A 56,210-nucleotide genomic window follows, 5' to 3' on the forward strand; every position below is an offset into this window, starting at 1 on the left:
GGTTGCGGTTTGGCGCCAAACCGCAACAGTCCGGGGCTTTTCGTTGCGGTTTGCCACCAATCGGCGGGGTGCGAGCCCCGGTCGTGCGCCGAGGTGCGGGGCTCAGGCCTCCGGCAGCAGCAGGACGACGGTCTCGGCCACGCAGGCGGGCTTCGCCTCGTCCTCGATCTCGATGGTGTGGCGCACGACGAGCTGCTGGCCGGCCGGGATGTCGGTGACCTCGGCCATGTGCTCGTGGATGCGCACCCGCTTGCCGACCAGGAGGGGCGTGGGGAAGCGGACCTTGTTGATGCCGTAGTTGAGCTTCGCGCCCGGCGTCTGCAGCGTGAAGACCTGGCTGCCCAGCCAGGGGATGAGCGCGAGCGTCAGGTAGCCGTGGGCGATCGTGCCGCCGAAGGGCCCGGTCTTCGCGCGCTCCATGTCGACGTGGATCCACTGGTGGTCGCCGGTGGCGTCGGCGAACTGGTTCACCCGGCGCTGGTCGATGGTGACCCACTCGCTGGTGCCGAGGTCGGTACCGGCCGCCGAGGCGACCTCCTCGAACGTCGTGAACACGCGCATCGGGCGCTCCTTCATCTCCGGTGGTGCTTGCGAGCCCGACCCTAGGGCACGACGACCGCGCGCGGGTCGGGTGCGCGCACCTCGATCGCCGAGGTCGGTGGCGATCAGGCCCCGGACTCCTCTCCAGGTGCTGTTCACAGGGCGGAAACAACGCTCGGGGCCGAGTAGGGTGGCGCCGGCACAGTGTCGTGCTCGCGAATCCTGGTCGCTCCCGCCCCGCGATCACGCCACGGAGGACACCGCTGTGACATCAGCTGCGACAGCACGACCGGTCGTCGTCGTGACCGACGAGATCAGCCCCGCCACCGTGGAGGAGCTCGGCTCCGACTTCGACGTGCGCCACTGCCACGGCTCCGACCGCGCGGCGCTGCTCGCCGCCGTCGCCGACGCGGAGGCGCTGCTCGTGCGCTCGGCCACCTCCGTGGACGCCGAGGTGCTCGCCGCCGCGCCGCACCTGCGCGTGGTGGCCCGGGCCGGTCTGGGGCTCGAGAACGTCGACGTGCGCGCAGCGACGCGCTCGGGCGTGATGGTCGTCAACGCGCCCACGTCGACCTCGATCTCGGCCGCCGAGTTGACCGTGGGCCTGCTGCTCGCCGCCGCCCGTCACATCGCGCCGGCCCATGTCGCGCTGCGGGCGGGGGAGTCCTCGCGCAGCCGTTTCACCGGCACCGAGCTGTTCGAGAAGACCGTGGGCATCGTGGGCCTGGGGCGCATCGGCGTGCTCGTCGCCCAGCGGCTCGCGGCCTTCGGCATGGAGGTCGTGGCCTACGACCCCTACGTGCAGGCGGGCCGCGCGGCGCAGGCCGGCGTGCGCCTCGTCGACCTCGACACGCTGATGGTCGAGTCCGACGTCGTGAGCGTGCACCTGCCGACCACGCCCGAGACTGTGGGCCTCATCGGCGCCGAGCAGCTGGCGCGCGCCAAGACCTCGCTGGTGCTGATCAGCACCTCGCGGGGCGGTGTCGTCGACTCCGAGGCGCTCTACGACGCGCTCAAGACGCGGCGCATCGCGGCGGCGGGCCTCGACGTCTTCGCCCACGAGCCCCTCGCGCGGCACCCCCTGCTCGAGCTCGACAACGTGGTCGCCACGCCGCACCTCGGGGCGGCCACGCGGGAGGCCCAGGAGAAGGCCGGGCTCGCGGCGGCACGCTCGGTGCGCCAGGCGCTGGCCGGCGACCTGGTGCCCGACGCGGTCAACGTCCAGGGCGGGATGATCGCCGAGGACGTGCGCCCCGGCATCCCGCTCGCCGAGAAGCTCGGCCGCATCTTCACCGGCCTGGCCGGAGAGGTCGCGCAGAGCCTGACGGTCGAGGTGCGCGGCGAGATCGCCGACCACGACGTCACCGTGCTCGAGTTGGCGGCCCTCAAGGGCGTGTTCGGCGGCATCGTCGAGAGCCAGGTCTCCTACGTGAACGCGCCGCTGCTCGCCGCCGAGCGCGGCCTCGTCGTCCGGCTCGTGGCGGAGGAGGAGAGCCCCGACCACCGCAATGTCATCACCCTGCGCGGCGTCCTGGCCGACGGTGCGCAGGTGTCGGTCAGCGGCACGCTCGTCGGCATCCACCAGCGCGAGCGCCTGGTCGAGGTCAACGGGTTCGACATCGACATCGAGCCCACGCAGCACCTGGCGTTCCTCACCTACGCCGACCGCCCCGGCATGGTCGGCACCGTCGGTCAGATCCTCGGCGCGGCGCAGGTCAACATCGCCGGCATGCAGGTCTCGCGCACCGAGCGGGGCGGCGAGGCACTGGTGGCGCTGTCGGTCGACACCGCGATCGCCGTCGACGTGCTCGACGAGCTCGAGCGCGCCGTCGAGGCCAGCTCGATCCGCGCGATCGACCTCTGAGGTCCCCGCAGCCCCCGGCCGATCCGTTCAGGCCACCATCACCGGGTCGGCCCCCGACGGCTGGGTCGGTGGGCCGGTGCGCTGGTCGGTGACGACCGCCCAGGCGTCGGCGATGCGCTGCACCGCGGTGACGAGCTGCTCCTCCGGCAGCGCGTAGGGCAGGCGGACGAAGCGGTCGAGGCCGCCCTCGGGGGCGAAGGAGGGGCCGGGGGCCAGCAGGACGCCGTGGCGCTCGGCCTCGGTGGACAGAGCCGTGGCCGCCGGCCGGGGCAGGCGGCACCACAGCGCCATGCCTCCGCCCGGACGTCGCACCTCCCAGTCGGGCAAGTGGCGTTCGACGGCGGCGAGCATCGCGTCGCGCTGTCGGCGCAGCCGCTCGCGGTGCGCGTCGACGAGCGGCTCGATCCCGCCCTCGAGCAGCCGCGTGAGCACGAGTTGCTCGAGCACGGGCGCGCCGAGGTCGAGGCCCACGCGGGCGCGGGTCAGGCCGTCGACCAGGTGATCGGGTGCGCGCAACCACCCGAGCCGCAACCCGCCCCAGACGCTCTTGCTCGCGCTGCCCACGCACACCGCCTCGGGCGCGTGGACGGCGAACGGCGTCGCGGCGGACGCCTCGTCCAGGTGGAGCAGGTGGTGGGCCTCGTCGACGACGGCGATCGCCCCGTGGCTGCTGAGCAGGCGCCCGTAGCGCTCGCGCTCGGCCTCGCTCATCCGCAGGCCGGTGGGGTTGTGGAAGTCGGGCATCACGTGCACGAGCCGCGGGCGATGTCGGCGCACCATCGCCTCCACGGCGTCGAGGTCCCAGCCGGTGGGCTCCAGCGGCAGCGTCAGGAGCCGGCCGCCGCCGGTGCGCAGAGCCTGCACGGCGTTGGGGTAGGTGGGCGACTCCACCAGCACCTTGTCGCGCGGACCGGCCAGCGCCGCGCCCGCCACGGCCGTGGCCGCGAGGGCGCCCGCGGTGACCACGACCTGCTCGGGCCGGGTCGCGAGGCCGCGCGCGGCGTAGGTGGCAGCGATCGCCGCCTGCAGCCCGGGCATGCCGGCGGGGAAGTAGCCGTGTCCGCCGAGGTGCGCGGTGAGGTCGTCGACGGCCTCGGCGTAGAGCGCCGCGATGCCCGGGGGAGCGGTGGCGGCCGCGCAGACGAGGTCGATGACGCCGCTGCCCACGTCGCTGGGCCACAGCGCCCGGTCGAGGGCGCGCACCCGTCCGCCGGGCAGGCGCGTGTAGGTGCCCGAGCCCTGCCGGGCCTCGGCGTACGCGCTCTCGCGCAGCAGCGCGTAGGCGCGGGTGACGGTGGTGCGCGAGACCCCGAGTGCCGCGGTGAGGTCGCGTTCGCTCGGCAGCCGCGCGCCGTAGGCGAGCCGTCCGTCGCCGATGAGCTCGCGCAGCGCGGTGGCGAGGCCGACATAGGCGGGGGAGCGGTCGAAGTCGCCGACCATGGTGGCGAGGCGTGCGGCCGCGACGGGCGCGGCCGGCGCGGCGGCAGTGGTCTGCTCCATGCAGGCCATTGGATCACAATTGGCTATTGGAGAGAAGGCCACTCGAGGACGACGCTGGTGCCATGTCCGCACGCCCGTCGTCCACGCCCCACCCTGCTCGGCATCCGGCTCGGCACCCCGCGCGGGTGGCCCCCGCGCGCCTGCAGCTCGCCGAGCTCGGACCGCTCGAGCAGCTGCGCGCCGGCCACCTGCCCCGCCGTCTGGGGCAGCTAGCGGTGGGGCTGTGGCTCTACGGCGTGAGCCTGGCCCTGATGGTGCGCGGCGACGTCGGCCTCGCCCCCTGGGACGTGCTGCACTCCGGCCTGATCCGCCACGTGCCGCTCACCCTCGGCCAGGCGGTGGTCGTGATGAGCTTCGTGGTGCTGGTGCTCTGGATCCCGCTGCGCGAGCGGCCCGGCCTGGCCACGGTCGCGAACGCCCTCGTGGTGGGCACCGCGGCCGACGTGACCCTCGCGATGCTCGGCGCGGACGCCGGCAGCGTCGGCGGCTCCGAGCTCCCGCTCGCGGCCCGCGTGGCCCTCATGCTCGCCGGTGTGGTGCTGTGCGCCTTCGCCACCGCGCTCTACATCGGGGCCCAGCTCGGCCGCGGCCCCCGCGACGGGTTGATGACCGGTCTGCACCGGCGCACCGGCCTGTCGCTGCGGGTGGTGCGCACGGCGCTGGAGGTGGGCGTCGTCCTCGTGGGGCTGGTGCTCGGCGGGGCCGTCGGGCTGGGCACGGTGGTCTACGCCCTCGCGATCGGACCGCTCGCACAGGCGATGATGCCGCGGTTCCTGGCGCCGCTGGCGGCGCGACCCGGAGCGACCGTCGCCCCGCGAGCGACCCGAGGTGGTTAGGCTCTCGCCATGACCACCGAGGGTGCCACGCCGTCTGCCTCCGAGCCGAGCCCGCTCGCCCCGCCGGAGCCCGTCATCACGCTCACCGCGCCGGAGCCGCCGGCGCCGGTCGTCGAGACCCAGGCGCCCAAGATGGCGCCCCAGGTGGACGCCGCCCAGGTGCCCGAGCTCGACGCGAAGGTCGACGGCTTCCTGGCCGCGCTCACCTCCGCCACCGCCGGCAGCCCCGAGTTCGCCGCCCAGGCCGAGAACGTGCGCACCATGGGCGACGCCGACATCCGCAAGGCGGCCGAGACCTCCAACCGGATGCTCGAGAAGCCCGTCACCGCGCTGAAGTCCGGCGGCATCGCCGAGGGCTCCAACGTCGGCAAGACCCTGCTCGAGCTGCGTCGCACCGTGCAGGACCTCGACCCCGGCCAGGCCACGGGCGCGAAGAAGTGGTGGAGCAAGCTGCCCTTCAACGACAAGATCGAGGACTACTTCCGCAAGTACCAGTCGGCGCAGAGCCAGCTCAACGGCATCATCCACTCCCTGCGCAGCGGCCAGGACGAGCTGACCCGCGACAACGTGGCGCTGAACCTCGAGAAGTCGAACCTGTGGGGTGTGATGGGCCGCCTCAACCAGTACATCTACGTCTCCGAGCGCCTCGACGCGAAGCTCTCGGCCCGCATCGCCGAGCTCGAGCTCAGCGACCCCGAGGCGGCCAAGACGCTCTCCCAGGACGTGCTCTTCTACGTGCGCCAGAAGCACCAGGACCTCCTGACGCAGCTCGCGGTCTCGATCCAGGCCTACCTCGCGATCGACATCATCATCAAGAACAACATCGAGCTCATCAAGGGCGTCGACCGCGCCACGACCACCACCATCTCCGCGCTGCGCACCGCCGTGATCGTCGCCCAGGCGCTCAGCAACCAGAAGCTGGTGCTCGACCAGATCACCGCGCTCAACACGACGACCTCGGCGATGATCCAGCGCACCTCCGAGATGCTCAAGGACAACTCCGCGGCCATCCAGCAGCAGGCGGCGTCCTCGACGATCGGCATGGAGCAGCTCCAGGCGGCCTTCGCCAACATCTACGCCACGATGGACTCGATCGACGAGTTCAAGCTCAAGGCGCTCGACTCGATGTCGACCACGATCGGCGTGCTCGAGTCCGAGGTCAGCAAGTCGAAGGCCTACCTCGACCGCGTGCAGCAGCACGACGCGCGCAACGCCGCCGGCACGCTCGACATCGGCTGATCGGCACCGGCCGGTCGGGCACGCGAGGCGAGGAGGGGCTGTGGGCCTGCGATCGCTGTGGCGCGGGCGGCGCGAGCGCGCGGACGACGAGCGCGTCGTCGTGCCGCCGGCCCCCACCGAGCAGGACGTCCGTGCCGCGCTGAACCGGGTCAACGCGATGCTGTCGCAGGGCAACGCGCCGCCCGTCGTCCGGGCCCGGATGGTGCGGGTGATGAGCACGATCAACCAGACCCTGCCGCGACTCAGCCAGCTGGGGCTGGGCTCGCAGGAGGGGTACTCGGTGGTGGCGATGGCCACCGACTACCTCCCTGAGGCGCTGCAGGCCTACCTGCGCCTGCCGCGCGACTGGGCCGACACCCGCCCGATCGACGGCCCGAAGACGGCGCTGATGGTGCTCGTCGAGCAGCTCGAGCTGCTCGCGGCCACCGCCGACGAGATCCTGGACGCCGCCAACCGCGCCGACGCCCAGGCGCTGGTGGCCCACGGCCGCTTCCTCGAGGCGAAGTTCGGCCGTGCCTCCAGCGGCGGCCCCGACCTGACCCTGGAGGCGCCGTGAGCGATCTGGCCACCGCCCTGCCCGCCCTCGTCGACGTCGCGCGGACCGCCGGGCTCGACCCCGACCTCGCGCGGGCCGAGGGCGAGGCCGTCGCTGCCACCGTCTCGGAGCGCTCGCGGGGAGCGTTCGTCGCCTGGTCGCAGCAGACCGGCCGCTCCACCTCCGCCGAGGAGCACGCGCTGGCCGCGAAGCGTGGCAACCGCTTCCGAGCCGCGCCCACGCCGCTGATGGCGCAGCTGCTCGCCTCCGGCTCACCGCACGTCGCCGACTACGCGGCCGCCCTCGCCGACGTCGCCCTCGCCGGGAGTCGCCTCGGTGAGCCCGGGCCGGAGGCCGTGGGAGCGGCCGCCACCGTCACCTCCGCCCAGCTCTCCACCGCACCGGTCGCGGGGGCCTCCGGGCATCCGCGCGCGGGTGCCTTCGACCTGCCGAGCGCCCCGGGGCGCGAGGCGCCGCCCAGCGCCTCGGACGCCGTGCTCGAGCAGCTGCGGCGCGTCGGCGACGACGTGCGGCGTCGACTCACCTCCTTCGAGACCCGGCCCGACGACGACGCGCCGCTCCCGTGGTCGCCGACGGATCCGGGGGCAGGGGCGGGGCCGTCCGCGCCCGCCGACGGGCCCGGACTCCCGGCCCGCGGCGACGGCGACGGCGCCGCGGCAGCGGCGGCCGCGGGCCCCGAGCAGGTGGAGCCCGTCGCGCCGGAGGAGCCCGTGCGCACGGTGGAGGAGCTGCTCGCCGAGCTCGACGCGCTGGTGGGCCTGCACGACGTCAAGGCGGAGATCCACCGTCAGGCCGCGGTCCTGCGTGTCGAGGGCCTGCGCAAACAGGCGGGTCTGGAGACGCCCACGATCACCCGCCACCTCGTGTTCAACGGCAACCCCGGCACCGGCAAGACCACCGTGGCCCGCCTGGTGGCAGGCATCTACCGGGCGCTCGGGCTGCTCAGCAAGGGCCAGCTCGTCGAGGTCGACCGTTCCGAGCTCGTGGCCGGCTACCTCGGCCAGACCGCCGCCAAGACCGCCGAGGTGGTGGCCTCGGCGTCGGGCGGCGTGCTGTTCATCGACGAGGCGTACTCGCTCTCCGGCGACCAGTACGGCAAGGAGGCCATCGACACCCTCGTCAAGGAGATGGAGGACCGCCGCGACGACCTCGTCGTGATCGTGGCCGGCTACCCCCTGCCGATGGCGATCTTCATCGGCGAGAACCCCGGTCTGGAGAGCCGCTTCCGCACCACCATCGACTTCGTCGACTACACCGACGACGAGCTCGCCGCGATCTTCGCCTCGATGGTCGCCGCAGCCGACTACGACGCGGGCGACGACGTGCTCGACGCGCTGCGCGGCATCCTCGCCGCCACCGAGCGCGGACCGAGCTTCGGCAACGCCCGCTTCGTGCGCAACCTGATGGAGGCCGCGATCGGCCGCCACGCCTGGCGCCTGCGCGAGGTCGAGCAGCCGAGCCTCGAGCAGCTGCGCGCCCTCGCCCCGGAGGACCTCGCCGGTGAGTCCGCCCTCGCACCGCCCGAGTCGAACGAGGACGACGCGACCGCCCCCGCCGCGGTGGTCGACCCGTTCGCCGTCGCCGATGCCGCGGCCGAACCGGATCGCCCGGATCGCTCGGCCCTCGACGAGCAGCAGGGCCCGTCGTCCACGGAGGCGCCGTGAGCACCGTCGCCCCCGTGCCCGCAGGGCGCCCCGCCCCACCCGCTGCCCCCGGCTCCGCCCGGTCGACCGGCTCCACCACGGCGGCCGACCCCACCGGCCTCCCCGCGCCGGGGCGCGACATGGTGGTCGACACTCCGGGCCTCCTCAACCGCTGGCAGCTCATCGGCATGTCGGTGGCGGTGGTCTTCGCCGTGGTCAGCGCGCTGCTGCAGGTGCTCGGCTGGCAGGCCGACGGCCGCGCGGCCGACGACACCGAGCAGCTCATCCGCGTGCAGAACATCCAGTCGTCGCTGCTGCGCGCCGACGCCCTGGCCACCAACGCCTTCCTGGTCGGCGGCCTCGAGGACCCCGCCCAGCGCGCGGAGTACGAGCGCACCGTGGACGACGTCCAGCGGCTCATCGCCGACGCGGCGCAGGCCCAGCCCGCCGACGAGAAGGTGCTCGCCGCGCTCAACGTGGAGGTCGGCGACTACACCACCGCCGTCGCCCAGGCCCGCGACAACAACCGCCAGCTCTTCCCGGTGGGCGCGGAGTACCTCAGCGACGCCAGCACCTCGCTGCGCACCGAGGCCACCCCCCTGCTGGCCGCCCTGGTGAAGGCCAACACCGCACGTGCCGACGACTCCATGGCCGGGCAGCACCCGTGGTGGCTGCTCCTCGTCGGTGCCGTCGCCGTGGCCGGACTGGTGTGGATCAACCAGCAGCTGGCCCGCACCTTCCGACGCCGGATCAACGTGGGCGTCGCGGTGGCGGCCGGCCTGGTGGCCGTCACCACCCTCGTGGCTGCGGCGAGCGCCTTCGTCAACGACAGCTCCAACGACCAGCTGCGGCGCGGGGATCTCGCGGTGGCCACCGCCCAGGCGCAGGCCCGCACGGCGGCCAACGACGCCAAGGCCAGCGAGAGCCTGCGCCTCATCCGCCGCGGTTCGGGCGCCGCCTTCGAGGAGCAGTGGAAGGCCTCGGCGGCCACCGTGCAGCGCACCTTGCAGCGCGGCACGGCCGACTCCTGGCGCGCCTACCGCGAGGCGCACCGGCGCATCGTGCAGGCCGACGACGCCGGCGACTGGGAGGGCGCGGTGAAGCTGGCCACCGGAACCGCCGACACGGGCTCGACGGCCACCTTCGACCGTTTCGACGAGGAGTCCGCGCAGCTCGTCGGCGCCAGCGGCGCCGTCGTCACCGCGGAGCTGCGCTCGGGGCGCGAGGTGGCGTTGGGCCTGTCGCTGCTCACGCTGCTCCTCGGTGCGGTGGCGGCGGCGGCCGTCGCACGCGGCATCGCCCAGCGGCGGGGGGAGTTCGCATGAGTCGCGTCGCCAGCACTGTGCCGCCCCGGGGAGTGCGGGCCGTCGTCCTCGCGGCGCTGCTGGGCCTGGTCGCAGCCGGCTGCGGTTACAGCGACACCCCGCTGCCCGAGCCGTCGGCCGCGGCGAGCTCGAGCGCCGCTCCCGCCGCAACGGTGCGGTGCGACAACGCCACGCAGTCCTACGCCCCCGACGCCACGGGCGGCGCCAGCGTCCGCACGATCAAGCAGCGCAAGCGGCTGATCGCCGGGGTGTCGGCCGACAGCCTCCTCCTGGGCGCCAACGACCCGCTCGACAACCGCATCAAGGGCTTCGACATCGACGTCGCGCAGGCGATCGCCGAGGCTCTCGGCGTGAAGCTGCAGCTGCGCGTGATCTCGGCGGCCGACCGCATCCCGCTGCTGCAGCAGGGGGCGATCGACATCGTGGCCCGCAACTTCACCATGAACTGCGCCCGCTGGCAGCAGGTGGCCTTCTCGGCCGTCTACTACAGCGCCGCCCAGAAGGTGCTGGTGCGCCGCGACGACGAGGCCTCCTTCACCGGCGCGAGCAGCCTGCGCGGCAAGAAGGTGTGCGCGCCGCGCGGATCGACCAGCCTCGACAACATCCCGCGCCTGCTCCCGGGGGCCGAGCCGGTGGCCGCCACCAACCACGCCGGCTGCCTCATCCTGTTCCAGCGCGGTGAGGCCGACGCCATCACCGGCGACGACACCGTGCTGGCCGGACTCGTCGCCCAGGACCGCTACGCCGTGGTGCCCGAGCAGAAGGCGCTCACCCGCGAGCCCTACGGCATCGGCATGAACAAGGACGACGTCGACCTCGTGCGCTTCGTCAACGCGGTGCTCGAGCGGCGTGAGGCCGACGGTCGCTGGCAGCGCTCCTACGACCGCTGGCTGCGGCCGGCGCTCTCGGGCGCCGACGCGCGGCCGCCCGCGCCGGAGTACGGGCGGTGAGCGCCACCACCCTCACCTCGCCGGAGGCACCGGGCCGGCTCGGCGAGGCCCTGGACCCGGCCGCGGTGCAGCAGTACCTCGCCGCCCTCGACACCTGGCTGCGCGTGCGTCGCTCCGAGCTCGAGGAGATCGACGCCGCCGCGCTCGAGAGCGGTCGCGGCGGCGAGGTCGCCGGCGACATGGCCCTGGCGCTCTCGCTGTGGAAGGCCATCTCCGAGCGGTACCAGCTGGTGTGGGCGGCGTGGGACGGCGGCCGCGTGCTCGCCGTCGACCGCGAGCGCATCGCCGCCCTCGTGTGGGGGCGACTGGACGGCGCCAGCGCACTGCCCGGCGGCCTCGCGGTCAGCCTCCCCGAGGCCGGGCGCCTGTGCGACGCGCTCACGGGGCAGCTGCGCACCCGGCTCTCGCTCGTGGCCGACGTCGACGAGCAGGCGGCCACGATCCGCGAGCTGCGCGCCCAGCTGGTGCGGGTGCGCGACCAGGTCGAGCTCGAGCCGGCGACCGTTCGAGATGGCGCGGCAGCACGGCTGGCCGATCTCGTCTCGCGCCTCGACGAGGTCGCCGAGCGGGCTCTCCGGGGCGCTGACGTGGGCGGCCTGCTCGGGCCGCTCGAGAACGACGCCACCACCTTCGAGCGCGACCTGATCGTCGGCAACGCCCGGCGCCGCGACGCGCGCGACCAGGTGCTCTCGGCGCGCGAGCTGCGCGCCGACCTGATCGCCCGCAGCGGCGCCCTCGCGCAGCTGGCCGCCCGGTGCGTCGCCACCGTGGAGCCCGCGCCGCGCTACGCCGTCCCCGACGTCGAGGCCCTCGGCCCCGTGCCCGTGACCCCCGACGAGATCGGCGCCTACCGGCAGCGGCTCGACCGGGTCTCGCAGGCGCTCGAGGTGGCCCAGCGGGCCTACGCGGCCGCGCTCGCGGAGCACACCCGGCTCCTCGACCTCCTCGACGCCTCGATCGTGCAGGCCAGGGCTCTCGGGGTCGCCGGCGGCGACGACCTCGTCGCCAGCGAGCGGGCCGCGCGCGAGGTGCTCGGACGCCGTCCCTGCCCCCTCGAGGTCGCCGAGCAGCTCGTGACCACCTACCGCACCTGGCTGGCGAAGGAGACCGCGCGGTGACCGATCCCTCCGGCGCCGCGTGCGCCCAGCCCGGCTGCAGCGGCACCGTCGTCGACGGCTACTGCGACCTGTGCGGCATGGCACCGGCCGCGTCGGCCGCGTCGGCACCGGCCTCGGCAGCTGCCGCGGCCGGGCCCGCCGCTCCGGCTGCCGCCGCCGGCGACGGCGCCCCGTGCGGCGAGCCGGGCTGCACCGGGCGGATGCTCGACGGCTACTGCGACGTGTGCGGGGCACCCGCGCCGAGTGCTGCCCCGAGTGCTGCCCCGGCAGCGAGCGCCGCCGATGCCGGCCCGACGGGCGCCTCGGTCGCCACCCGGCCCGCCAAGCTCAGCGAGCTCGCCGGCGCGGCGGTCGCCGCGGGCGAGGCGCAGCCGCTGTCCTCAGGAGGTCCGAGCACCGCGGCCACGGCCGGGAGCCGCGTGCAGTCGGCGGCGATCGGGTCGCGTCGCGCCGGGGCCGGCGGGTCGTCGTCCACGCGGCGCACCCGCACCGGCTCGCAGCGCATGCGTGCCGCGCGCCTGGGCGCCGGCCTCACCACCGTGCCGCCCGAGCCGCCGGTCGACGCCGCGAAGGCGATCATGGCCGACGCGCAGGTGCCGGAGGCGAAGCGCTCGTGCGCGCAGTGCGGCAAGCCCGTGGGGCGCAGCATCGACGGCCAGCCCGGCCGCACCGAGGGCTTCTGCCCCCACTGCGGCCAGCGCTTCTCGTTCACGCCGAAGCTGGTGGCCGGCGACCTCGTGGCGGGCCAGTACGAGGTGGCCGGCGCGCTCGCGCACGGCGGCCTCGGGTGGATCTACCTGGCTCGCGACCGCAACGTGTCGAACCGCTGGGTGGTTCTCAAGGGCCTGCTCAACTCCGGTGACCCCGACGCGCTGGCGGCCGCCATCGCCGAGCAGCAGGTCCTCGCCCAGGTCGAGCACCCGCTGATCGTCGAGATCTACAACTTCGTCACCCACGACGGCGCCGGCTACATCGTCATGGAGTACGTCGGCGGCAAGTCGCTCAAGCAGATCCTCAAGCAGCGCATGGCCGCCAACGGCGGCGCCTACGACCCGCTGCCCGTCGACCAGGCGCTGGCCTACGTGCTGGAACTGCTGCCCGCCTTCCAGTACCTGCACGACCTCGGGCTCGTCTACTGCGACTTCAAGCCCGACAACATGATCCAGGTCGGCGACGCCATGAAGCTCATCGACCTCGGCGGCGTGCGGCGCATCGACGACGAGGAGTCGGCCATCTACGGCACGGTCGGCTATCAGGCGCCCGAGGTGGCGCAGGTCGGGCCGTCGGTCGCCTCCGACATCTACACGATCGGTCGCACGCTGCTGGTGCTCACCATGGAGTTCCGCGGCTACCAGGGCACCTACCTGCACTCGCTGCCGCCGGTCGACGCCACGCCCCTGTTCCAGCAGCACGACTCGCTCTACCAGCTCATCAGCAAGTGCTGCGCCCCCGACCCGGCCGACCGCTTCGCCTCGGTCGACGAGATGCGCACCCAGGTGCTGGGCGTGCTGCGCGAGGTCGTGGCCCGCGACCGCGACGGCACCGCCACCACCTCGGCCGCCTCCGTGCTCTTCGAGGCTCCCGCCACAGCCCGCGCCCTCACCGCGTGGGACCAGCTGCCCCGGCTGCGCGAGGACACCACCGATCCGCAGGCGGCCTGGCTCTCGACCATCGGCACCGACGACCCCGCCGAGCGGCTCGTCGCCCTGCGCAGCGCACCGCAGGACAGCGCCGAGGTGTGGCTCGCCCGCTCGCGCGCGGCGTTGGAGGCCGGTGACGCGGTCGTCGCCCGCCAGTACGCCCAGGCGCTGCTCGCCGACGACCCGTGGGAGTGGCGGGCGCTGTGGATGGAGGGTCTCGCCGCCGTCCGCGCCGAGGACTGGCCCACCGCCACGGCGTCCTTCAACGCCGTCTACCAGCAGGTGCCCGGCGAGCTCGCACCGAAGCTCGCCCTCGCCTACGCGTGCGAGCGCGGCAACCTGCCGGAGGTGGCCGAGAGGCTCTACCGCACCTGCGCCGGCACCGACGCCGCCTACGTGGCGCCCGCCGCCTTCGGCATGGCGCGGGTGCGCGCCGCCCGCGGCGACGGCGCGGGAGCGGTGGCCGCGCTCGACCTCGTGCCCACCACGAGCCGCGGCTACACCGAGAGCCGCCGCCTGCGCGCCGACGTGCTCCTCGCGGGTCGTGCCCGCGACGCGGCGGTGCTCGACCAGGCGATGCGCACCATCGAGGCCTCGAGCGTCGAGCCGCGGGTGCGCCTCGACTACACCGTGCGGATCCTCGAGGAGGCCCTGCTCCAGGTGACGAGTCCGGACGTGCCGAGCCCCGCGGTCGGCGCGCGCATCGGGTCGGTGGAGGCCACCGAGCCCGCGCTGCGCGACGCCCTCGAACGGGCGCTGCGCGCACAGGCACGCGACGCCGACGACCTCACCCGCCGGATCGCCCTCGTCAATCGCGCCAACGCCGCTCGCAACTGGACCCTGACGTGAGCGCGGGCGCCCCCGAGTCCGTCGCGCGGGCCTGCCCGGCCTGCGGAGCCTCCGTCGACCCCGCCGCGCGCTTCTGCGAGAGCTGCGGCGCCACGCTGTCGGACGCGCCGGCCCCCGCCGCGACGGCTGCGAGCTTCGAGGACGACGCGCCGATCAGCGCGCCCACGCGGCGCCCGGGCGGCGCGCTCCCGGACCCGCCCGCGCCCGGTCGCCGCCCGTGCGCCGAGTGCGGGGGAGAGGTCGGCCCCGACCTGTACTGCCTGCAGTGCGGCACCAAGGCGCCCAGCGAGCGCGACCACTTCAGCGAGCACCCGTCGTCCTGGGTGGGAGGCGTGTGCGACCGCGGACGACGCAAGCAGCGCAACGAGGACGCCATGGCCCTGCTGTCGGCGCCCGAGCCCGGCTCGCGCGCGGTGCTGGTGGTGATGGACGGCGTCTCGAACTCCATCGACTCCGACGTCGCCTCGCTCGCCGGCGCGCGCGCGGCGCGGGAGGTGCTGCGCCTGCCGCTGCCCGCCGGCATGGGCACGCCGGCCGGCCGCGACGCCGCGGTCAACGCCGTGCTGGCGCGTGCGACCGCCGCGGCCAACGGCGCCATCGTCGCGGTCACCGACCCCGACTCGGTCAACCCGGCATCGGCCACCCTCACCGCGGTCGTCGTCGAGGGTCGGCGCCTGACCTGGGCGAACATCGGCGACTCGCGCTCCTACTGGGTGCCCGACGACGGCGAGCCGGTGCAGCTCACCGTCGACGACTCCCTCGCCCAGGCCCAGATCGCCGGTGGCATGGCGCGCGAGCAGGCCGAGAGCGGACCGCAGGCCCACGCCATCACCAAGTGGCTCGGCCGCGACGCCGAGGACATCGCGCCGAACGTCGGCGCGCTCGACGCAGCCGGGCCGGGGTGGGTCATCGCGTGCTCCGACGGCCTGTGGAACTACGCCTCGGAGCCCGCCGAGCTCGCCGCGCACCTGCGCGCGGGCCTCGCCGCCGCAACCGAGGGGGAGGACGTCGACCCCGTGCTCCTCGCCCAGCACCTCGTCGACGTCGCCAACGCCGCCGGCGGCCACGACAACATCACCGTCGCCCTCGCGCGGGTGGGGTCGTCGTCCACGGGGCATGATGCGACCCTGGACGACGGCCGTGCCGTCTCCGCCCCGCCCACCGATGCCCCGCCCACCGATCCCCGCCACGCAGGAGGCCACGCCGATGGCTGAGTTCAGCGCCGCCGTCTACCAGAACGAGTTCCTGCCCGACGGCGGCACCGACGTGAACGCCATCGTCACGATCACGTGCACGGGTGCCGGCACGGCCGGTCGCTCTGGAGGCGGCGCTGCGGGCGAGATCGTCATCGTCGACACCTCGGGCTCGATGTCGCCGCCGGTCATGGCCGCCGCGCGCGACGCCGCGCAGGCCGCGCTGGCCGAGATCGTCGACGGCACCTGGTTCGCCGTCGTCGCCGGGGCCGACCGGGCGATGCTGGCCTACCCGCCCGTCGCGAGCGGCCCCGGCCTGGTGCAGATGAGCGACGCCACCCGTGCCGAGGCCGCCAACGCCATCGCCCGCTTCGTCGGCAGCGGCGGCACCGCGATCAGCACGTGGCTCGACCTCGCCGGCCAGCTCTTCGCCTCCGTCCCCCAGGTGACCCAGCGCCACGTGCTGCTGCTCACCGACGGCGAGAACCGGGAGCGCCCCGGCCTGCTCGACGCCGCCATCGCCCGCGCCACCGGCTACTTCCAGGCCGACTGCCGCGGCGCCGGCACCGACTGGCAGGTGGCCGAGATCCGCCGGATCGCCCAGGCGCTGCTCGGCACCGTCGACATCATCCCGAGCCCCGAGCTCATGCGCGCGCAGTTCCAGGAGATCATGCGCGCCTCGATGGCGCGCGGCGTCCCCGACGCCTCCCTGCGCGTGTGGACGCCGCAGGGCGCCGAGATCCTCTTCGTGCGCCAGGTCTCGCCCACCGTCGAGGACCTCACCCACCGCCGCACGCCGGTCACCCCGCTGACCGGCGACTACCCCACAGGTGCCTGGGCCGACGAGTCCCGCGACTACCACGTGGCCGTGCGGGTGGCGGCCAAGGCGATCGGGCAGGAGCAGCTGGCCGCGCGGGTGCAGCTGGCACTCGGCGACGACGTCGTGGCGCAGGGGCTCGTCAAGGCCACCTGGTCGGGCAACTCCGAGCTCACCGCGCGCATCGACAACCAGGTCGCCCACTACACCGGCCAGACCGAGCTCGCGCAGGCCATCCAGGAGGGCCTCGCGGCCAAGGCCGCCGGCGACGAGGCCACCGCCACCACGAAGCTCGGCCGTGCGGTGCAGCTGGCCGAGGCCTCCGGCAACGACGAGGCCACGAGCAAGCTCCGCAAGGTCGTCGAGGTGGACGACGCCGGCGAGGGCACCGTGCGCCTCAAGCGCGGGGTCGACAAGGCCGACGAGATGGCGCTCGACACCGCCTCCACCAAGACCACCCGCATCCGCAGGGACTCCTGATGCCGACCTGCCCGAGCGGGCACGACACCGCGTCGTCCGACTACTGCGACGTGTGCGGGCTGCCGGTGTCCGACGCTTCCGCGCCGGCGGCCCCTGCGGCACCGGCGGCACCGGCCGCGCCTGAGCCCACGCCCGCCGCCGCCGCGGCCGACGGCTCCTGCCCGCACTGCGGTGCCGGCAACCCGACGGACGCGCTGTTCTGCGAGGCCTGCGGCTACGACTTCACCACCGGCACGCCACCGCGCCCGCTCGCACCCCTCGATCCCGGAACGCCGGCCGCGCCGGCCGCGCCGGCCGCGCCGGCGGCGCCGGCCGGGCCGGCGACGCCGGCCCCGGCCGCTCCCGCGACCCCGGGCGACCTCGCGCCGCCGCTCGCCGACGGCTGGGTGGTCGAGGTGTGGATCGATCCCGACTGGTACGTCGCGCAGGCCTCGGACGACCCGCTGCCCTCGGCGGGGGTGCCCACGGTGGTGCGGCTGCGGTCGTCGTCCGCGCTGGTGGGTCGGGCCTCGCGCAGCCGCCAGATCACCCCGGACGTCGACCTGGCCACCGACAACGGCATCAGCCGCCGCCACTGCCAGCTCACCACCGACGGCTCGCGCTGGTTCGTCGAGGACCTCGGCTCCTCCAACGGCACCTACCTGGGCTCCACGGTGAAGCAGCTGCCGACGACGCCGATCCCGGCGGGGGAGCGGCGCGAGATCGGGCCCGACGACTCGGTGTACCTCGGCGCGTGGACGCGCCTGGTGATCCGGCGCGCGCAGCCCGGCGAGGCCTGAGGCGGGGGGTCGGCAGGCACTGGCCGCACCCGGCGGGGCGTGCGAGGATCGCGGCCATGGCGACGACGCAGCGGCTCGACTCCCAAGTCATCCTCATCACGGGCGGCGCCCGGGGCATCGGGCGGGCCACCGCCGAGGCCCTCGTGGCTCGCGGTGCGCGGGTCGTGCTCACCGATCTCGACCAGCCGGCGCTCGACGAAGCGGTGGCCGCCCTCGGCTCCGAGAGCTGCCTCGGCGTCGTGGCCGACGTCTGTGACCTCGCCGCCATGGAGGCGGCCGTGGCCGCCGCGCTCGAGCGCTTCGGCCGCCTCGATGTCGCCCTGGCCAACGCCGGCGTGGCCAGCTACGGCTCGGTGCTGGCGATCGATCCCGCGGTCTTCCGGCGCACGGTCGACATCAACATCACCGGCGTCTTCCACACCGCGCGTGCCGCACTGCCCGCGCTGGAGCAGGCCGGCGGATACCTGCTCGTCGTCTCCTCGCTCGCGGCGTTCGCGCCGGCGCCCGGGCTGGCGGCCTACAACGCGAGCAAGGCCGGCGTCGAGCACTTCGCCAACGCGCTGCGCCTCGAGGTCGCCCACCGCGGGGTCGACGTCGGTGTCGCGCACATGTCCTGGATCGACACCCCGCTCGTGCAGGATGCCAAGGACGACCTGCCCTCGTTCCGCAAGATGCTCAGCAAGCTGCCGCCGCCGCTCAACCGCACGAGCCCGGTGCAGGCCTGCGTCGACGCCTTCGTCGCCGGCATCGAGAAGCGCTCGCGCCGGGTCTTCTGCCCCGGCTGGGTGCGCGGCGCCTTCCTCAACCGCAACGCCATCAACTCGCGCTTCGGCACCCGCCAGACGCTGGCGATGGTGCCCGAGATCCTGCCCCAGATGGACGCCGAGGTGCGCGCCCTCGGACGCTCCACGAGCGCTCGCAACGTCGCCAACGACGAGCGCGTCACCGGCTCCTGAGCGGCGCGCGGGCCGAGCCTCAGCGGCGGGTGGCCACCAGGGTGGAGGCGTCGGAGGCCACCATCACCTCCACGCAGGTGAAGCGCTCGTCGGTCAGCCACTCCTCGCGCAGCGTGTCGACCCGGCCGCCGGTGATCGGAGGCCACATCTCGCACGGCACGAAGTCGTCGAGGACGACGATCCCGCCCGGCTCCACCAGATCGGCGAGCGCATCGACGCGCACGGCCTGCGGGTCGCCGGAGTCGAGGAACAGCAGCGAGAACGGCCCCTTGTCCATCAGCGTCGACCAGTCGGCCGCGAGGACGTCGACCAGCGGGTCGTCCACGAAGATCTCGCCGGCCGCCGCCGCGAGGCGGGGGTTCAGCTCGGCGGTGAGGATGCGCGCCTTGTCGTTGCGCACGCCGGAGCGCAGCCACGCCGTGCCGACACCGCAACCGGTGCCGAACTCCGCCATCGTGCCCTCGCGGGTCGCCGCCAGCATCGCCAGCAGGCGCCCCGTCTCGTTGCGGCAGAACGACACGTAGCCGGCGCGACGCGACACGTCGAAGGCCTTCGTGACGATGTCAGGAAGCTCGGGCGGCGCGCTCATGGCTCCATGCTCGCCCGCAGTGTGGGCTGGGCCACGTCGTCGACCGGATCGTGGGATTCGGCGGACAGGTCGCTGCAGGCGCGCGTACGGTGGTCACACCATGCGCGCCGCCCTTCTCGTAATCGTGCGCCGCGGCGAGGCCTGAGAGAGGCCACCTCGCCGCGGTGACTGCGGCGTACCCATCTGACCCGCGTGGGCTTCTCACCCCTTCTGGACGAAGCCCCGGGCAGCGCGACACAGCCGCGACACAGCACGGACCGGGGCCGCAGGCCCGCAGCCGTCCGACTCGCACGAGTCGGGCCGAGGGCACCGCCGCCTCCGGGCGGCCCACTCGCCTCACCCTCCGCGATCCGCAGCCGATCGCATTGCCATGGAGATGACCATGCCGCACACCGCACACCCCACGTCCCGCTCGCCCCGCACCCGCGCCGCCCGTCGTCCGCACGACGCCTCGACCCTGGAGTGGGGGCCGGCCAAGCACGACCCCGAGCACCCCTACCGCGCGGACGCCGGGTGGGCCACCGACGACGGGCGAGACGCCGACGCCGGCCGTCCCGACGACAACTAATCTGCTCGACCATGAGCACCCAGGCCTCGGACCCCGCCACCACCACCGCCACCGCACCGGCCACCGGCCAGGTCGCCCTCGGCGTCATCCCCGGTGACGGCATCGGTCCCGAGGTCACGGCCGAGGCGCTGAAGGTGCTCGAGGTCGCCGCGCCGGAGGGCGTCACCTTCGCCCAGACGCGCTACGACCTCGGTGCCGAGCGCTACCTCGCCACCGGCGAGGTGCTGCCCGACAGCGTGCTCGCGGAGATCCGCGCTCAGGACGCGCTGCTGCTCGGAGCCGTCGGCGGCAAGCCGAACGACCCGAACCTGCCCCCGGGCATCCTCGAGCGCGGCCTGCTGCTCAAGCTCCGCTTCGAGCTCGACCACTACGTCAACCTGCGTCCCTCGCGCCTCTACCCGGGCTCGGTCTCGCCGCTGTCGAGCGAGGTGCTCGCCAAGGGCGACGTCGACTTCGTCGTCGTCCGCGAGGGCACCGAGGGCCCCTACACCGGCAACGGCGGTTCGCTGCGCGTCGGCACCCCGGCCGAGGTCGCCACCGAGGTGTCGGTCAACACCGCCTTCGGTGTGGAGCGCGTCGTCCGCGACGCCTTCGCCCGAGCCCAGAAGCGCCCGCGCAAGAAGCTGACCCTGGTGCACAAGACCAACGTGCTCGTGCACGCGGGCTCGGTGTGGTGGCGCATCTTCTCGGAGGTGGCCAAGGAGTTCCCCGACGTCACCACCGACTACTGCCACATCGACGCGGTGATGATCTACCTGGCCACCGACCCGCAGCGCTTCGACGTGATCGTCACCGACAACCTCTTCGGCGACATCGTCACCGACCTCGCCGCCGCCATCAGCGGCGGCATCGGGCTGGCGGCCTCGGGCAACGTCAACCCCGACCGCACCGCACCATCGATGTTCGAGCCCGTGCACGGCTCGGCGCCCGACATCGCCGGCCAGTTGATCGCCGACCCCACCGCCGCCATCCTGTCGGCCGCGCTGCTGCTCGACCACCTCGGCCACCCCGAGGCCGCAGCCCGCATCGAGACCGCCGTCCTCGCCGACCTCGAGGCCCGCACCCCCGGCCAGCAGCGCCGTACCCCGGAGGTCGGCGACGCCATCGCCGCGCGAGTAGCGGGCTGACACCTCGCGGCGCGTCGCACTTGGCACGCGTTGCCTGCACGTGGCACGTGTTGCAACGTGCGCCACGTGCAGGGATCGCCGGTCGGCTCGTTCCGGCGATTCCCGCACCTCAGCCCGCCCTCCCGCCGACTCGCCCCCGAGGACTAGATTCATGGCCATGCAGATCACCACCACGCTCTCTGCGAACCCCACCGACGAGGCCCGGCTGGCGGAGATCCTGGCCAACCCGGGTTTCGGTGTGCACTTCACCGACCACATGTTCACCGTCGAGTGGACGCCGGAGCGCGGCTGGTTCGACGCTCGCATCACGCCGTATGGGCCGATCACCCTCGACCCCGCCGCCGCGGTGCTGCACTACGCGCAGGAGACCTTCGAGGGCATGAAGGCCTACCGCCACGACGACGGCTCGACGTGGCTGTTCCGCCCCGAGGCCAACGCGGAGCGGATGATCCGCTCCAGCCACCGCCTCGCGCTGCCGGTGCTCGAGGTCGACGACTTCCTGCAGGCTGTCGAGGAGCTCGTGCGCGTCGACGAGCGCTGGGTGCCGGCCAACCCCGACGGCGGCGAGAAGAGCCTCTACCTGCGCCCCTTCATGTTCGCCTCGGAGAAGTTCCTCGGCGTGCGGCCCTCGCAGCACGTCACGTTCATGGTGATCGCGAGCCCGGCCGGCGCCTACTTCAAGGGCGGCGTGAAGCCGGTGACGCTGTGGCTCACCGAGGAGTACACCCGCGCCGGCCGCGGTGGCATGGGCGCAGCGAAGACAGGCGGCAACTACGCGAGTTCCCTCGTCGCGCAGCAGGAGGCCTACGCCCAGGGCTGCGACCAGGTGGTCTTCCTCGACGCCCAGGAGGGGCGCTACGTCGAGGAGCTCGGTGGCATGAACATGTACTTCGTCTTCGACGACGGCTCCATCGTCACGCCCGAGACCGGCACGATCCTGGAGGGCATCACCCGCTCCTCGATCATCGAGCTGGCCGGCAAGCTCGGTCACACCGTCACCGAGCGCCGCTTCGGCATCGAGGAGTGGCGCGAGGGCGTCACCTCGGGTCGCATCACCGAGATCTTCGCCTGCGGCACCGCCGCCGTGGTCACGCCGGTCGGCAGCCTGAAGACCCGCGAGGGCGAGGTGCCGGCACCGGCCTCGCAGGACCTCACGATGCGTCTGCGCGAGCAGCTGGTCGGCATCCAGCTGGGCCGCGCCGACGACACCTTCGGCTGGATGCACCGGGTCGCCACCGGCGCCTGAGCCCGGGCGGGGCGGACGCGAGGGCGGGCCGGATGGCACACCCGATCATGTTCGACGAGGACGATCCGGTGCTCGCCCGCCTGCGCGCGCTCTGCGGAGCCCTGCCCGAGACGATCGAGTACGTCAGCCACGGCCGCCCGGTGTTCAAGGCCGGCGAGAAGGGGCGGATCTTCGCGGGCTACGGAGCGGGGCGTCGCACGGGGTCCGGCAAGGGCGAGCACGTGCGCGTCGACACCGCCCTCACCCTGCGCATCGAGGACGCCGAGCTGCCCGCCGTCGACGCCGACGACCGCTTCTTCGTGCCGATGTACGCCGGCACCTCGCCGTGGCGCGCCCTCGACCTCGCCGACCCGCGCACCGACTGGGACGAGGTCGCGGAGCTGATCGACGCCTCCTACCGCCTGCTCGCGCCGGCGCGGCTCGTCGCCGTCCTCGACGCCCGTCCGGGTGGTGACGGCTGAGTAGCGGCGGGGCGCCCACCGCGCGCCCGCTGACCCCGCGGCACCGGCGCGGGTAATCTCGCGGCGTGACGATGCGCCCCGACAGCAGCGCCCCGCAGCGCGTGGGGGACTACCGCCTGCTCACCCTCCTCGGTGAGGGCGGCATGGGCATCGTGCACCTCGCGCAGGGGCCCGACGGGCGCCGCGTGGCGCTGAAGGTGCTGCGCCCGCAGATCGTGGGCGACCGTGAGGCGCGGGGCCGGCTCGAGCGCGAGGTGGGCTCGCTGCAGCGCATCCGCAGCCCCTGGGTCGCGGAGATGCTGGACGCCGACCCGTGGGCCGAGGTGCCCTACGTGGTCACTCGCTACGTGCCGGGGCCCTCGCTGCACGAGCACGTGGCCGCCGAGGGACCTGTCGTCGGCGGCGACCTGCTGTGGATCGCCGGCTGCCTCGCGGAGGGGCTCTCCGCCGTCCACGCGGCCGGGGTGCTGCACCGCGACGTGAAGCCCGGCAACGTGCTGATGGAGGGGCGCACGCCGATCCTCATCGACTTCGGTCTGGCGCGCGTCGCCGAGGACGCCCGCCTCACCCAGACCGGCTGGCTGCTCGGCACCCCGGGCTACCTGGCTGCCGAGGTGCTCTACGGCGACGATGCCACCGCGGCCGCCGACGTCCACGCCTGGGCGGCGACCGTCGCCTACGCGGCCACGGGCCGCAACCCCTACGGCAAGGGGCCGGCGATGGCGGTGATGGACCGCAGTCGTCGCGGCCAGCACGACCTCTCCGGCATCGAGCAGCCGTTGCGCGACGTCCTCGCCGCCGCCCTGAGCCCCGACCCGCTCGACCGTCCGTCGCTCGTGGAGCTGCTCGCGTGGCTGCGTCCGCAGAGCACCCGCCCCGAGCTCGCCCCCGCGCCGCCGCCGGGCGTGCTGTTCTCCGGCGGCGACGCCACGATGCCGCTCGCGCTCGCCGGTCAGGCCCGCGACGGCCGCGATGCTGTGGACGCCGAGCCGCGCACCCTCGCCGACGCCGTGACGCCAGTGCTCCCGCCCACGACCACCGCGTTCCCGGCCACGACGCCGCTCTCCGCCGCGCCCACCGCGGCCCCGCCGCCCCCGCCGCCGTTCGCACCGGCCGGCGGCGAGCCTCCGATCCCGGTCGTCACTCCCGTCGGGCCCGGTGGCGCCCTGCCCGACCCCGGTGCGCTCGCGCGCATGGAGCGGCGCTGGGACGAGCAGCACGGGCTCGCGCCCCTCGACGGCGAGGGCATCGATGCCGCCGGACCGGCCGGCGAGGAGCACCTCGGCACGCTGCCGCCCGCGCCGCTGGGCGAGCGGCTGCGTCGTCTGGTGCTGGTCGGTCTGGGTGCCGTCGTCGTCGGCGTCGCGCTCGCGGCGGCACCGTGGTTGACGCTGGGCGTCGTCCTCGTGACGGTGTGGCTGCTGCGCGCCGGCTCGCTCGCGAGCTCCGCGGTCGCCGCGCGCCGCAGCGCGCGCGGCGCCAAGTGGCACGACGGCCTGCGCTGGCTCGTCAGCAGCCCCTGGCACCTCGTCCGCGCCGTCCCCGGAGCACTGCTCCTGGTGGGGTGGAGCGTCGGGCTCGCCGCGGCCGGTCTGCTGCTCTGCTACGCGGGCGACCTCGCCGTCGAGAGCAGCCTCACTGTTGCGGGCGCGGCCCTCGGGGTCGGACTGTGGTCGGGGCCGGCCGCCCCGCGCCTGCGTTCTCCCGTGGCGCGCGTGCTCGTCCCGGCGGCGCGCACGCCGCTGCCGTGGCTCGGAGCATGTGCACTGCTGCTCGGCGCCGTGCTGGGCATCGGTCTGCTCATCGCCTCGCAGGGCGTCAGCTGGGCCCCGTTCTCCTCGGGTCCGTTCGGTCTCTGACCACCCGCCGGGCACCCGCCAGCGGCCGGACGCCCGCGCCGCGGCGCGGGCGGGGCGTGGCAGACTTCGCCCCGGCGTGACGACCCTCACCGAGGAGGGCCCAGCCGAGGGGAAGGACCAGTGGACGACGCGATGACCGAGCACCAGGACACCGCGCGGGCCGGCGGCTCGGACCTCGACCTGCACGGCGCCTTCCACGTCTACGACACCACGCTGCGCGACGGCGCCCAGCAGGAGGGCCTGACCCTCTCGGTCGCCGACAAGCTCACCATCGCCCGCCAGCTCGACGGCCTCGGTGTCGGCTACATCGAGGGCGGCTGGCCCGGCGCGAACCCGAAGGACACCGAGTTCTTCCGGCGCGCGGCGACCGAGCTCGACCTGCGCCACGCGCGCCTGGCCGCCTTCGGCGCCACCCGTCGCGCCGGCGTCCGCGCCGCCGACGATCCGCTCGTGGCGGCGCTGCGCGAGAGCGGGGCCGGCGTGGTCACCCTCGTGGCCAAGTCGCACGCCGGGCACGTCGAGAAGGCGCTGCGCACCACGCTCGAGGAGAACCTCGCGATGGTGCGCGACACGGTGAGCCACCTGCGCGCCGAGGGCCAGCAGGTCTTCCTCGACGCCGAGCACTTCTTCGACGGCTACCGACTCGACCGCGCCTACGCCCTCGAGGTGCTGCGCACCGCCGCCGAGGCGGGTGCGGACGTCGTGGCGCTGTGCGACACCAACGGCGGCATGCTCCCGCCGTGGGTCTCCGACGTCGTGCGCGACGTCATCGACACCACCGGCGTGCGGGTGGGCATCCACTGCCACAACGACACCGGCTGCGCCGTGGCCAACACCCTCGCCGCGGTGGACGCCGGTGCCACCCACGTGCAGGGGTGCATCAACGGCTACGGCGAGCGCACCGGCAACGCCGACCTCGTCAACGTGGTCGCCAACCTCGAGCTCAAGCTCGACCGCCAGGTGCTGCCGCCGGGCCTGCTCACCGAGGCCACCCGTGTGGCCCACGCCGTCGCCGAGGTCACCAACGTGCCCCCGTCGGCACGCCAGCCCTACGTGGGCACCAGCGCGTTCGCCCACAAGGCCGGCCTGCACGCCTCGGCCATCAAGGTCGACCCCGACCTCTACCAGCACATGGACCCCGCGGGCGTCGGCAACGACATGCGCCTGCTGGTCTCCGAGATGGCCGGTCGCGCCTCGATCGAGCTGAAGGGCCGCGAGCTCGGCTTCGACCTCTCCGACTCGCCCGAGGTCGTCACCAGGGTCACGCAGCGGGTCAAGGAGCTCGAGTCGCGCGGCTACACCTTCGAGGCCGCCGACGCCTCCTTCGAGCTGCTGCTCATCGAGGAGGCCGAGGGCACGCGTCCCTCGTACTTCGAGGTCGAGAGCTGGCGGGTGATCACCGAGACAGCCACGCACGCCTCGCACACCGAGCGCCCCACCGGCGAGGACGCCGTCTCCGAGGCCACCGTCAAGCTGCGCGCCGCCGGCGTGCGCTACGTCGTCACGGGGGAGGGCAACGGCCCGGTCAACGCGCTCGACCAGGCCCTGCGCGCGGCGATCGTGCAGGCCTTCCCCGAGGTCGCCAAGCTCGAGCTGATCGACTTCAAGGTGCGCATCCTCGACCAGGGCCACGGCACGGACGCGATCACCCGGGTGCTCATCGAGACCTCCGACGGCACCTCCAGCTGGGTCACCGTGGGCGTCGGCGCCAACATGATCGAGGCCTCGTGGGAGGCGCTGGCCGACGGCATCACCTACGGCCTGCTGCGCCACCACGCCGGCTAGCGCCCTCGTCGCCCCCCGTCGCTCAGTCGGCGGGGAGCAGCCGGTCGAGCAGGTCGGTCCAGCCGGTGAGGACGCGCGACGGCGTCAGCCGTGCGGCGTCCAGCTGCTGGCGCAGCACGGGCGGCGACACCATCGTCACGAGCACCGTGGCGGGGTAGGTCGCGTCGCCCGTGATTCCGGCCTCGAGCAGCAGGTGCCGCACGTGCAGCACGTGGAAGCCGATCACGCTCTGGTTGTCGCCCCACGTCGTGCCGGCGGCCCGGATGAGGGCGTCCTGGCGCACGTGCTCCTCCAGCCGCGAGCCGGCGAAGGCGAGGAGCCGGTCGCGAGCAGGTGCGCCGGGCCCCAGCGGCGGTGGCCCGCTCATCGCGGCCTCCTGCCAGCGCCGCTCGGACTCGTCGAGCAGCGTGGCCATGAGTCCCTCGCGGGTCCCGAAGCGCCGGAACAGCGTGCCCTTGCCCACGCCGGCGCGGCAGGCCACGGCGTCCATGGTGAGCGCGGCGACACCGCCCTCGGCGATGAGCGCGTTCGCCGCCGCCAGCAGCGCCTCGCGGTTGCGCGCGGCATCGCGGCGCACGGGGGCCGCGGTCGGCGCGGTGACGAGGGGGAGCGAACGGTCCATCACCGCCAGCCTAGGGGCCTGCCGTGCCGGGCGAGCGGCTTCGGCGGTGCCGATCGGTACGAGACGGAAGGAATCCTCGCCACCCCGGGAATAGAAGCGGACCGCGGTCCGTTTCGACCTCCATGACTGACACCACCCGCATCGCCGTGCTCGTCGGTAGCCTGCGCGCCGACTCCGTGAACCGCCGCATCGCCGAGATCCTGCGCGACGAGTCGCCCGAGGCCATCGAGGTCGACATCATCGACGGCCTCGACCAGATCCCGTTCTACAACGAGGACGTCGACGTCGACGGCGGCCCCGAGGCCGCCGCTGCCCTGCGCCGCCGCGTGGGCGAGGCCGACCGCGTGCTGGCCGTGACCCCCGAGTACAACGGCACCATGCCGGCCGTGCTCAACAACGCCATCGACTGGCTCTCGCGCCCCTACGGCGCCGGCGCGATCGTGGGCAAGCCCTTCGGTGTCGTGGGCGCGACGCCCACCCCCTACGGCGGCAAGTGGGCCCACGCCGACGCCGCCCGCTCGGCCGGCATCGCCGGTGCCCAGGTCGTCGAGGACGTCACCGTCTCCCAGCCGGCCGTGGACGTCGACCCGACCACCGACCCCGAGGTGCGTGCCCGCCTGCTCGCGGCCCTGACCACCCTCGCCGAGGCCGCTCCGGCGCAGGCCGCCTGAGCTCACCTCAGTCATCTGAGCCGAACCGAACGGCCTCCGCACGCCTCATGCGTGCGGGGGCCGTTCGTCGTCCGCCTACTCTCGAGGTGTGGCCGACCTCGCTGACCTTCACGAGCTGACCGCCCTCGAGCAGGGCGACCTGATCCGCCGCGGCGAGCTCTCGCCGGTCGAGCTGACCGAGCACTACCTCGCCCGGGCCGAGCAGCTGCCCGCCGACTTCGTGGACGGCGCCTTCGCCCACCGCGACCCCGAGGCCGCGCGTCGCCGCGCCTTCGAGGTGGCCGCGGTCGGCCCGGTGGGCGACGGTGTCTCGCCGCTCGCGGGGGTGCCCACCGCGATCAAGGACCTCAACCTCACCGCAGGGGTGCCCACCCGCTTCGGCTCGCCGGTCTTCGCCGACCACGTGCCGAGCGTGTCCGACGCGATCACCCTCGCGATCGAGGCGTCGGGCCTGGTGAGCCTGGGCAAGACGAGCACCCCGGAGTTCGGCTCGCCCTGCTACACCGAGCCCGAGGGGCGCCCACCCGCGGTGACGCCGTGGGACACCACCCGCATGGCGGGCGGATCATCCGGCGGCGCGGCGGCCGGCGTGGCGGCGGGCCTGGTGCCGGTGGCGCACGGCTCCGACGGCGGCGGCTCGATCCGCATCCCCGCGGCCTGCTGCGGCCTGGTCGGGCTCAAGCCGACCCGCGGGCGCATCAGCGGCTTCCCGCTCTACGGCGACCCGGTCGGCCTCTCCACCTCCGGCTCGATCGCGCGCACCGTGGCCGACGCGGCGGCGCTGCTTGACGTCCTCGCTGGACGACGTGCGGGCGACCCCTCCTGGGCGCCCGAGCCGTCGTCCACCTTCCTCGAGGCGACGCGGCGCGAGCCCGGCCGGCTGCGGATCGCCTGCTTCGAGGAGCCGGTGATCGCCGAGGTCGACCTGCACCCCGAGGTGCGTCGGGCCTACGACGACACCGCGCGCCTGCTCGGCTCGCTCGGCCACGCCGTCGAGGGCGTTCCGATGCCGCTGCCCCGCGAAGCGGTGGGCGTGTTCGAGACCTGCTGGGCCGTGCTCACGGCGCTGTCGACCACGAACCTCGACGTCGACCAGCGCGAGCAGCTGCGACCCCTGACCCGCTGGCTGGGGGAGCGCGGCGAGGCCGTCTCCGGCCCGGAGTTCGGCCTCGCGATCGGGCAGCTGCGCCGCCACGCCGCCGAGGCGCTGGTGGCGCTCGCGCCCTACGACGTCGTGCTGACCCCGACCCTGGCCACGCTGCCGCTGCCGGTCGGTGCCCTGCGCGACGACGCCGACCCGCTCGCCGACTTCGAGGCCCAGAAGCGCTTCACGCCGTTCACCTCGCTGTGGAACGTCACAGGCATGCCGGCGATCAGCCTGCCCCTGCACCAGAGCGCCGACGGCCTCCCGATCGGCGTCATGCTCGCCGCCCGTCCCGCCCAGGAGGCCACCCTCCTCGCCCTCTCGGCCCAGGTCGAGCAGGCCCTGCCCTGGAAGGACCGTCGCCCCCCGCTCTGGTGACCGCCGACGTGGCAGGGATGATGCGCCGACGTGGCGCTCAGGCGAACCAGGTGGGGACGCCGGCGAGGAAGTCCTCGCGCGAGAGCGACCCGGCGCCGTCCGGGATGACCGCGAGCAGCGGCAGGGCGGTGACGCGGGGGAGGTCCTCGCGGTTGCAGCGCTCGGCCAGCCCCGGCGCCGCCGGCCACGACCCGAGGACGACGCCCGCCGGCTCCACGCCGCGCGCCCGCAGCGCCGCGACGGTGAGCTCGGTGTGGTTCAGCGTGCCGAGGCCGGGCCGGGCCACGACGACGACCTCGAGAGGGTCGGCGTCGGACGCGAGCGCGACGGCGAGGTCGAGCAGCGTGCCGCCCTCGGTGTCGATACGGACGAGCAGTCCGCCGGCACCCTCGACGACCACCGTGTCGTGCTCGGGCAGCAGGGCGCGCAGGGACGCCGCGTGCTCGGCCACGGTCGGCAGGGCGACGTCGCGCAGGCGGGCAGCGGTGTCGGGGGCGAGTGGGTCGGCGAGCGCCACGAAGTGCCGGGCCGGAAGTCCGGTGAGGGCGGTGACGGTGTCGGCGTCGGGCGGGTCGGGCCAGTCGCCGCCGACGCCGGTCTGCGCGGGCTTGACGACGAGCACGCGTCGTCCGAGCCCGGCCTCGCGTGCGGCGAGGGCGGCGGTGGCGATGGTCTTGCCGACACCGGTGTCGGTGCCGCAGACGACGATCACGCGGGTCACTGGTGCTCCTTCACGACGGCGACGAGGATCTCGACGGCGTGCTCCCACTCCGCAGGGGCCACGCCGGCGCTGGCGGTGATGCGCAGGCGCGAGATGCCGTCGGGCACCGACGGCGGGCGGAAGCAGCCGACGCGCAGGCCCGCCTCCAGTGCGGCTGCCTGCGCGGCGACGGCGGCCTGCGGTGAGGGCATGGGCACCGACAGCACCGCGCCGGCGGGCACGTCGACGCCGAGTGAGGCGGCGAGCGACCGCACCCGCTCGTGCACGGTGGCGGCGAGCTCCGGGCGGGCCTGCAGCTCCCCGAGCGCGGCGAGTGCACCGGCGGTGGGCGCGGGGGCGAGTCCGGTGTCGAAGATGAACGGGCGGGCGCGGTTGACGAGGTGCTCGCGCAGCGCGACCGGACCGAGCACCGCGCCACCCTGGGCCCCCAGCGCCTTCGAGAGCGTGGCGGTGACCACCACGTGCGGCAGTCCGGCGAGCCCCTGGGTGGCCACGAGACCCGGCCCGTGGACGCCGAGCCCGTGCGCCTCGTCGACGACCAGCAGCGCCCCGGTCTCCTCGCACGCCTCGGCGAGCTCGACCAGGGGAGCGGCGTCGCCCAGCACGGAGTAGACGGACTCGACGAGCACGAGCGTGCGCTCGCCGGCGTCCTGCGCGGCGCGCAGGGCGGTGCGCACCGCCGCGACGTCGTTGTGGGGCACGACCGTGACGCGTGCCCTGGCCAGCCGCACGGCGTCGATGAGCGAGGCGTGTACGTGGGCGTCGGAGATCACCCGCACCGAGGCGTCGGCCAGCGCGGTGACGACCGCCAGGTTGGCCTGGTAGCCGGTCGACATCACCAGCGCCGAGGGCTGACCGGTGTAGTCGGCGAGGGCGCGCTCGAGCTCGTCGTGCAGCGCGAGCGTGCCGGTGACGAGCCGCGAGGCGCCGGCGCCCGCGCCCCACGTGAGCGCGGCGTCGGCGGCAGCCCGCCGCACGGCCGCGTCGCCGGTGAGGCCGAGGTAGTCGTTGCCGGCGAGGTCGATGGTGGCGTCGTCGGCCGAACGGGGGCGCAGGCGGCGCGTCAGGCCCGCCTCGTCACGCCGCTGCGCCTCGGCGTCGAGCCAGTCGCCCCAGCTTCCGCCGCTCACGCCGACTCCACCGCGGCCGCGACGGCGCCGACGAGGATGTCGAGCTCGTCGTCGCTGGTGACGTAGGGCGGCATCACGTAGACGAGGTCGCGGAACGGACGCAGCCAGGCGCCGGCGTCGAGGGCGGCGGTGGTGGCGGCTGCGACGTCCACCGCCCGGTCGAGCTGGACGACGCCCACCGCGCCGAGCGTGCGCACGTCGGCCACGTGCGGGTGGGCGCGCAGCGGCGCGAGGCCCGCGGCGAGGCGCTCCCCGACGTGGGCGACCCGCTGCTGCCAGGGCTGGTCGAGCAGCAGGTCGATCGAGGCCGAGGCGATCGCGCAGGCGAGCGGGTTGCCCATGAATGTGGGCCCGTGCATGAGCACGCCCGACTCGCTCCCCGCGATGCCACGGGCGACGGCGTCGGTGGTGAGCACGGCCGCGAGCGAGAGGTAGCCGCCGGTGAGCGCCTTGCCGAGGCACACGATGTCGGGGGCGACGACCTCGCTGGCGAAGAGCCGTCCGGTGCGGCCGAAGCCGGTGGCGATCTCGTCGAAGACCAGCACGAGGTCGTGCTCGTCGGCGATCGCCCGCAGCACCCGCAGGCACTGTTCCGGGTAGGGGTGCATGCCGCCGGCGCCCTGCAGCAGCGGCTCGACGATGATGCCCGCCAACTCGTGGCGGTGCTCGGCCGCCAGCGACCACATCGCCGCGGCCCACACGTCGATCTCGGCGTCGTCGGCGTCGTGGCGCGGTGGGCGCGGCCCGAAGACCTGCTCGGGCAGCACGCCACGCCACAGCGTGTGCATGCCGCCGACGGGGTCGGTGACCGACATGGCGTCGAAGGTGTCGCCGTGGTAGCCGCCGAGCACGGTGAGCATCCGCGTGCGCTCGGGGCGACCGAGCCCCCGCTGGTACTGCAGCACCATCTTCAGCGCCACCTCCACCGACACCGATCCGGAGTCGGCGAGGAAGACCCGCTCGAGGCCGGTCGGGGTGATGTCGACGAGCCGCTGGGCCAGGGCGACGGCGGGCTCGTGGGTGAGGCCGCCGAACATCACGTGGCTGAACCGCCCGATCTGCTCGGCGGCCGCACGGTCGAGCACGGGGTGGGCGTAGCCGTGGATCGCCGCCCACCACGACGACATGCCGTCGACCACCCAGCGGCCGTCGTCCTCGCCGGCGGGGGTGACGCCGCCGACGCGAAGCCGCGCCCCCTGCGCTCCCGTGACGAGCCGCACCGGGGCGGGGTCGACCATCGAGGTGTAGGGGTGCCACACGTGCTCGCGGTCGAAGGTGAGCAGCCCGGCGCCGTCGAGCACGGAGACCCGAGACCCCTGGGTGCCGGTGAGGGCGGTCATCGCGGGCTCCCGTCGGATCGGCGTGGTGGGTCGGCGTGATGGGTCGGCGTAGTGGGTCGGGGGTGGTGGATCGGCGGAGCGCCGGGCGCTCAGGCGTTCGCAGGCACCTCGGTGCCGGCGCCGCGGCGACGGATCGCCGGCTCGCGGACGTCGCCCTCAGCCGGGGCGGCCGTCTCGCCGTGGCTGGCGCAGCCCGAGCACGACTCGCCGCAGCCGCCGGCCGAACCGCAGGCACCGCCGGCGCCGTGGGCGGCGGCGTGCTGGTGGGCGGCGAGGATCTCGTCGAACGAGGCGTCGTCGAGGCCGAGGATGGAGAAGCCGTTGTCGCGGATCATCTCGAGGTCGGCCTTGGCGTCCTGGCCCTCGGAGGTGAGGTAGTCGCCGAGGAAGATCGAGTTGGCCACGTGGAGGGCGGTGGCCTGGAGCGAGCGCAGGTGCATCTCCCGGCCGCCGGCGATGCGGATCTCCTTGTCGGGGCACACGAAGCGCGCCATCGCGAGGATCTTCACGCAGCGCGTGGGGCTGAGCTCCCAGGTGTTCTCGTAGGGGGTGCCGTCGAAGGGCATGAGGAAGTTGACCGGGATCGAGTCGGTCTCGAGCGCCTTGAGCGCGAAGAGTGCCTCCACCAGCTGCTCGTCGGTCTCGCCGAGACCGGCGATGAGACCCGAGCAGGGCGAGAGGCCGGCCGACTTGGCCTTGCCGATGGTGTCGACGCGGTCGTCGTAGGTGTGGGTCTGCACGATCGAGTCGTGGTGCGACTCGGCGGTGTTGATGTTGTGGTTGTAGGCGTCCACGCCGGCGCTCTTGAGGCGCTCGGCCTGGCCGTCCTTGAGGAGGCCGAGGCAGGCGCACACCTCGACGCCCTCGTACTCCGACTTCAGCGCCTCGGTCATCTCCACGACCTTGTCGATGTCGCGCTCGGAGGGGCCGCGACCCGAGGACACCATGCACACGCGGGTGGCGCCGCCGCGAAGTCCGGCGCCGGCCTGGGCGAGGGTCTCCTCCTTCGACAGCCACGAGTACTTGAGGATCGGGGCCTGCGAGCCGAGGGCCTGCGAGCAGTAGTTGCAGTTCTCGGGGCACAGGCCCGACTTGAGGTTGACCAGGTAGTTGACCTTCACCGTCGTGCCGAAGTGCTCGCGGCGCAGGCGACCGGCCGCGGCGACGATGGTGAGCAGCTCGCTCTCGGGTGCCTGCAGCACGGCGAGGGCGTCGGCCTCGCTCGCCTGGCCGCCCTCGAGGATGCGGGTGGCGAGGGCGTCGAAGTTCGTGGTCATGGCGGCATCCTTCTCGAAGGTCTCGGTGGCGTCGGGTCGGCACCCGCCGCCGGCTCGCTCCGTCGGGAGCGCGAACTGAACAGTGTTCAGGAATGCGGTGAGGATAGCCGCTGTCGTCGGGCGGTGTCACCCGCATCCACGGATCGACTGAACGGTGTTCAGGCTAGGCTGCGCCCGCTCGGCTCACGCGTCGCGGACGCGCGACGAGCGGGCCGTGCGGGGGAGGGGTGCGATGAGCTACCGGCGAGGCGACGTCGTCGAGCGCGCCCTCGTCGTCCTCGATGAACGGGGGCTTGACGGGCTGTCGATGCGGCGCCTGGCCGCCGACCTCGGGGTGCAGCCCGGGGCGCTCTACCACCACGTCGCGAGCAGGGACGCCCTGCTGGCCCTCGTGGCCGACGAGCTGCTGGCCCGGGGACGACGTGCCAGCGAGGTCGTCACCTGGGACGCCGAGCTGCGTCTGGCCGCCGCCGAGCTGCGGGCCGCGATGCTCGCCTGCCGCGACGGCGCGGCCCTGGTGGCCCGCGTGCACGCGCTGGGACTCGGTGCTCGCGGCCCCGAGCAGCGCATGGCCGACGCCCTGCGCCGCGCCGGTGCCGAGGACGACCTCGCGCGGGTCGGCGCCCGCTCGGTGATGCACTACGTCTTCGGACACACGGCCGACGAGCAGCTGCAGCGGGCGGAGGCGCGGCCCGCCGAGGGGCGCCCCGACGGCGCGCCCGCGGAGCCGAGCTCCGGCGACTTCCACCTCGGCCTCACCCTGCTGCTCGACGGCCTGGCAGCCCGGCTGCCCTGAGCGACGTCCGTCGCCGGGTGCGCGGCCCGGGGCGGGTACCGCCGCGCGGGGTGCAGGTGACGAGCCGTCGCCTGTCGTTATCGTGATCGCAACGAGCAGGAGGCAGTGTGGACGACATGGCCCAGAAGACCCAGCGCCCCGTCACGGTGGTGCTCTTCGGTGCGACCGGCGACCTCGCGCGGCGCAAGCTCCTCCCGGGGCTGCTCCATCTGTTCGAGACGGGCCTGCTGCCCGACCTGCAGATCGTGGGCACCTCCCTCGACGAGCACACCGCGGAGACCTTCCTCGCCTTCGTGCACGAGGCGATCGAGGAGTTCGCCGGCGACGACGGCGACAAGGCCGCCTGGCCGGAGTTCTCGCGCCGCCTGCACTGGGCGCCCGGCGCCGACGGTCCGCAGGGGCTGCGCAAGGTCGTCGAGGAGGCCGAGCACGGGCACGCCGGGGAGCGCGTGCGACTGCACTACCTGAGCGTTCCGCCCCGGGCGGCGCTGGCGGTCGTCAAGACGCTGGACGAGGCGGGCCTGGCCGCGGGCAGCCGGATCATCATGGAGAAGCCGTTCGGCGTCGACCTCGCTTCGGCGAAGGCGCTCAACAACGAGCTGCACCAGACCTTCGACGAGTCGCAGATCTACCGGATCGACCACTTCCTCGGTAAGGAGGCGGCGCAGAACATCCTTGCCTTCCGCTTCGCCAACGGCCTGTTCGAGCCGATCTGGCACCGCAACAACATCGACCACGTGCAGATCGACGTGCCCGAGGAGCTCGGCCTCGAGCAGCGCGCCGACTTCTACGAGTCCACCGGCGCCTACCGCGACATGGTCGTCACCCACCTGTTCCAGGTGCTGGCCTTCACCGCGATGGAGCCGCCCACCTCGCTCTCGCCGGGTGCCATCAACGACGAGAAGAACAAGGTCTTCCGCTCGATGGTGCCCATCGACCCCGCCGACGTCGTGCGCGGCCAGTACCAGGGCTACCGCGACATTCCCGGCGTGCACCCGGAGTCGGAGACCGAGACCTTCATCGCGCTCAAGTGCTACATCGACAACTGGCGCTGGGCCGGCGTGCCGTTCTACCTGCGCACCGGCAAGCGCATGGCCGAGGGCGCGCGCATCATCTCGATCGCGTTCAAGGAGCCGCCGCGCTCGATGTTCCCGAAGAACTCGGGCGTCGGCGACCACGGCCCCGACCACCTGACCTTCGACCTCGCCGACAAGGCCAAGATGTCGCTGTCGTTCTACGGCAAGCGCCCCGGCCCGGGCATGCGCCTGGACAAGCTGTCGATGCAGTTCGCCATGGGCGACACCACGTGGGCCGGCTCGGTGCTCGAGGCCTACGAGCGCCTCATCTACGACGCGGCCCGGGGCGACCAGACCCTCTTCACCTCCGCCGAGGGCATCGAGCGGCTCTGGGAGGTCTCGGCGCCGCTGCTCGAGAGCCCGCCGGTCGTGCGGCCCTACCGCCAGGGCAGCTGGGGTCCGAACCAGATCCACCAGCTCGTCGCGCCCTACGCGTGGCGCCTGCCGTTCGAGCGCGCCTGGCGCGACCGCAGCCCGCAGGACGGCTGACCCGGCCGTCAGTCGATGAGGCCCGCCTCGCGGGCCAGCCGCACCGCGTGCACGCGGTTGCTCGCGCCCAGCTTGCGCGAGGCGCCCTTGAGGTAGCCCTTCACGGTGCTCTCCACGAGGCCCAGCGCCTCGGCGACCTCGCGGTTGGTGTGCCCCAGCGCCACCTCGGCGAGGACGTCGACCTCGCGCGCCGACAGGTGCGGGGTCTCTTGCGGGGTCGCGTGCGCGGTGCCGCCGCGCCCGCGCTCGAGGCGCTGCTGCACGGTCGCCAGGCGGGCGCGGAGGCGGTCGTCGTCCACGAGGTCGGCGAGGGCGCCGAGCTCGGCGGCGATCTCGCCCAGGTCGCTGCGGGTGAGGTCGGCGGTATCGGCGGTGGCGGGGGTGCTGGCAAGGTCAGCGGTGCCGGCGGCGGGGCGGCGGGTCGCGCGGGGGAGCAGGTGGGCGAGGCGGCGGCGCACCTCGTCGTCCACGCTGATGTCGCGCTCGAGGCGGCGGGTGAGGGGGAGGAGGCGCTCGAACCAGACGTCGCCGAGCCTCACCTCGGCGCGGTGGGCGAGGTAGAGCACCATGCGCGGCGCGCGGTCGACGATGATCGGCAGTGCGGTGACAGTCTGGAGACGCTCCGCACGCACGGGCTCGTCGTAGTGGTGGGTGATGCCGCGCGCGTCGTGGTAGCTCGTCACCGACACGGGGCGACCGAGCGCGAGGGCCTGGCCGCCGAGCCCGCGCCGGGCGCGCACGTGGAGTCCCTGCAGCGATCGGGTGCGTGTGCCGTGCAGGCCGGTGATGTCGAGACCGGCGCCGCCGCGCGAGACCGGCCCTCCGAAGGCGACGTCGGCGCCGCCGAGCGCCTTGAACTCGCCGAGGGTGCGCAGCAGGCGCGCGCCCTCGCCGGGTGCCGCCGACGCGAGCGCGGGGCCGCCGAGGTGTGCAGAGGACATGGCGCCACGCTAGTGAGCGTCGTCACAGGGCTCAATGACAGGTGGGGGCGCCGCGGCGAGCGGTCGATCTGATCGGCGGGCGGAACGATGAGTCGGTGAGAGGTACCACCTGTCACCATGGATCCCGAGCGGTTCGATGCACTTAGGAGATTCACATGTGGTTGGTCGTCGCGTTCGCCCTCGCGGGGGCTGCGGCCCAGTTCGTCGACGGCACCCTCGGCATGGGCTTCGGCGTCACCTCGGCCACCGTGCTCCTGGCCCTCGGCGTCGCTCCGGCCACCGCCAGCGCCGCCACCCACGCCGCCAAGCTGCCCACCACGCTCATCTCGGGCCTCTCCCACTGGAGGGCCGGCAACGTCGACCGCGCGATCCTCGTGCGCGTCGCCGTGCCGGGAGCGATCGGCGGCTTCCTCGGCGCGGTGGTGCTGACCTCCATCAGCCTCGAGGCCGCCAAGGGCTCGATGGCCGGGCTGCTGCTGTTCTTCGGATTCGTGATCCTCGTGCGCTTCGGGTTCGGCAAGCGCCTCATCCCCGTGCCGGCCGGTGGTCACACTGCGCGCTGGCTCTCGCCGATCGGTCTGCTCGGAGGCTTCGTCGACGCCACCGGAGGCGGCGGTTGGGGGCCGGTCGTCACCCCGTCGCTGATGACCGTCACCCGCCACGAGCCGCGCAAGGTCGTCGGCACCACGAACGCCGCCGAGTTCGTCGTCGCGCTCTCGGTCTCCACCGGGTTCCTCACCGGCGCCGCGCAGGAGGACATCCCGTGGCTCCCGGTCATCGGGCTCATCATCGGCGGCGTCTGCATCGCACCGATCGCCGCGCGACTCGCCGGACGGCTCCCGCACGCGCCGATGGGCACCCTCGTCGGCGGTCTGGTCATCCTCGTCAACGCCGTCGCCGTGATCGGCTCCTTCGCCGACCTGCCCGGCTGGCTCGACGCCGTCCTCATCGTGGGGTGGGTCGCGGCCGTCGGAGCGCTCGCCTGGCGGGCGTGGCAGCGCGAGAAGCGTGGGAAGCGCGAGGAGGCGGCGCCGTCGTCAGCTGCGGTCGCCGGTCCGGCGGCGAACGCGTAGGTAAAGCACGCGCCGATCGCAGCGTCGGTGGGTTGGCTCCTGCTAGCGTCCGTAGCCCTGCCAGCGCGCGTGGAAGGTGTGGTCGCCATGTTCGGATTCGGCATCGCCGAAGTGGTGGTCGCGCTGCTCCTGGTCGGTGCGGTCGCGCTCGGTCTCCTCCTCCGCGATCCTGTCGTCACGGTGGACGACGAGATGTCGATCGACGGCATGAGTCCTGCGGAGCTGGACCGTCGCGTCTTCGGCCGTCTCGGCGCGGTGCGGCGCAGTCAGATGGGCCAGGTGTTCCCGGGCCACGTGGCGCTCACCAGCTCATCCATCCCGGGCTGGGCGATCCTCGTCGGCCTGCTCACCTTCCCCGTCGGCCTGCTGCTGCTCCTGCTCATCCGCCAGCAGCTCTCGCTGCACGTCCGCGTCCTCCCCGACGGGCGCGGCTCACTGGTCCAGGTCGCCGGCAAGGCCCGCAAGTCGGTCGCGCTCGAGGTCGGGCGGATCGTCAGCGCCGAGCAGACCGCCCTCCCCGCTCAGCTGGTGAAGGACGGGTTCGCGCGGCGGTGAGATTCGCCGGTGGGCCGGTGAATCTCGTGCTGGTCGGCTGAAGCTTCATGCAAGGAGCACGAGTTTCGGTCGAGTAGTCGGGCGGTTTCGAGCGTGGACGACGGTCAGCCGGGCCGCCGCGGCGCTGGCGGGCGCGGGGCGTGGACGACGTATGCCGGGAGCTGTCGATCGGGGATGCCGGTGGCGTGGTCGGGGTGGGGTGCGGACAGAGGCTCCGCTCCTAGGTGAGCCGCGTGTCGCGCGGCGGGGACAAGGCTCGGGATTCACCGGTGGGCCGGTGAATCTCGTGCTGGTCGGCTGAAGCTTCATGCGAGAAGCACGAGTTTCGGTCGAGTAGTCAGGTGATTTCGGGCGTGGACGACGGCCCGCCGGCAGCGCACTCGGGGCGGCCCGGTGTGGGGTGTGGAGAACCCGGGATCGAGCTGCTCATTGTGTCGGACCCCCATCTCATGATGGTCCCCACAAGTCCTCCTCCTTCTCGCAGGTCTCGGAGCACCACCTGTCATGAGCGTCGACGTCACCACCACCCACCCGGTGATCGCCTGCGCCCACACCCTTCAAACCGCCTTGGGTGAGGTCCGTGAGGTGCAGGCGGTGTACATGAGCGTGGAGGACAAGAAGACCGCGCTGGTCGAGCTCACGAAGGTCGAGGCCGCTGTCGCGGAGCTGAAGGCCCGGGTGCTGGCCGCCTCCGGTGATGTCGCCGACGACACCGGCGCCCGTGACCCCGGCGTCTGGCTGGCCCACGCCACCCGCACCGACCGGCGCATCACCGCCACGCAGTACCGCCTCGCCCAAGCGTTGGAGCGCCTGCCCCGCCTCGCAGCAGCCATGTCATCCGGTCTGGTCAACGAGGGTCAGGCCCGCGTCATCATCGAGACGGTCGACAACCTGCCCGACCGCCTCGGCACCCAGGTCAAACTCGACGCCGAAGCCTCCCTCATCCACTTCGCGGCCGACCACGCACCAGCCGATCTCAAACGTCTCGGGGTCCACATCCTCGCCGTCATCGCCCCCGACATCGCCGACCAAGAAGACGCCGCCCGCCTCGAAGCCGAAGAGCAGGCGGCGCACGAGCGCGCGACCTACCGGGTCCGCCACCTCGGCAACGGCCGCAGCGCCGCCACCATCACCGGCCCCACCGCGATGATCGAACGCCTCACCCTCTACCTCGACGCCCTCGACAACCCCTTCGCGCCGAAACAAGAAGCCCAGCAGAGCGAGCAGACCGAGCAGACCGAGCAGGCCGAGCAGGCCGAGCAGGCCGAGCAGGCCGAGCAGGCCGAGCAGGCCGAGCAGGCAGAGCAGACCGAGCAGGCCGAGCAGGCCGAGCAGGCCGAGCAGGCCGAGCAGGCCGAGAAGCCCGAGAAGCCCGAGAAGCCCGAGAAGCCCGAGCAGCCCGAGCAGTCTGAGCAGCGTGCGAAGAGCGAGACTGATGCGGATGCCGCTTCGGGTTCCCTATTTCGGCAGGTCGATCGGATCCCCCTCGCACGTCGCCGCGCGTGGGCGTTCCAGACCCTGCTGGAGAACCTCCCCACCCACGGCTTCCCCACCACCTCGGGCAACGCCACCCAGGTCATCGTCACCATCGGCATCGACGAACTCCGCGCCGACCTCGCCACCGCCAGCATCCTCACCCACACCGAACACGACCTCACCGCCACCGCAACCAGGCGTCTGGCCTGCAACGCAGGCATCCTGCCCGTCGTCCTCTCAGGCACCGGACAGATCCTCGACGCCGGCCGAACCCGACGCCTCTTCACCGGCACCCAACGCACCCTCATCAAGAACAAGCACAAACACTGCGTCGCCGAGGGCTGCGACATCCCCGTCGCCTGGACCGAGATCCACCACCTCACCCCTGGGCCGAAGGCGGCCACACCAACCTCACCGACGGCGTCCCCGCCTGCTCACGCCACCACCTCTTCCACGACCCCCGCTATGACTGGCAACGACAACCCGACGGACGAATCCGCTTCCACCGGCGTACCTGAGGTGGAGGGGAGCGGGTGGCGCTCGACGGCACGCCGCTGTACCCGGGTGGGAAACTTCTCTCGTGGAGGTCGAACGGGCGCATGCACTTCTGGCGAGCCTGGCGCCTGTCGATCCCACCATCGAATCGGAGGTCGGGTGCCGGCAGCATGTTGCCCATCTCCGGATGCATCGAACTTCCGCGCCTGAACGCTGGGTGGTGGTCCACACCTCCGGCCTGACGTTTACGTCCGTGGAGTTCGAGGGCGACTGGCTCGGTGCACCCAGTCGATTCAGCCTGGACCAGTTCCACGAGGGCCACACCGACGACGAGGTCGAGCTGTACCTCCGGAGCTATCGCGACATCGCGCTCGCCTACCTGGACGGTTCACCTGAGGTGGTGCGCTCGGGCAGATTCGGATTTCCGGCGGTCATGCTCGAGACCACGGAGGGCCCGGTCACGTTCAGGCGATCCGTCGCTGCGGACGTCGGGAGCCTGCTCCGACTCCGGCGGCGGAGTGGGGCGGCCCGCCCTCGCCGATGAGTGTCGAGTGTCGACAGGTCGGAGTCCGCGCCGAGCTCTGTCCGTCTTCCGGTCACGTGTTCGCCGACCGCAGCAAGCGCTCGCATGCAGCGACCAATCGCGCCCTGATCGGCGCACCGCGTTCGGCGAACCCGCGCTGCGCCTCCGCGTAGTCCCGTCGCCCCTGGGGCGTCTCGATGCGGATCGGCGTCCACGTGCCGTGCTCGCCGAGGTCGACGCCACCGAAGTCGTACGGCGCCGCACGCATGTCCATAATCCGGATCTCCCAGGCCAGCTCGAAGGCGTCCATCACCAGGTCGGAGCAGATGAGCGGTGAGAGCCGGAAGGCGTGCTTGTAGAGGTCCATACCCGCGTGCAGGCACCCCGGCTGCTCGAACGCCTCGCGGTCGTCGCGGCCGGGGGAGAGGGTGTTGAGCGACACGGCGGTGGGGGTGAAGAAGCGGAAGGCGTCGAAGTGCGAGCAGGCGATGCGGTGGTTCTCGACGACCGCGTCGGTGCCCTCGGCCCCGAGCCGCAGCGGCCAGGCGTCGTGGCGCACGCCGTGCTCGGCCGAGCGGTGCACCATGGCCCACTCGTGCAGCCCGAAGCACCCGAGCTGCGGCGCGCGCCCGGCGGTCGCCACCAGCAGCCGGTGCAGCTGCTCGATCAGCCCACGCCGCTCCACCACGAACGCGGGATCCACCGCGACGCCACCGTCGGCGCGCAGCGAGTAGCCCTTGAGGCCCGCGTACTCCCCGCCGTCCTCGAGGACGACGCCCGCTCCCGGATGCCACTGGCGCAGCTGCGCGGGACGGTGGGAGTAGTAGGTGAAGAGGAAGTCGAACACCGGGTGCTTGACGCCGGCCTCGCGTCGTTCGAGGTGCGGCACCACGTAGCGATCGACCCGCGCGGCGTGCGCCGCGGCCCGCGCCCGCCACGCGGCGGCGGTGAGCAGGCCCCCGGTCGCGGCGGTCGCGGCGGCCGGGTCGACGGCCGAGTCGGCGGGCGCGTGCGGGTTCACGGCGTCCGATCGTAGGTGGCTAGGCTCGAGCGGTGCGCATCGTCAGATTCTCCGCGGGCGACGAGCCCGCCTACGGCGTCCTCACCGGTGATCTCGACGACTACGGCCAACCGGCCGAGGACGCCGTGATCGTGGGTCTGGCCGGCGACCCCCTCTATGTCGGCATCAAGCTGCTCGACAAGGAGTACCGCCTCGACGAGGTGCGCCTGCTCGCGCCGGTGCTGCCGCGCAGCAAGGTCGTGGGCATCGGCAAGAACTACGCCGCCCACGCCGCGGAGATGGGCGGGGAGGTGCCGCGCGAGCCGCTCATGTTCCTCAAGCCGAACACCAGCGTCATCGGCCCCGGCGACGTGGTCCGCTACCCCGCGCAGAGCAGCGAGGTGCACTACGAGGGTGAGCTGGCGGTCGTGATCGGGCGCATCTGCCGCGACGTGCCGGTCGAGCAGGCCACCGACGTCATCCACGGCTACACCCTCGCCAACGACGTCACCGCCCGCGACCTGCAGCGCTCCGACGGGCAGTTCACCCGCGCCAAGGGCTTCGACACCTTTTGCCCGCTCGGGCCGTGGATCGAGACCGACCTCGACCCCCACGACTTCAGCACCGGACGCCGCGTGCAGACCCACCTCAACGGCGAGGTCGTGCAGGACGGCTCGACGGCCGACATGGTCTTCGACGTGCCGGCGCTTATCGCCCACGTGAGCAGCGTGATGACGCTGCTGCCCGGCGACGTCATCCTCACCGGCACCCCCGAGGGTGTCGGCCCCATGCGGCCGGGCGACGAGGTGGAGATCTCCATCGACGGCCTCGGCACCCTCACGAACAAGGTGGAAGCACGCTGATGAGCACCCCCGACACGACCACCGCCCCCCACGCCGGCGAGCGCCCCGTGCGCGTGCGGATGGCGCCCTCGCCCACGGGCAGCCCGCACGTCGGCCTGGTGCGCACCGCCCTGTTCAACTGGGCCTTCGCGCGCCACCACGGAGGCACCTTCGTCTTCCGCATCGAGGACACCGACAAGGAGCGCAGCACCGAGGAGTCCTACGCCGCGATCATCGACCTGATGCGCTGGCTCGGCCTCGACTGGGACGAGGGCCCCGAGGTCGGCGGCCCGTTCGCGCCCTACAAGCAGAGCGAGCGCAGCGACCTCTACGCCGATGCCCTCGAGCGCCTCAAGGCCAGCAGCTTCACCTACGACTGCTACTGCACCAACGAGGAGGCCGCGGCGCGCCGCAAGGCCGCCGGTTCCAAGGTGCAGGGCTACGACGGCTTCTGCCGCGAGCTGACGCCCGAGCAGGTCGCCGCCTTCGTGGACGACGGCCGCCGCCCCGTGGTGCGCTTCCGCATGCCCGACGGCTCGATCACCTGGAACGACCTCGTCCGCGGCGAGGTCAGCTTCGAGACCGAGTTCGTGCCCGACTTCGCGCTCTGCCGCGCCAACGGCGACCCGCTCTACACGCTCGTCAACCCCGTCGACGACGCGCTGATGCAGATCACGCACGTGCTGCGCGGCGAGGACCTCCTGTCGTCCACGCCCCGCCAGATCGCCCTCTACGAGGCCCTGAAGGCCGTCGGCATCGCCGAGCTCACCCCGCAGTTCGGCCACCTGCCCTACGTGATGGGCGAGGGCAACAAGAAGCTCAGCAAGCGCGACCCCGAGGCGCACGCCCTCGCCTACCGCGACCAGGGCTACCTGCCCGAGGGCCTGCTCAACTACCTGGCCCTGCTCGGCTGGGCGATCGCGGCCGACCGCGACGTCTTCAGCCTCGAGGAGATGGTGGCGGCCTTCGAGATCACCGATGTCGTCCCCAACCCGGCTCGCTTCGACCTCAAGAAGGCCGATGCCATCAACGCCGCGCACATGCGCCAGCTCTCGGTCGAGGAGATCAGCCACCGCGTGCTGCCCTTCCTCAAGCGCGACGGCGTGGTGGGCGACCCCGTCTCCGAGGCCGACGCCCAGCTGCTCGAGCTCGCCATGCCGCTCGTGGCCGAGCGCATCAACAAGCTCGCCGAGGCCGGCCCGCTGCTGAGCTTCCTGTTCGTCGACGAGGCCGCCTTCGTCGTCGACCCCGAGGACGCCGAGAAGCAGCTTGGTGAGACGGGCCGCCCCGTCGTCCAGGCGGCCCACGACGCCCTCGCCGCGCTCCCGACCTGGTCGACCGACGCCATCCAGGAGGCGCTGCAGGCCGCGCTCGTCGAGGGCCTCGGCCTCAAGCCGCGCAACGCCTTCGGCCCGGTGCGCGTGGCCGTCACCGGACGACGCATCTCGCCGCCGCTGTTCGAGTCCCTCGAGCTGCTCGGTCGCGAGCGCAGCCTCGGACGACTGCAGCGTGCGCTCGACTGACGCCTCGCCCACCCTCGCGCCGGTGGGCACGCGGGCCGAGCCGTACCACCGGCTCGGCACACTCGGCCTGCCCGGCGCGTGGCGCCCCGTCGTCGGCATCGGCCTGCTGGTGCTGCTCATCCTCTCCGCGCAGGTTGTCTGCGGCGTGGTCGTCTCGGCCGCGCTGGCGCTCAGCGGCCGCAGCTCGGCGGAGATCACCGACGCGCTGAGCGGCGACCCCACCACGCCGTCGTTCCTCGCGCTGGTCAACCTCGGGTGGGCGCTCGCCATCGCGGCGGCGATCCTCGTCGTCCGCCTCGTGCACGGCCAGGGCGCGGGTCGGCTGGCCTCGGTCGTCGGGCGCCTGCGGTGGCGCTGGTTCGCCGTGTGCCTCGCCCTGGCGGCGCTCTCCCTGGTGCTCACGCTGGTCGTCGGCAGCTTCCTGCCCGACCAGGGCGCTGCGGGCACCCGCGTCGACGGCGGCCTCAACCCGTGGACGACGGCCACCCGCGACTTCCTGCTCGTCATCCTGCTCCTCACGCCCCTGCAGGCCGCCGGCGAGGAGTACGTCTTCCGCGGCTACCTCACCCAGGCGCTCGGGCAGCTCGCTGCGGGCCGGGTGGGCGCGATCGTGGCCGTCACCGTGCCGGCGCTGCTCTTCGCGCTCGCCCACGGTGCCCAGGACCTCCCGGTCTTCGCCGATCGCCTGGCCTTCGGTCTCGTCGCCGGCGTGCTCGTGCTGCGCACCGGGGGCCTCGAGGCCGGGATCGCGATGCACGTGCTCAACAACTTCCTCGCCTTCGGCCTCGCGCTGGCCTTCGGCGACATGACCTCCGCGCTGCAGCCCGGCGACGGCACGTGGTGGGCGCTGCCGGTCACGCTCACGCAGTCGGTGAGCTTCGTCGTCCTCGCCACGTGGGCCGCGCGACGCCGCGGCATCGAGGTGCGCGGGGGAGGACCCGGATTGGTCGCCCGGCGCGGCCGCGTGTAAGGTTCCACGTCGGCTCGGCCTTTCGGGGAAGGGCCCTCGCGGCCGTCGCTCAGGCGTCGGCAGCAGTGGTCTATGGTGTAATTGGCAGCACGACTGATTCTGGTTCAGTTAGTCTAGGTTCGAGTCCTAGTAGACCAGCGAACTCTCCGTGAGAACGCGAAGAACGCCCCACATCGGATCCCGATTTGGAGCCGGATACGTAGGATCTGTAGAGTTCCGCAGGTCGCAGCGCGGGCGCAAGCCCCGTAGTGATCGAGATGCCCCCGTTGTGTAGCGGCCTAGCACGTCGCCCTCTCAAGGCGGTAGCGCCGGTTCGAATCCGGTCGGGGGTACAGCAGAAGGGCCCGGTTCGCCGGGCCCTTCGTCTTTTTCCCGCCACGATCCGAGGACTCCGGGCCCGAGACCCCATCGAGAACCGTGCGCGGCAGTCAGGTTCTCGGCAGGTGTCTGCCTCTAGGGTCGACGCATCGGCTCCAGCCCGGGGCGCAACGCACAGAGGAGACCACTCGTGTTCGATCTGATCAACGGCCTGCCCGTCCACCCGCTCGTCGTCCATGCGGTGGTGGTGCTGATCCCGCTCGCGGTGATCGGCCTGATCGCCATCGTGGTCAAGCCCGCCTGGCGCCTGACGTACGGCTGGCTCGTCGTGGCCGCGGCCGCGATCGGCACCGTGCTGACGCCCGTCGCCACCTCCAGCGGTGAGCAGCTCGAGCAGTACGTCGGCGACCCCGGCGAGCACGCCGAGCTCGGCGAGACCCTCATCTGGTTCTGCATCCCGCTGCTGCTGCTCACCGTCGCCGTGGTGCTTCTCGAGCGCCGCAAGGCCTCCGGCAGGCCCGTCGGCGGCGACTCCGCCAAGGCCATCGCCACCGGCGTGGCGGCGCTCGCCGTGGTCGCCTCGCTCGCCACCGCCGTGCAGGTCTACCGCATCGGCGACTCGGGTGCGAGCGCCGCGTGGAAGGACCGGGTTGCGGGCGGCAAGGTCGCCGGCGACAGCGACTGATCCACCTCGGTCCGTCGGCTCGCGGGCCGACATCCGTCGGGTCGTGAGAGGCGGGCCATCATGGACCCCGTGCTGAGGATCGGCGTCTGCGAGGACGACCCGGGCATCCGCAAGGTGCTCGTGCGGGGCCTGCGGAGCGCGGGCCACGACGTGACCGCCGCGCAGGACGGTCGCGAGGCCGTCGCGCTGCTCGGCGGCGTCGCCCTCGACGCGATCATCATGGACGTCGGGCTGCCGGACGCCGACGGTCGCGACGTCGTCCAGGCCCTCCAGGCCGGCGGGCAGCGGGCGCCGGTGCTCTTCCTCACCGCGCTCGGCACCGTCGAGGACCGCCTCAGCGGGTTCGCGGCCGGCGCCGACGACTACCTGGTCAAGCCCTTCGACCTGCGCGAGCTGCTGGCACGCCTGCAGGTGCTCGCCCGGCGCCACGACCGCGCTCCGGTGGCGACAGGGCTGCAGCTCGACCCGCTGGCCCACGCGATCCGGCACGGCGAGCGGCAGGTCGCGCTCACGCCCACCGAGTACCGCATGCTCGCCGCCATCGTCACCAGGCCCGGCGAGGTCGTGCGTCGCGCCGCGGTGGTGGCAGCGGGCTGGCCCGACGGCGCGATCGTCAGCGAGAACACCGTCGACTCCTTCCTGCGCCGCCTGCGGGTCAAGCTCGAGCAGGTCGACGCGCCCCTCACGATCGAGACCGTGCGCGGCGTGGGCTTCACGGCCAAGGAGCGGAGATGAACCCGACGCACCTGCTCGAGCGGGCGCGGCGGGCGGCTCCCGGTGCGCTGCGCCGACGCCTCATCGCCGCCACCGGGTTGGCCTCGGCGGTGGCCGCCGTCGTGCTCGTCGTCACGACCCACCTGGTGCTCGACCGCGCCGGCGATGCCACCGTGCGTCGGGTGCTCGCCGAGCGGGCGGACGCGATCGTCGCCACCTTGGCCCGCACCAGCGACGACGCCGACGACGCGGCGCCCGCGGTGGGGCCCTACGACGTCCTCTACGACGACCGTGGACGACGCGTGGCCGGCGCCGTGCCGGAGTCCTTCCGGTTCCCGGGGCTCGCCGATGCCTTCGCCCGGCTCGACCGCGCCCGCAGCGAGCGCTACCTCGACATCGGCGAGACCTACCGGCTGCTCGCCCGCCCGGTCGAGGTCGAGGGCCGCCGGGGCGTGCTCGTGCTCGCCGAGTCGCTCGCGGTCTACGAGGGCGATGAGGACGCCGCGCTCTGGCTCTCGATCGTCACCGGCACGCTGCTGGTGGCTCTGTCGATGACGGTGGCCGCGTGGATCAGCCGCCGGGCGCTCGCACCCGTGCAGGAGATGGCGAGCACCGCGCGGGAGTGGAGTGAGCGCGACCTCGAGCGCCGCTTCGACCTCGGCGCCCCCACCGACGAGATCCGCGCGCTGGGGCAGGTGCTCGACGAGCTGCTCGAGAAGGTCGCGGCGGCGATCCGCGCCGAGCAGCGACTCACCGCCGAGATGGCGCACGAGCTGCGCAGCCCGCTCACCACGATCCGCGCCACCGCCGACCTCATGGCCCTGCACCCCGACCTCGACGAGCAGCTGCGCGAGGACGTCGCCGACATCGTGGCGGCCTGCACCACGATGTCGACCACGATCACCGTGCTGCTCGAGCTGGCCCGCGCCGGCCACACCGGCGATCGCGACGGGTGCACCGGCGCCCAGCTCGCCGAGGACGTCCGCGCGCTGGCGGCGGCACGCGACGGCGGCCGGCTCGACGTCGATCTGCCGCCGCGCCTGGTGATCGCGGCGCCGCGCGTCGTCGTCCTGCGGGCGATCGGACCGCTCGTCGACAACGCGCTGCGGGCGGGGGAGCGGGTCCAGGTCACAGCCGCGGTGCGGTCGGGGCGAGCTGTGGTGACGGTCGCCGACGACGGCCCCGGCGTGGACGACGAGGTGGCGGACCGGATCTTCGAGCCCGGTGCGGGCACCACCGGATCCGGTCTGGGGCTGGCGCTGGCCCGGCGGGTCGCCCACGCCTGCGGCGGGGACGTCGACCTCGTGCGCGCTCGGGGCGGGCCCCTCGGCGGGGCGAGCTTCGCGCTCGACCTCCCCGGTCACCTGTCCTGACGAGGGTTCCCGCCCGCGTTGCGGGCCGCGGCCCGCTGCTTCGAGGCTCGGGTGCGCGGCGGGGTGGGGTCGGTGCCGACGAGGGTGAACACCGGCGCGGTGACGCGCTCGAGGGCGGCGACGGCGTCGGCGTGCCGCTCGGCGAGGGTCGCCACGACTCCGGCCAGCTCGGCCTGGGCCTCGGCGAGCGTGTGCATCGTGTCGGCGAGCTCGCGCTGGCGCACGATGAAGTCCTGCAGCGGTTGGGCGGTCGCGCTCGCGAGGCCGCCGACCGCGCCGGCCATGCCGGCCACGGCTCCCGCGAGGTCGCCGACCTGCTGGGTCAGCTGCGCGGTCACCTGGTCGGGATGCGTCACCCCCGCGACCGCGGTGTCCTTCACCGAGCGCAGCACGTCGGTGGTCAGCCGCAGCGCGGCCTGCTGCGAGCGCACGAGCAGCTCGATCGGGTTCAGCCCTCCGCCGCCCGCGGCGGGGGAGAGGCCGTCGGGCGAGGGCTCGCCGGGCGAGGGCTCGGGCGAGGAGGGGCGCGACGTCGAGTTCGGCATGGCTCACCCTCGCAGACGTCGACGTCCTCCCGGGACGCCGTGTCCGATTCCCGCCAGCCTCCGTCGCGCGCACAGGGCAGGATGGAGCTGTGCCCGCCCCCAGGACCGCTCCGCCCACGCACCCGGCGCTCGACTTCGACCGCTGCTACGCGGCCGTGCAGGCACGTGATCCGCGCTTCGACGGGATGTTCTACACCGCCGTGCGCACCACGGGCATCTACTGCCGACCCTCCTGCCCGGCCCGCACACCGGCGCCGGCCAACGTCAGCTTCCATCGCACGGCGGCCGCTGCCCAGGGAGCGGGCTACCGGGCCTGCAAGCGGTGTCGCCCCGATGCCGTGCCCGGCAGTCCGGACTGGGATGTCGCCGCCGGTGCGGCCGGGCGCGCGATGCGCCTGATCGCCGACGGGGTGGTCGACCGCTCGGGCGTGCCCGGGCTGGCTGCCCACCTCGGGTACACCCCGCGGCACCTCAACCGGCTGCTCGTGGCCGAGCTCGGCGCAGGACCTCTCGCGCTCGCCCGCACGCAGCGTGCCCAGACCGCACGCATCCTCGTCGAGAGCAGCGGCCTCGCGCTCGCCGACGTGGCCTTCGCGGCCGGGTTCACCAGCGTGCGGCAGTTCAACGACACGATGCGCGAGGTCTACGGCGTCGCCCCGAGCGAGCTGCGCCATGGCCGTGGGGCGCCGGGGCGGCGAGCCGAAGGCCGGGACGCCGGCGTCCTCGCCCTCGACCTGCGCGTGGCGGTGCGTCGACCGTTCGCCGGCGCGGAGCTGCTGGCCTACCTCGCCGCCCGCGCGGTGCCGGGGGTCGAGGAGGTCGACCCCGCCGCCAGCAGCTACGCCCGCACGCTCCGCCTGCCGCACGGGCCCGGGTGGGTGCGCGTCGTCCTCGCCGACACCGGCCCGAGCGGTGGCACGAGCGGCCACGTCGCGGCTCGCTTCTGGCTGCACGACCTGCGCGACACCGGACCGGCGCTGGCGCGGGTGCGCGCCCTCGTGGACGCCGACGCGGACCCGGTCGCGGTCGACGCCCACCTGACCGCCGCCGGTCTCGGCGACCTCGTCGCCCTGCGCCCGGGGCTGCGCGTGCCCGGGCACGTGGACGGCGCGGAGCTCGCCGTGCGCGCCGTGCTCGGCCAGCAGGTGAGCATCGCCGCCGCGCGCACGCTCACCGCGCGCCTCGTGCGCGAGCTCGGCGAACCCGTGGTTCCGCCGCTCGCCGGGCTGGGCGGACTCGATCGGCTGTTCCCCTCGCCCGGTCGCATCGCGTCGCTCGACCCGGCCGGCCTGGCCATGCCGCAGGCGCGCGCCCGCGCGCTGCTCTCCCTAGCCTCCGCCGTGGACGACGCCACGCTCGTGCTCGACCGAGGGCCCGATCGTGGCGAGACCCGCCGCCGCCTCCTCGCGCAGCCCGGCATCGGGCCCTGGACGGCCGGCTACGTCGCGATGCGCGCCCTCGGCGATCCCGACGTGTGGCTCGAGAGCGACGCCGCGCTGCGGCGGGCCCTCGCCGTCCAGGATCGCGGAGGCCCGGCCGACCCCCGGCGCCTGGCCCCCTGGCGCTCCTACGCGCTGCAGCACCTCTGGGCCTCGCTGCCCGCCCCGCCCGCCCCGACTCCCAGCAGTCCCGCCCGCCCGACGAAGGAGACCGCCCCGTGTGGACCGTGACCGACAGCCCGATCGGCCCGCTGCGCCTGGTGGAGCGCGAGGGCTCGCTCACCGCGATCGAGTTCTCGCCCTTCCCCCCTGCCGACCCCGGTGCGCGCGGCGAGCGGGACGACGACCACCCGCTCCTCGCGGAGGCCGCGCGCCAGCTGGCGCAGTACTTCGCCCGCGAGCGCACCCGCTTCGACCTGCCGTTGGCGCCGCGGGGGTCGACCTGGCAGCAGTCGGTGTGGGAGCAGCTGCGCGGGATCGGCTACGGCCAGACGGTGTCGTACGGCGAGATCGCGCTGCGACTCGGCCGCACCAACGCCGCCTCCCGCGCCGTCGGACTGGCCAACGGAGCGAATCCCATCCCGGTGGTCATCCCGTGCCATCGGGTGGTGGGGGCGAACGGCACGCTCACCGGCTACGCGGGCGGTCTCGAGCGCAAGCAGCTGCTGCTGCAGCTGGAACAGCCGGCCCTGTTCTGAATCAGGCCCTGTTCTGAACCCGGCTCTGCTGTGAACCCGGCGCAGGAGTTCGGTCCGAGGCCGGTGGCGGGTCACTCCGCAGCAGCGCGGCGCAGCGACTCCGAGAGCCGCTCGGCGGCGGCGAGGACGGCGGGGGCGTGCATGCGGCCGGGCTGGCGCGAGAGCCGCTCGAGGGGGCCGGAGACCGACACGGCCGCGATCACCTTGCCGCCGGGGGAGCGCACCGGTGCCGACACCGAGGCGACGCCCTGCTCGCGCTCGCCCACCGACTGCGCCCATCCGCGACGACGGATCGCCGAGAGCTCGGCGGCCGAGAAGGCGGCGTTCTGGAGTCCGCGGTGGATGCGCTCGGGGTCGTCCCACGCCAGCAGCACCTGAGCGGCCGAGCCGGCGCGCATGGTGAGCTGCGAGCCCACCGGGATGGTGTCGCGCAGACCGGAGGGGCGTTCGGCCGCGGCCACGCAGACGCGGTGGTCGCCCTGGCGGCGCCACAGCTGCGCCGACTCGCCCGTGATGTCGCGCAGGCGGGCGAGCACCGGGCCGGCCGTGGCGAGCAGGCGGTCCTCGCCGGCGGCGGCCGACAGCTCGGCCAGGCGCGGGCCGAGCACGAAGCGGCCCTGCATGTCGCGGGCCACGAGCCGGTGGTGCTCGAGCGCGACCGCCAGCCGGTGCGCCGTCGGCCGGGCCAGCCCCGTGCCGGCTACCAGGCCCGCCAGGGTCGCCGGACCCGACTCCAGGGCGGTCAGCACCAGCGCCGCCTTGTCGAGAACTCCCACACCGCTCGAGTTGTCCATATGGCAATACTGCCGTCTCGGATGATGGGATGCAAGAGTAGGCTGCGTCACGGCGCGTTGCCGGGCCTTCGACCCGACCGTCGAGGGCTCCTGCGGCGCGTCGATCCGATCACCGTGCCGGGGCACCCGTACCCGGCCGCCAACCCCGGGCACCAGCGTGCCGCAGGCAGACGAGGAGCCAGTCATGGGCAGGACCCTGGCCGAGAAGGTGTGGGACGAGCACGTCGTCCGATCGACCGAGGGGGAGCCCGACCTCCTCTACATCGACCTCCACCTCATCCACGAGGTGACCAGCCCGCAGGCCTTCGACGGCCTGCGCCTGGCCGGGCGCGCGGTGCGTCGTCCCGACCTCACCCTGGCCACCGAGGACCACAACGTCCCGACCCTCGACTGGGACAAGCCGATCGCCGACCCGGTGAGCAAGACCCAGGTCGACACCCTGCGCAAGAACGCCGCCGAGTTCGGCGTGCGCCTGCACCCGCTCGGCGACGTCGAGCAGGGCATCGTGCACGTGGTCGGCCCCCAGCTCGGCCTCACGCAGCCCGGCATGACGATCGTGTGCGGCGACTCGCACACCAGCACCCACGGTGCCTTCGGGGCGATCGCCTTCGGCATCGGCACCTCCGAGGTCGAGCACGTGCTCGCCACCCAGACCCTGCCGCAGGCCAAGCCGAAGACGATGGCCGTCACCGTCAACGGCAGCCTCCCCGAGGGCGTCACCGCCAAGGACCTGGTGCTCACCCTCATCACGCACACCGGCACCGGCGGCGGCCAGGGCTACATCGTGGAGTACCGGGGCCAGGCGATCCGCGAGCTCTCGATGGAGGGCCGCATGACGGTGTGCAACATGTCGATCGAGTGGGGCGCCAAGGCCGGCCTCATCGCCCCCGACGAGACGACGTTCGCCTACATCGAGGGCAAGCCCCAGGCGCCGAAGGGTGCCGACTGGGACGCCGCGGTGGAGCACTGGCGCACGCTGGTCACCGACGATGACGCCGTCTTCGACAAGGAGATCGTGCTCGACGCCTCGACCATGACGCCGTTCGTCACCTGGGGCACCAACCCCGGCCAGGGCGCGCCGCTGGGCGCCGTCGTCCCCTCGCCCGACGACTTCGAGGAGGAGAACGACAAGGTCGCCACGGAGAAGGCCCTGGAGTACATGGGTCTCACCGCCGGGACGCCGCTGCGCGACATCAAGGTCGACACGGTCTTCGTCGGCTCCTGCACCAACGGCCGCATCGAGGACCTCCGGCTGGCCGCCTCCATCCTCGAGGGCCACACCGTCGCCGACGGCACGCGCCTGCTCGTCGTCCCCGGGTCGGTGCGGGTGCGCCTGCAGGCCGAGGCCGAGGGCCTCGACAAGATCTTCCTGGCGGCAGGGGCTGAGTGGCGCGGTGCCGGCTGCTCGATGTGCCTGGGCATGAACCCCGACCAGCTCACGCCCGGCGAGCGCAGCGCTTCGACCTCGAACCGCAACTTCGAGGGTCGTCAGGGCAAGGGCGGTCGCACCCACCTCGTGTCGGTGCCGGTCGCCGCGGCCACCGCGATCCGCGGCACGCTGTCCTCGCCCGCCGACCTGGCTCCCGCCGCCGTCTGATCCCGAAGGAGTCAGCACCCATGGACAAGTTCACCACCCACACCGGCGTCGGCGTCCCGCTCAAGCGCAGCAATGTCGACACCGACCAGATCATCCCGGCGGTCTACCTCAAGCGGGTCACGCGCACCGGCTTCGAGGACGGCCTCTTCGCCGCCTGGCGCAACGACTCGTCGTTCGTGCTGAACAACCCCGTCTACGCGAACGGCTCCGTGCTCGTCGCCGGCCCCGACTTCGGCACGGGCTCGTCGCGGGAGCACGCTGTCTGGGCGCTGCAGAACTACGGCTTCAAGGTCGTGATCTCCTCGCGCTTCGCCGACATCTTCCGCGGCAACTCCGGCAAGGCGGGCCTCGTGGCGGCGCAGGTCGACGAGAAGGTCGTGCAGGCGCTGTGGGACCACCTCGACGACAACCCGGGCGCGGAGATCACCGTGGACCTCGAGGCCCGCACCGTCAGCACCGCCGGCGGCGAGGTGCAGGACTCCTTCGACATCGACGACTACACGCGCTGGCGGCTGCTCGAGGGCCTCGACGACATCGGGATCACCCTCGGACACGACGCGGACATCGCGGCCTTCGAGGCCACGCGGCCTTCCTGGAAGCCGGTCACGCAGCGAGGCTGACTCTCGAGTTCCTCTCGAATCTCAGAACCCGCTAGAAATAACGCGAAACTCGACGCGACTCCCGTCGCCGGCGATCGGATTCCCCGATCGCGGCGGCGGGAGTCGCCCGTTCCGCCCCGAAAAACTTGGCCATTACTGCGGCGTGGTGATTGTGGCGATGCTCGCTTATGCCTAGTTTTCGCAGGAGGACGGTCGCGCGAGGGCGCGACCGCAGGCCCAAGAGATGCCCGAATCGGCGCATCTCGAAAGGACAGGCAGTGAACAAGACTCAGTTGATCGACACGCTCGCGGATCGCTTCGAGGGAAGTCGCAAGGACGCAGCGCATGCGCTCGACGCGGTCCTCGACACCATCACCCGCCAGGTCGCGAAGGGCGAGAAGGTCGCCATCACCGGTTTCGGCTCCTTCGAGAAGGCCGTCCGCAACGCCCGCTGGGTGCGCAACCCGCAGACCGGCGAGCGCGTGAAGACGAAGAAGAAGGCGGTGCCGAAGTTCACCGCCGGCGCCGACCTGAAGAACGTCATCTCCGGTGCCAAGAAGCTCCCGGCGCTGCCGAAGCCCGCGAAGAAGGCGGCGCCGGCCAAGAAGGCCGCTCCGGCGAAGGCCGCGGCCCCTGCCAAGAAGGCCGCGCCGGCGAAGAAGGCCGCCGCCACGAAGGCTGCTCCGGCCAAGAAGGCTCCTGCCGCCAAGAAGGCGCCGGCCAAGAAGGCCGCCGCCAAGAAGGCCTGAGCCCCACCTGCTCCACCGACCACGGGCCGTCCTCGCCTCGCGAGGGCGGCCCGTCGTCGTCTCGTCAGGAGCGCTCCGCGATCGTCCGCAGCGCTCGCGCGGTGGCCTCGCCGACGCCGAGCGCGATCGCGTCGGCGAGGCTCGCGGCGTCGTCCACGTCGCGGCGCAGGGCGGCCGGAACCGACGTGAGGTCGCGCGCTCCGGCCGCCCGGTGGCGCGCGGCCGATCCCGCCCCGAAGCGCGGGTCGAAGGCGTCCCACCCGGCGGTGTAGAGGGTCGTGCCGGTGCCGTCGGCATCGATCACGACGTGGGCGGTGCCCTCGGCCCCCTCGGCGCGCTCGGTGCCCTCAGGGCCGTCTGCGGCGAGGGCTCCGAGGACGACGTCGAGGTGCTCGCCGCGCAGTGCTGGCAGGTCGGCGAGCAGTGCCACCGCCCGTCGCTGCGGGTGGTGCGCACGGGCCAGGGCGGCCGCCGCGCGCAGGGCTGCGTTGAGCCCGTCTCCCGGATCAGCGCACAGGAGCGTGGAGGCGGCATCGCTCAGCGTCGCGGCGAAGTCGAGGTCGTCGCTGACGATCACGAGGGCGCGCACCGATGCAGCCTCCTCGCAGGCGCGGACGGTGTCGCGGGCGAAGGCGTCGGCGAGCAGCGCGCGGTCGTCGTCCGCGATCGCGCCGAGGCGCGACTTGCCCTGCTGCGGCGACTTCACCGGAAGCAGCACCACCCATCCGCCCGCACTCACCGCGCCATCCTCGCAGTCCCTGCGCGCCGTCTCGCGGCGGGCGTGCGCGTGGCCGATGCGGCGGGCCGCGCCGTGCGCCCACGCGGCGCCGCAGCGCCCGAGCGGACCGGTAGCCTGCACTCTCGTGAGGTTGAGGGTGCGTCGGATGCAGGAGCCGCGCGGGTGGGCGTTCGGCTTCGCCGTGCTCGTCATCAAGCCGCTGCTGCTCGCCGCCACGCGTCGCGACTGGGAGGGCGGGGAGAAGCTGCCCGAGAGCGGCGGGTTCGTCGTCGCGCTCAACCACATCTCGCACATCGACCCGCTCACGGCCGCGCACCTGGTCTACGACCACGGACGCCGACCCCGCTACCTCGCCAAGTCCGGGCTGTTCGACAACCCGGCCCTCGGCTTCTTCATGCGTCAGGCCGGCCAGATCCCGGTGAAGCGCGACACCCGCGACGCCGTCGGCGCCTACGCCGCCGCGGTGGACGCCGTGCGCGCGGGCCAGTGTGTCGTCGTCTACCCCGAGGCCACCATCACCCGCGACCCCGACCTGTGGCCGATGCGCGGCAAGTCCGGCGCGGCCCGCATCGCCCTCGAGACCGGTGCACCGATCTTCCCCGTCGGTCAGTGGGGCGCCCAGGAGATCCTCCCGCCCTACACGCGCAAGCCGCACCTGTGGCCGCGGCACCGGGTGGCGATGCGTGTCGGCGACGCGGTCGACCTCGACGACCTGCGCGATCGCCCGCTGACCCCCGAGGTCGTCGCCGAGGCGACCGAGCGGATCATGGCCGCCATCACCGCGCAGGTCGAGGTGCTGCGCGGTCGCAGTGCTCCCGCGGAGCGGTACGACATCGCCGTGCACGGCGACCGGTTCAAGAAGCGGAAGGCGTGAGATGGCAGGCAGCGGCGCGACAGGCGTGACGGGCGACAAGATCGCGGTGATCGGTGCAGGCTCGTGGGGCACGGCCTTCTCGGTGGTGCTGGCCGACGCCGGCAACCAGGTCTGCCTGTGGTCG

General features: G+C 73.6%; 53 protein-coding genes and 2 tRNA genes (1 of these 55 running past the window's edge). 42 read left to right on the forward strand and 13 right to left on the reverse strand.

The genetic code is table 11. The features are described 5' to 3' along the window. Window positions 1-102: 102 nt before the first annotated feature. A complete protein-coding gene (locus ACERUN_RS04705; RefSeq protein WP_370288616.1) occupies window positions 103-561 on the reverse strand; it encodes a MaoC family dehydratase in 459 nt (152 codons plus the stop codon). A 280-nt stretch (window positions 562-841) separates the two neighbouring features. Here ACERUN_RS04705 and serA point away from each other — a divergent pair, with 280 nt between their 5' ends. After that, window positions 842-2,404, forward strand: coding sequence for a phosphoglycerate dehydrogenase (gene serA, locus ACERUN_RS04710; RefSeq protein WP_370288617.1), 1,563 nt, complete (start codon window positions 842-844; stop codon window positions 2,402-2,404). Between the two features lie 27 nt (window positions 2,405-2,431). On the opposite strand, the gene ACERUN_RS04715 is transcribed toward serA, so the two are convergent. Continuing rightward, window positions 2,432-3,904, reverse strand: a complete 1,473-nt coding sequence (locus ACERUN_RS04715; RefSeq protein WP_370288618.1) for a PLP-dependent aminotransferase family protein — start codon at window positions 3,902-3,904, stop codon at window positions 2,432-2,434. A gap of 62 nt (window positions 3,905-3,966) precedes the next feature. Between ACERUN_RS04715 and ACERUN_RS04720 the strand changes: the two genes are divergently transcribed. The 12 genes from ACERUN_RS04720 to ACERUN_RS04775 are packed head-to-tail and all read left to right on the forward strand — an operon-like array spanning window position 3,967 to window position 18,285. Next, window positions 3,967-4,740, forward strand: coding sequence for a YitT family protein (locus ACERUN_RS04720; RefSeq protein ID WP_370288619.1), 774 nt, complete (start codon window positions 3,967-3,969; stop codon window positions 4,738-4,740). A gap of 9 nt (window positions 4,741-4,749) precedes the next feature. Then, the gene (locus ACERUN_RS04725; protein ID WP_370288620.1) at window positions 4,750-5,979 is read left to right on the forward strand and encodes a toxic anion resistance protein; all 1,230 of its coding nucleotides are present in this window, start codon (window positions 4,750-4,752) and stop codon (window positions 5,977-5,979) included. Between the two features lie 40 nt (window positions 5,980-6,019). Next, window positions 6,020-6,535 carry a hypothetical protein gene (locus tag ACERUN_RS04730; protein ID WP_370288621.1) on the forward strand — a complete coding sequence of 172 codons (516 nt, stop codon included), beginning with the start codon at window positions 6,020-6,022 and terminating at the stop codon, window positions 6,533-6,535. Then, window positions 6,532-8,199 carry an AAA family ATPase gene (locus ACERUN_RS04735; protein ID WP_370288623.1) on the forward strand — a complete coding sequence of 556 codons (1,668 nt, stop codon included), beginning with the start codon at window positions 6,532-6,534 and terminating at the stop codon, window positions 8,197-8,199. Before ACERUN_RS04730 ends, ACERUN_RS04735 begins: the two co-directional genes overlap by 4 nt. Continuing rightward, window positions 8,196-9,503, forward strand: coding sequence for a hypothetical protein (locus ACERUN_RS04740; RefSeq protein ID WP_370288624.1), 1,308 nt, complete (start codon window positions 8,196-8,198; stop codon window positions 9,501-9,503). Before ACERUN_RS04735 ends, ACERUN_RS04740 begins: the two co-directional genes overlap by 4 nt. Beyond that, on the forward strand, window positions 9,500-10,453 hold the full coding sequence (locus ACERUN_RS04745) for a glutamate ABC transporter substrate-binding protein (RefSeq protein WP_370288625.1): 954 nt from the start codon (window positions 9,500-9,502) through the stop codon (window positions 10,451-10,453). Before ACERUN_RS04740 ends, ACERUN_RS04745 begins: the two co-directional genes overlap by 4 nt. Then, window positions 10,450-11,571 (forward strand): hypothetical protein, encoded by a 1,122-nt coding sequence (locus ACERUN_RS04750; protein WP_370288626.1) that lies wholly within the window; start codon window positions 10,450-10,452, stop codon window positions 11,569-11,571. Before ACERUN_RS04745 ends, ACERUN_RS04750 begins: the two co-directional genes overlap by 4 nt. Continuing rightward, the gene (locus tag ACERUN_RS04755) at window positions 11,568-14,060 is read left to right on the forward strand and encodes a tetratricopeptide repeat protein (protein WP_370288627.1); all 2,493 of its coding nucleotides are present in this window, start codon (window positions 11,568-11,570) and stop codon (window positions 14,058-14,060) included. The genes ACERUN_RS04750 and ACERUN_RS04755 overlap by 4 nt, the downstream gene beginning before the upstream one ends. Then, window positions 14,057-15,274 (forward strand): PP2C family serine/threonine-protein phosphatase, encoded by a 1,218-nt coding sequence (locus ACERUN_RS04760; protein ID WP_370288628.1) that lies wholly within the window; start codon window positions 14,057-14,059, stop codon window positions 15,272-15,274. Before ACERUN_RS04755 ends, ACERUN_RS04760 begins: the two co-directional genes overlap by 4 nt. Then, window positions 15,267-16,550, forward strand: a complete 1,284-nt coding sequence (locus tag ACERUN_RS04765) for a VWA domain-containing protein (protein ID WP_370288629.1) — start codon at window positions 15,267-15,269, stop codon at window positions 16,548-16,550. Before ACERUN_RS04760 ends, ACERUN_RS04765 begins: the two co-directional genes overlap by 8 nt. Beyond that, window positions 16,550-17,329 (forward strand): FHA domain-containing protein, encoded by a 780-nt coding sequence (locus tag ACERUN_RS04770; RefSeq protein ID WP_370288631.1) that lies wholly within the window; start codon window positions 16,550-16,552, stop codon window positions 17,327-17,329. The genes ACERUN_RS04765 and ACERUN_RS04770 overlap by 1 nt, the downstream gene beginning before the upstream one ends. A 56-nt stretch (window positions 17,330-17,385) precedes the next feature. Further along, a complete protein-coding gene (locus ACERUN_RS04775) occupies window positions 17,386-18,285 on the forward strand; it encodes an SDR family oxidoreductase (protein ID WP_370288632.1) in 900 nt (299 codons plus the stop codon). A 19-nt stretch (window positions 18,286-18,304) separates the two neighbouring features. Here ACERUN_RS04775 and ACERUN_RS04780 read toward each other — a convergent pair whose 3' ends face one another. Next, on the reverse strand, window positions 18,305-18,874 hold the full coding sequence (locus ACERUN_RS04780; RefSeq protein WP_370288633.1) for an O-methyltransferase: 570 nt from the start codon (window positions 18,872-18,874) through the stop codon (window positions 18,305-18,307). A gap of 382 nt (window positions 18,875-19,256) precedes the next feature. Between ACERUN_RS04780 and ACERUN_RS04785 the strand changes: the two genes are divergently transcribed. From ACERUN_RS04785 to cimA, 6 genes are all read left to right on the forward strand, one after another. Beyond that, window positions 19,257-19,442 carry a hypothetical protein gene (locus tag ACERUN_RS04785; RefSeq protein ID WP_370288634.1) on the forward strand — a complete coding sequence of 62 codons (186 nt, stop codon included), beginning with the start codon at window positions 19,257-19,259 and terminating at the stop codon, window positions 19,440-19,442. An 11-nt stretch (window positions 19,443-19,453) separates the two neighbouring features. Beyond that, window positions 19,454-20,569, forward strand: coding sequence for a 3-isopropylmalate dehydrogenase (locus ACERUN_RS04790; RefSeq protein WP_370288635.1), 1,116 nt, complete (start codon window positions 19,454-19,456; stop codon window positions 20,567-20,569). Between the two features lie 157 nt (window positions 20,570-20,726). Then, the gene (locus ACERUN_RS04795; RefSeq protein WP_370288636.1) at window positions 20,727-21,815 is read left to right on the forward strand and encodes a branched-chain amino acid aminotransferase; all 1,089 of its coding nucleotides are present in this window, start codon (window positions 20,727-20,729) and stop codon (window positions 21,813-21,815) included. 32 nt (window positions 21,816-21,847) lie between these two features. Continuing rightward, window positions 21,848-22,276: an MmcQ/YjbR family DNA-binding protein gene (locus ACERUN_RS04800; RefSeq protein ID WP_370288637.1), complete on the forward strand. Its 429-nt coding sequence runs from the start codon at window positions 21,848-21,850 to the stop codon at window positions 22,274-22,276. Between the two features lie 71 nt (window positions 22,277-22,347). Further along, window positions 22,348-24,135 (forward strand): protein kinase, encoded by a 1,788-nt coding sequence (locus tag ACERUN_RS04805; protein WP_370288683.1) that lies wholly within the window; start codon window positions 22,348-22,350, stop codon window positions 24,133-24,135. Between the two features lie 132 nt (window positions 24,136-24,267). After that, on the forward strand, window positions 24,268-25,920 hold the full coding sequence (gene cimA, locus ACERUN_RS04810; protein ID WP_370288639.1) for a citramalate synthase: 1,653 nt from the start codon (window positions 24,268-24,270) through the stop codon (window positions 25,918-25,920). Between the two features lie 22 nt (window positions 25,921-25,942). On the opposite strand, the gene ACERUN_RS04815 is transcribed toward cimA, so the two are convergent. After that, on the reverse strand, window positions 25,943-26,542 hold the full coding sequence (locus ACERUN_RS04815) for a TetR/AcrR family transcriptional regulator (RefSeq protein ID WP_370288640.1): 600 nt from the start codon (window positions 26,540-26,542) through the stop codon (window positions 25,943-25,945). Window positions 26,543-26,664: 122 nt separating this feature from the next. Here ACERUN_RS04815 and ACERUN_RS04820 point away from each other — a divergent pair, with 122 nt between their 5' ends. Together ACERUN_RS04820 and ACERUN_RS04825 are read left to right on the forward strand one after the other, a co-directional pair. After that, the gene (locus tag ACERUN_RS04820) at window positions 26,665-27,213 is read left to right on the forward strand and encodes an NADPH-dependent FMN reductase (RefSeq protein WP_370288641.1); all 549 of its coding nucleotides are present in this window, start codon (window positions 26,665-26,667) and stop codon (window positions 27,211-27,213) included. Between the two features lie 88 nt (window positions 27,214-27,301). Beyond that, a complete protein-coding gene (locus ACERUN_RS04825; RefSeq protein WP_370288642.1) occupies window positions 27,302-28,735 on the forward strand; it encodes an amidase in 1,434 nt (477 codons plus the stop codon). A 37-nt stretch (window positions 28,736-28,772) separates the two neighbouring features. Here ACERUN_RS04825 and bioD read toward each other — a convergent pair whose 3' ends face one another. From bioD to bioB, 4 genes are all read right to left on the reverse strand, one after another. Then, complete coding sequence (bioD, locus tag ACERUN_RS04830) at window positions 28,773-29,456, reverse strand: dethiobiotin synthase (protein ID WP_370288643.1); 684 nt, start codon at window positions 29,454-29,456, stop codon at window positions 28,773-28,775. Beyond that, entirely contained in the window at window positions 29,453-30,586 is a 1,134-nt protein-coding gene (locus tag ACERUN_RS04835) for an 8-amino-7-oxononanoate synthase (RefSeq protein ID WP_370288644.1), read from the reverse strand. Before ACERUN_RS04835 ends, bioD begins: the two co-directional genes overlap by 4 nt. Then, window positions 30,583-31,926, reverse strand: coding sequence for an adenosylmethionine--8-amino-7-oxononanoate transaminase (locus tag ACERUN_RS04840; protein ID WP_370288645.1), 1,344 nt, complete (start codon window positions 31,924-31,926; stop codon window positions 30,583-30,585). Before ACERUN_RS04840 ends, ACERUN_RS04835 begins: the two co-directional genes overlap by 4 nt. A gap of 89 nt (window positions 31,927-32,015) precedes the next feature. Then, complete coding sequence (gene bioB / locus ACERUN_RS04845; RefSeq protein WP_370288646.1) at window positions 32,016-33,203, reverse strand: biotin synthase BioB; 1,188 nt, start codon at window positions 33,201-33,203, stop codon at window positions 32,016-32,018. A 232-nt stretch (window positions 33,204-33,435) separates the two neighbouring features. Between bioB and ACERUN_RS04850 the strand changes: the two genes are divergently transcribed. Then, entirely contained in the window at window positions 33,436-33,999 is a 564-nt protein-coding gene (locus tag ACERUN_RS04850; RefSeq protein WP_370288647.1) for a TetR family transcriptional regulator, read from the forward strand. A gap of 116 nt (window positions 34,000-34,115) precedes the next feature. Next, a complete protein-coding gene (gene zwf / locus ACERUN_RS04855; protein WP_370288648.1) occupies window positions 34,116-35,564 on the forward strand; it encodes a glucose-6-phosphate dehydrogenase in 1,449 nt (482 codons plus the stop codon). A gap of 8 nt (window positions 35,565-35,572) precedes the next feature. On the opposite strand, the gene ACERUN_RS04860 is transcribed toward zwf, so the two are convergent. Beyond that, window positions 35,573-36,505, reverse strand: a complete 933-nt coding sequence (locus tag ACERUN_RS04860) for a response regulator transcription factor (RefSeq protein ID WP_370288651.1) — start codon at window positions 36,503-36,505, stop codon at window positions 35,573-35,575. A gap of 155 nt (window positions 36,506-36,660) precedes the next feature. On the opposite strand from ACERUN_RS04860, the gene ACERUN_RS04865 reads away from it, so the two are divergent. From ACERUN_RS04865 to ACERUN_RS04880, 4 genes are all read left to right on the forward strand, one after another. Next, window positions 36,661-37,578 carry a sulfite exporter TauE/SafE family protein gene (locus ACERUN_RS04865; protein ID WP_370288653.1) on the forward strand — a complete coding sequence of 306 codons (918 nt, stop codon included), beginning with the start codon at window positions 36,661-36,663 and terminating at the stop codon, window positions 37,576-37,578. An 87-nt stretch (window positions 37,579-37,665) separates the two neighbouring features. Next, on the forward strand, window positions 37,666-38,133 hold the full coding sequence (locus ACERUN_RS04870; RefSeq protein WP_370288654.1) for a hypothetical protein: 468 nt from the start codon (window positions 37,666-37,668) through the stop codon (window positions 38,131-38,133). A gap of 504 nt (window positions 38,134-38,637) precedes the next feature. Then, a complete protein-coding gene (locus ACERUN_RS04875) occupies window positions 38,638-40,314 on the forward strand; it encodes a DUF222 domain-containing protein (RefSeq protein ID WP_370288655.1) in 1,677 nt (558 codons plus the stop codon). A gap of 43 nt (window positions 40,315-40,357) precedes the next feature. Further along, window positions 40,358-40,648: a hypothetical protein gene (locus ACERUN_RS04880; RefSeq protein WP_370288656.1), complete on the forward strand. Its 291-nt coding sequence runs from the start codon at window positions 40,358-40,360 to the stop codon at window positions 40,646-40,648. Between the two features lie 52 nt (window positions 40,649-40,700). Here the strand turns inward: ACERUN_RS04880 and ACERUN_RS04885 are convergent, their stop codons facing one another. Beyond that, window positions 40,701-41,648, reverse strand: a complete 948-nt coding sequence (locus ACERUN_RS04885) for a 3-methyladenine DNA glycosylase (protein WP_370288657.1) — start codon at window positions 41,646-41,648, stop codon at window positions 40,701-40,703. 32 nt (window positions 41,649-41,680) lie between these two features. Here ACERUN_RS04885 and ACERUN_RS04890 point away from each other — a divergent pair, with 32 nt between their 5' ends. The 8 genes from ACERUN_RS04890 to ACERUN_RS04925 all read left to right on the forward strand — a co-directional run bounded on the left by ACERUN_RS04890 (window position 41,681) and on the right by ACERUN_RS04925 (window position 48,052). Beyond that, window positions 41,681-42,490, forward strand: a complete 810-nt coding sequence (locus tag ACERUN_RS04890; RefSeq protein ID WP_370288659.1) for a fumarylacetoacetate hydrolase family protein — start codon at window positions 41,681-41,683, stop codon at window positions 42,488-42,490. Continuing rightward, a complete protein-coding gene (gene gltX / locus ACERUN_RS04895; RefSeq protein ID WP_370288661.1) occupies window positions 42,490-43,992 on the forward strand; it encodes a glutamate--tRNA ligase in 1,503 nt (500 codons plus the stop codon). Before ACERUN_RS04890 ends, gltX begins: the two co-directional genes overlap by 1 nt. Continuing rightward, complete coding sequence (locus ACERUN_RS04900; RefSeq protein WP_370288662.1) at window positions 43,979-44,962, forward strand: lysostaphin resistance A-like protein; 984 nt, start codon at window positions 43,979-43,981, stop codon at window positions 44,960-44,962. Before gltX ends, ACERUN_RS04900 begins: the two co-directional genes overlap by 14 nt. Window positions 44,963-45,028: 66 nt before the next feature. Continuing rightward, a tRNA-Gln gene (locus ACERUN_RS04905) sits at window positions 45,029-45,100 on the forward strand. Window positions 45,101-45,221: 121 nt separating this feature from the next. Next, window positions 45,222-45,294 (forward strand) — tRNA-Glu (locus ACERUN_RS04910). 176 nt (window positions 45,295-45,470) lie between these two features. After that, entirely contained in the window at window positions 45,471-45,965 is a 495-nt protein-coding gene (locus ACERUN_RS04915) for a DUF2231 domain-containing protein (protein WP_370288664.1), read from the forward strand. 60 nt (window positions 45,966-46,025) lie between these two features. After that, window positions 46,026-46,700: a response regulator transcription factor gene (locus tag ACERUN_RS04920; protein WP_370288666.1), complete on the forward strand. Its 675-nt coding sequence runs from the start codon at window positions 46,026-46,028 to the stop codon at window positions 46,698-46,700. Next, a complete protein-coding gene (locus tag ACERUN_RS04925) occupies window positions 46,697-48,052 on the forward strand; it encodes an ATP-binding protein (RefSeq protein ID WP_370288667.1) in 1,356 nt (451 codons plus the stop codon). The genes ACERUN_RS04920 and ACERUN_RS04925 overlap by 4 nt, the downstream gene beginning before the upstream one ends. Here ACERUN_RS04925 and ACERUN_RS04930 read toward each other — a convergent pair. Continuing rightward, on the reverse strand, window positions 48,040-48,597 hold the full coding sequence (locus ACERUN_RS04930) for a hypothetical protein (RefSeq protein WP_370288668.1): 558 nt from the start codon (window positions 48,595-48,597) through the stop codon (window positions 48,040-48,042). The two genes, ACERUN_RS04925 and ACERUN_RS04930, sit on opposite strands and share 13 nt — an antisense overlap. 89 nt (window positions 48,598-48,686) lie before the next feature. Between ACERUN_RS04930 and ACERUN_RS04935 the strand changes: the two genes are divergently transcribed. Together ACERUN_RS04935 and ACERUN_RS04940 are read left to right on the forward strand one after the other, a co-directional pair. Beyond that, a complete protein-coding gene (locus ACERUN_RS04935; protein WP_370288669.1) occupies window positions 48,687-50,267 on the forward strand; it encodes an Ada metal-binding domain-containing protein in 1,581 nt (526 codons plus the stop codon). Then, window positions 50,255-50,734: a methylated-DNA--[protein]-cysteine S-methyltransferase gene (locus tag ACERUN_RS04940; RefSeq protein WP_370288670.1), complete on the forward strand. Its 480-nt coding sequence runs from the start codon at window positions 50,255-50,257 to the stop codon at window positions 50,732-50,734. The genes ACERUN_RS04935 and ACERUN_RS04940 overlap by 13 nt, the downstream gene beginning before the upstream one ends. A 71-nt stretch (window positions 50,735-50,805) precedes the next feature. Here the strand turns inward: ACERUN_RS04940 and ACERUN_RS04945 are convergent, their stop codons facing one another. Next, on the reverse strand, window positions 50,806-51,528 hold the full coding sequence (locus tag ACERUN_RS04945) for an IclR family transcriptional regulator (RefSeq protein WP_028655929.1): 723 nt from the start codon (window positions 51,526-51,528) through the stop codon (window positions 50,806-50,808). A 184-nt stretch (window positions 51,529-51,712) separates the two neighbouring features. Here ACERUN_RS04945 and leuC point away from each other — a divergent pair, with 184 nt between their 5' ends. The 3 genes from leuC (at window position 51,713) to ACERUN_RS04960 (ending at window position 54,473) form a co-directional block, all read left to right on the forward strand. Continuing rightward, complete coding sequence (gene leuC / locus ACERUN_RS04950; protein ID WP_370288671.1) at window positions 51,713-53,125, forward strand: 3-isopropylmalate dehydratase large subunit; 1,413 nt, start codon at window positions 51,713-51,715, stop codon at window positions 53,123-53,125. Between the two features lie 20 nt (window positions 53,126-53,145). After that, on the forward strand, window positions 53,146-53,745 hold the full coding sequence (gene leuD, locus ACERUN_RS04955; protein ID WP_370288672.1) for a 3-isopropylmalate dehydratase small subunit: 600 nt from the start codon (window positions 53,146-53,148) through the stop codon (window positions 53,743-53,745). A gap of 257 nt (window positions 53,746-54,002) precedes the next feature. Next, the gene (locus ACERUN_RS04960) at window positions 54,003-54,473 is read left to right on the forward strand and encodes an HU family DNA-binding protein (RefSeq protein WP_370288673.1); all 471 of its coding nucleotides are present in this window, start codon (window positions 54,003-54,005) and stop codon (window positions 54,471-54,473) included. Between the two features lie 64 nt (window positions 54,474-54,537). On the opposite strand, the gene ACERUN_RS04965 is transcribed toward ACERUN_RS04960, so the two are convergent. After that, window positions 54,538-55,212 carry a 2-phospho-L-lactate guanylyltransferase gene (locus ACERUN_RS04965; protein ID WP_370288674.1) on the reverse strand — a complete coding sequence of 225 codons (675 nt, stop codon included), beginning with the start codon at window positions 55,210-55,212 and terminating at the stop codon, window positions 54,538-54,540. Window positions 55,213-55,357: 145 nt separating this feature from the next. On the opposite strand from ACERUN_RS04965, the gene ACERUN_RS04970 reads away from it, so the two are divergent. After that, on the forward strand, window positions 55,358-56,086 hold the full coding sequence (locus ACERUN_RS04970) for a lysophospholipid acyltransferase family protein (RefSeq protein ID WP_370288675.1): 729 nt from the start codon (window positions 55,358-55,360) through the stop codon (window positions 56,084-56,086). Window position 56,087: 1 nt separating this feature from the next. Then, on the forward strand, window positions 56,088-56,210 hold the beginning of the coding sequence (locus ACERUN_RS04975; RefSeq protein ID WP_370288676.1) for an NAD(P)H-dependent glycerol-3-phosphate dehydrogenase. Its footprint extends 909 nt past the window's final position; 123 of the gene's 1,032 nt are visible here — the first part of the coding sequence; the start codon lies at window positions 56,088-56,090; its stop codon lies off the right edge, out of view.

The organism is Nocardioides sp. (assembly GCF_964229035.1).
GTDB lineage: Bacteria > Actinomycetota > Actinomycetes > Propionibacteriales > Nocardioidaceae > Nocardioides.

Bases quoted from the DNA above. Each gene is read 5' to 3' on its own strand.
- ACERUN_RS04705 (WP_370288616.1), bottom strand. From the start codon at position 561: ATGCGCGTGTTCACGACGTTCGAGGAGGTCGCCTCGGCGGCCGGTACC.
- ACERUN_RS04715 (WP_370288618.1), bottom strand. From the start codon at position 3,904: ATGGAGCAGACCACTGCCGCCGCGCCGGCCGCGCCCGTCGCGGCCGCA.
- ACERUN_RS04720 (WP_370288619.1), top strand. From the start codon at position 3,967: ATGTCCGCACGCCCGTCGTCCACGCCCCACCCTGCTCGGCATCCGGCT.
- ACERUN_RS04725 (WP_370288620.1), top strand. From the start codon at position 4,750: ATGACCACCGAGGGTGCCACGCCGTCTGCCTCCGAGCCGAGCCCGCTC.
- ACERUN_RS04745 (WP_370288625.1), top strand. From the start codon at position 9,500: ATGAGTCGCGTCGCCAGCACTGTGCCGCCCCGGGGAGTGCGGGCCGTC.
- ACERUN_RS04765 (WP_370288629.1), top strand. From the start codon at position 15,267: ATGGCTGAGTTCAGCGCCGCCGTCTACCAGAACGAGTTCCTGCCCGAC.
- ACERUN_RS04770 (WP_370288631.1), top strand. From the start codon at position 16,550: ATGCCGACCTGCCCGAGCGGGCACGACACCGCGTCGTCCGACTACTGC.
- ACERUN_RS04775 (WP_370288632.1), top strand. From the start codon at position 17,386: ATGGCGACGACGCAGCGGCTCGACTCCCAAGTCATCCTCATCACGGGC.
- ACERUN_RS04780 (WP_370288633.1), bottom strand. From the start codon at position 18,874: ATGAGCGCGCCGCCCGAGCTTCCTGACATCGTCACGAAGGCCTTCGAC.
- ACERUN_RS04785 (WP_370288634.1), top strand. From the start codon at position 19,257: ATGCCGCACACCGCACACCCCACGTCCCGCTCGCCCCGCACCCGCGCC.
- ACERUN_RS04790 (WP_370288635.1), top strand. From the start codon at position 19,454: ATGAGCACCCAGGCCTCGGACCCCGCCACCACCACCGCCACCGCACCG.
- ACERUN_RS04795 (WP_370288636.1), top strand. From the start codon at position 20,727: ATGCAGATCACCACCACGCTCTCTGCGAACCCCACCGACGAGGCCCGG.
- ACERUN_RS04800 (WP_370288637.1), top strand. From the start codon at position 21,848: ATGGCACACCCGATCATGTTCGACGAGGACGATCCGGTGCTCGCCCGC.
- ACERUN_RS04805 (WP_370288683.1), top strand. From the start codon at position 22,348: ATGCGCCCCGACAGCAGCGCCCCGCAGCGCGTGGGGGACTACCGCCTG.
- cimA (WP_370288639.1), top strand. From the start codon at position 24,268: ATGACCGAGCACCAGGACACCGCGCGGGCCGGCGGCTCGGACCTCGAC.
- ACERUN_RS04815 (WP_370288640.1), bottom strand. From the start codon at position 26,542: ATGGACCGTTCGCTCCCCCTCGTCACCGCGCCGACCGCGGCCCCCGTG.
- ACERUN_RS04820 (WP_370288641.1), top strand. From the start codon at position 26,665: ATGACTGACACCACCCGCATCGCCGTGCTCGTCGGTAGCCTGCGCGCC.
- ACERUN_RS04840 (WP_370288645.1), bottom strand. From the start codon at position 31,926: ATGACCGCCCTCACCGGCACCCAGGGGTCTCGGGTCTCCGTGCTCGAC.
- bioB (WP_370288646.1), bottom strand. From the start codon at position 33,203: ATGACCACGAACTTCGACGCCCTCGCCACCCGCATCCTCGAGGGCGGC.
- ACERUN_RS04850 (WP_370288647.1), top strand. From the start codon at position 33,436: ATGAGCTACCGGCGAGGCGACGTCGTCGAGCGCGCCCTCGTCGTCCTC.
- zwf (WP_370288648.1), top strand. From the start codon at position 34,116: ATGGCCCAGAAGACCCAGCGCCCCGTCACGGTGGTGCTCTTCGGTGCG.
- ACERUN_RS04860 (WP_370288651.1), bottom strand. From the start codon at position 36,505: ATGTCCTCTGCACACCTCGGCGGCCCCGCGCTCGCGTCGGCGGCACCC.
- ACERUN_RS04865 (WP_370288653.1), top strand. From the start codon at position 36,661: ATGTGGTTGGTCGTCGCGTTCGCCCTCGCGGGGGCTGCGGCCCAGTTC.
- ACERUN_RS04870 (WP_370288654.1), top strand. From the start codon at position 37,666: ATGTTCGGATTCGGCATCGCCGAAGTGGTGGTCGCGCTGCTCCTGGTC.
- ACERUN_RS04875 (WP_370288655.1), top strand. From the start codon at position 38,638: ATGAGCGTCGACGTCACCACCACCCACCCGGTGATCGCCTGCGCCCAC.
- gltX (WP_370288661.1), top strand. From the start codon at position 42,490: ATGAGCACCCCCGACACGACCACCGCCCCCCACGCCGGCGAGCGCCCC.
- ACERUN_RS04920 (WP_370288666.1), top strand. From the start codon at position 46,026: ATGGACCCCGTGCTGAGGATCGGCGTCTGCGAGGACGACCCGGGCATC.
- ACERUN_RS04925 (WP_370288667.1), top strand. From the start codon at position 46,697: ATGAACCCGACGCACCTGCTCGAGCGGGCGCGGCGGGCGGCTCCCGGT.
- ACERUN_RS04930 (WP_370288668.1), bottom strand. From the start codon at position 48,597: ATGCCGAACTCGACGTCGCGCCCCTCCTCGCCCGAGCCCTCGCCCGGC.
- ACERUN_RS04945 (WP_028655929.1), bottom strand. From the start codon at position 51,528: ATGGACAACTCGAGCGGTGTGGGAGTTCTCGACAAGGCGGCGCTGGTG.
- leuC (WP_370288671.1), top strand. From the start codon at position 51,713: ATGGGCAGGACCCTGGCCGAGAAGGTGTGGGACGAGCACGTCGTCCGA.
- leuD (WP_370288672.1), top strand. From the start codon at position 53,146: ATGGACAAGTTCACCACCCACACCGGCGTCGGCGTCCCGCTCAAGCGC.
- ACERUN_RS04970 (WP_370288675.1), top strand. From the start codon at position 55,358: ATGCAGGAGCCGCGCGGGTGGGCGTTCGGCTTCGCCGTGCTCGTCATC.